We start from the raw sequence: 57,032 nt of genomic DNA, 5'->3' as shown, positions 1-57,032 counted from the left end.
GCGCGAGCTGCGCGAGGCCCGCGCCGCCGCCGGGCGGCGCAGGAGGAGACGGATCCACCTGGTCGCGATCGGCGGCGGTCTGATCATCGCTGGACTGGTGGTGGCGATCGTGATCGCCCTCGTGAACGCGGCGGGGAGCACGTCCTCCCCCGCCGCGGGGTCCGGCCCGGCCCCTGCCATCGCGACGACGGGCGGCGCGCTCGCGCTCGGCCGCGCCGACGCGCCGGTGAAACTGGAGGTCTACCTCGACTACATGTGCCCGTTCTGCGGGCGCTTCGAGACGGCCAACGGCGCCGAGGTGGCGCGGCTGGTCGAGGCCGGCGCCGTACGGCTGGAGCTGCACCCGCTGGCCTTCCTCGACCAGGCGAGCAGCGGCACCCGCTACTCCACGCGGGCCGCGAACGCCGTCGCCACGGTCGCCGACCGCGCGCCGGAGAAGGTCCTGGCGTTCAGCGCGGCCCTGTTCGCGTACCAGCCGGCCGAGGGCGGCGAGGGGCTCACCGACGAGCGGATCGCCGAGCTGGCGCGCGGGGCCGGGGTGCCCGCGGACGTGGTGACCGCCTTCGGGCAGCGGACCTTCGAGGCGTGGGCGGCCTCCGCGACGCGGGCGGCGTTCGCGTCGGGCGTCACCGGCACGCCGGCCGTCCGGATCGACGGGAAGGCGTTCCAGGGCGATCTTTACACCGCCGGACCCCTCAACGAGGCGCTGACGGCGGCGGCCCGGTGACCAGCCCCACGATCGGCGTGCTCCCCCGGCTGCACGCGTTGCGGCACTCGAACGGCTGGCTCTACGGCACCATGCTCCTGTCGGCGTGCCTCAGCCTGACCGCGTCGTTCGTGCTGTCGGTGGACGCGCTGCGGCTGGCCGCCGACCCGGCCGCCGACCTGTCCTGCGACATCAACAGCGTGGTGAGCTGTGGCACGGTCGGCAGCTCGTGGCAGGCCCACCTGTTCGGCTTCCCCAACGCCTTCCTCGGGCTGGTCTGCGAGCCGGTCGTCATCACGATCGCGACGGCCGCGCTCGGCGGGGCGCGCTTCCCGCGCTGGTTCATGTGCGCGGCGCAGGTGGTCTACACGCTCGGGCTGGTGTTCGCGTACTGGCTGCTGTCGCAGTCGATGTACGTCATCGGCGCGCTGTGCCCGTGGTGCCTGCTGGTGACCGTCTCGACGACGCTCGTGTGGTCCACGCTGACGCACGTGAACATCCGCGACGGCAACCTGTACCTGCCCCGCCGCGCGCAGGGGGCGCTGCGCCGGGCCGTCGCCGCCGACCTCGACGCGCTGGCCGTGACGATCTGGCTCCTCGCGCTGACGCTGCTGATCGTGCTGAGGTACGGGCCCGCCCTGTTCGCCTGACCCGCCTCGGCTACGCTGGTTCGCGGTCGATCACATGGGGGTGGCGGTGGACCAGTTCGTGCTGCTCATGCTGGTGCTGCTGGGCGCGCTGATCACCGTCCCGCTCGGCGACCGGCTGGGGCTGCCCGCCCCCGTGCTGATGACCCTGCTCGGCATCCTCATGGCGATCCTGCCCTTCGTGCCCAACGTGAACGTGCCGCCCGGCATCGTCCTGCCCCTGCTGCTGCCGCCGCTGCTGTACGCGGCTTCGCGGGGCACGTCGTGGCGGCAGTTCGCGGCCCAGTGGCGGCCGATCTTCCTGCTGGCCGTGGCACTGGTGTTCGTGACGACGGCGGTGGTGGCGGCGGTCGCGCACGCCCTCGTGCCCGGCCTGCCGCTGGCCGCGGCCGTGGCGCTCGGGGCGCTGGTCGCGCCGCCCGACCCGGTCGCCGCGACGGCGGTGGCCGGCCGGCTCGGGCTGCCCCGGCGCATGGTGGCGCTGCTGGAGGGCGAGGGCCTGTTCAACGACGTGACCGCCATCGTGCTCTACCACGTGGCGATCGCGGCCGCCGTGACCGGCACCTTCTCCTGGCCGGGGGCGCTGGCGGAGTTCGCGCTGTCGGCGGTGGTGGCCGTGCTGGTGGGGCTCGGGCTCGGCTGGCTGAGCTCGAAGCTGATGGACCTGCTCGGCGACGCCACGCTGCAGGTGGGGCTGTCGCTGCTGGTGCCGTTCATCAGTTACGCGCTGGCCGACGAGCTGCACGGCTCCGGCGTGCTGGCCGTGCTGACCAGCGCCTTCTTCCTCGCCGACCGGACCGTCGACGCCGACGACGTGATGGGCAGGTTCGCCGCCCGTACGTTCTGGCAGGTCGTGGAGACGCTGGTCACGGGTGTGGCGTTCGGGCTGATCGGGCTGGAGCTGCACACCGTGCTCGGCATCGAGGCGGACCGGCTCGGCCCGCTGCTCGGCTGGAGCGCCGCCGTCGTCGCGGCCGTGGTGCTCGTCCGGCTGCTGTGGCTGCTGCCGGCGGCCTGGGTGGCCAAGAAGACGGAAGGGCGGCGGCACGAGGACAGCGAGATCCCGCTCAGCTGGCGCGAGACCGTCGTCATGTGGTGGGCGGGCATGCGCGGGGTGGCGTCGGTGGCGCTCGCGCTGGCCATCCCGCTCACGCTGGCCGACGGCTCGCCGTTCCCCGAGCGGTCGGCGATCGTGTTCATCTCGTTCGCGGTCATCCTGGTCACGCTCGTCGTGCAGGGGCTGACGCTGCCGTGGCTGGTGTCGCGGCTCGGCGTCCAGGCCGACACCGCGGCCGAGCGGGAGCTGGAGAAACGGCTGGCGCGCGCCGCGGCCAAGGCGGCCAAGCGGCGGCTGCGGGAGATCGACGAGGCCGAGGACCTTCCCGAGGACGTGCTGGAGCAGCTCAACCGGCGCATGCTGGGGTTCGGGCCGCGGATCAGCCCGGAGGCGGGCGAGGAGGAGCGGCGGGAGGCGTACGAGGCGCGGGCGCAGCGCGTCCGGCTGGTCCGCCGGGTGCAGGACGAGATGTTGTCGGCCGCCCGCCAGGAGGTGCTGGAGGCCCGCCGCGACCCGCGCGCCGATCCGGCCGTGGTGTCGCGGGTGCTGCGCAGGCTCGACGTGTGGAGCCTGCGTTAGACGTGACCGTGTGTCACCGGCCGTTCCGAAGGGTAGTCAATCTTCATGTTGCGCATCGGCACCTGGAGGTCGGCCGGCACCGCCGACCTCGTCGCCTGCGGGTGGCGCGACAGCGGCCCCGGCCCGTCGGAGCCGGGCATCAAGCTCATCTTCTCGGTCGGCGGCCAGGTGCCGCACTTCCCCGGGCTGCGCGCGGGCACCCGGGTCGCCCGGGGCGCCGAGGAGATCGCCGGGCAGCTCTTCCGGGGCATGGACGTCGTGCTCATCGAGCCGGGCTCCTGCCCGGCCGCGCCGGTGATGGCGGCCGGGATGTGGCACTACGGCTGGACCGGCGACGACCTCGGCGCCCTCGCCGGGGCGGCGGTGGCGGGGCTGGCACTGGCCGCGCAGCCGGGCCCGTGCGCGGTCGAGATCGGCCGCGACGGCCGCAGCTCGCTCGACGGCCACGTGACGGCAGCGGCGGTGCGAGCGGCGCTCGCCGACCGCTTCGCCGGCGGCCGCTACCGCACGCCACAGGTGACGGTGCCGCTCGACGCGGTCCGCCTCAGCCAGGAGGCCCCGCGCCGGGTCCGCATCGCGCCCATGGCGTAACGTCGCCATGAAAGCCCAGGTGGGCTGATCCGTGCGGGAAGGGGCGGCTGCGGGTGTTCGAGGTCAGGGAGCTGCGCGAGATCGCGGAGTTCGAGCGGGTCGACGCGCTGTTCGAGGCCATCTGGCGGTTCGGGCCGGGAGCTCCGCCGGTCACGGTGGAGCTGATGCGGGCGCTGACGCACGCCGGCGGGTACGCCGCCGGCGCGTTCGACGGCGAGCGGCTGGTGGGGGCGTCGGTCGGGTTCCTCGCGGAAGGGGCCGCGCTGCACTCGCACGTCACGGGCGCGGTCGCGCCCGGCGCGGGGCACGCGCTCAAGCTGCACCAGCGGCGCTGGGCCGCCGAGCACGGGCTGGAGCGCGTCACCTGGACCTACGACCCCCTCGTACGCCGCAACGCCCACTTCAACCTACACAAGCTGGGGGCGCGGCCGATCGCGTACCTACCGGACTTCTACGGCGTCATGACCGACGCGATCAACCGCGGCGACGAGTCCGACCGGCTGCTGACCGAGTGGCCCGTCCAGGACTCCCCCGCCCCGGCCCGTGACACGGGGGACGCGGTGGTGGCGCTGGCGGACGAGGGCGGGCGGCCCGTCACCGGGTCATCGGACGCCGATACGGTGCTGGTGGCGGTGCCGGCCGACATCGGGCGGCTGCGCGGCGCCGACCCGGGCGCCGCCAAGTCCTGGCGGCACGCGGTGCGCGAGGTGCTCGGCGGGCTCATGGCAGAGGGCCGCGCCGTGACCGGGTTCCGCGGCAGGACCTACTACGTTGTGGAGAGAGCGTGAAGATCACTGGAGTCGAGCTGCGGCGCATCGCGATGCCGCTGGTGGCGCCGTTCCGTACCTCGTTCGGCACCGAGACCTCCCGCGACGTCCTGCTGGTGCGGGTCGTGACGCCGGAGGCCGAGGGCTGGGGCGAGTGCGTGGCCATGTCCGACCCGCTCTACTCCCCCGAGTACGTCGACGGCGCCGCCGACGTGATCCGCCGCTTCCTGCTGCCCGCCCTGCCGGCGAACCTGGACGCCAACACGGTCGGCCGCGCACTCCACCCGATCAAGGGGCACCGCATGGCCAAGGCGGCCCTGGAGACCGCCGTGCTCGACGCGCAGCTCAGGGCGTCGGGCGAGTCGTTCGCCGGGTTCCTCGGCGCGTCCCGCACGCGGGTGCCGTGCGGGGTGTCGGTCGGCATCATGGACACGATCCCGAGGCTGCTCGACGCCGTCGCGGGCTACCTGGACGAGGGTTATGTCCGGATCAAGCTGAAGATCGAGCCCGGCTGGGACGTCGAGCCGGTGCGCGCCGTGCGCGAGCGCTTCGGCGACGACGTGCTGCTCCAGGTCGACGCCAACGCCGCCTACACCCTGGCCGACGCGCCCCGCCTGGCCAAGCTGGACGCCTTCGACCTGCTGCTCATCGAGCAGCCCCTCGCCAACGACGACCTCGTGCAGCACGCCAGGCTGGCCCGCCGGCTGTGCACGCCGATCTGCCTGGACGAGTCGATCGAGTCGGCCGAGCACGCCGCCGCCGCGATCGAGCTCGGCTCGTGCTCGATCGTCAACATCAAGCCGGGCCGGCTCGGCGGCTACCTGGAGGCGCGGCGGGTGCACGACCTGTGCCGGGCGCACGGGGTCGCGGTGTGGTGCGGCGGCATGCTGGAGACCGGCCTCGGCCGGGCGGCGAACGTGGCGCTCGCCGCGCTGCCGGGCTTCACGCTGCCGGGCGACACCTCCGGGTCGCGGCGCTACTTCGCGACCGACGTGACCGAGCCGTTCGAGCTGGTGGACGGGCACCTGGAGGTGCCTGCCGGGCCGGGGCTCGGCGTCGAGCCGCTGCCGGAGGTGCTGAAGGAGGTCACCACCTCCACCGAGTGGATCGCCCGCTGAGCGCTCAGGCCGTCCTGGGGGTGGCGCGGGCGCCGAAATGCACGTACGGGGAGCCGTCCGGCAGCTCGTAGAAGACGGCGGACGCCCAGGCGGGGCCGCCGCGCGGCCGGCCGACGAACGTCGCCTCGTCCACGGCCACCAGGTCGAACTCCTCGGGCTCGGCCAGGTCGGCCAGCTCCCCCGTGGTCTCCAGGCGCAGCCGCAGGCCGCCGTCGCGGACGGTCACCGTCATGCGGTGGCCGGTCCGCTCGTACACGCCGGCGTGGCGGGCGGCGTCCACCTCGACCGGCGTGGCGGGCGGTTCGGGCGCGGGCGGCACGGTGAGGCCGTCGAGCTGGGCGAACAGCTCCGTCGCGACGGCCCGGGTGAACGCGCCGGAGTGGCCGCCGTTGGCGGTGACGCACACGATCGTGCCGGTGCCGGGGACGGCCCAGAGCATGGCGTGCTGGCCGATCGTGTTGCCGCCGTGGGAGATCACCCGGTGACCGTCCCACTCGTCGAGGACCCAGCCGATCCCCCACTGGCGGCCCAGCGTGTGCGGGTTGGGGATGTCCACCTGCGGCTCCCGCATCGCGGCCGGGTCGGCGAGCAGGCCGCCCTCCAGGTGGGCGCGGGCGAAGGCGACGACGTCGGCGGGGCGGGCGCAGATGAGCCCGGCCGGGCCCATGGCCCGCATGAGGCCCCAGCGCGGGGCGGGCGCGCCGCCGTCGAGGTGGCCGGTCGCGGCGCGGAAGCGGAGCACGTCCTCGGGCAGCGTCCAGGTGTGGGTGAGGCCGAGCGGCTCGGCAAGCTCGTCCCTGACCAGGTCGTCCCAGCGCTTGCCGGTCAGCCGCTCCAGCATCCGGCCGGCGATCACGAACCCGGCGTTGCAGTAGGACTGGGTGGCGCCGAGCGGGTGGTTCTGAGGCAGGTCGGCGCAGGCGGCGACGTACTTCGCCACGCAGTCGTCGCCGCGGCCGGTGTCGAGGAACAGGTCGCCGTCGATGCCGCTGGTGTGGGTGAGCAGGTGGCGGACGGTGACCGCCGCGCTGACCTCCTCGTCGGCCACCCGGAAGTCCGGCAGCACCTCGCGCACCGGGGTGTCCAGGGTGAGCCGGCCGCGCTCGGCCTGCAGCATGAGCAGGGTCGCGGTCCACACCTTGGTGATCGAGCCGATCTGGAAGAGCGAGTCGGGGGTCGCCTCGACGCCGGTGGCGGCGTTGAGCGTGCCGGCCGCGAGCTCGGTCAGCTCGCCGCGATGCAGGCAGGCCAGCGCCGACCCGGGCACCTCGTACGCGGCGATCAGTTCGGCGAGCCTGCTGCGGTCCATGACGTCGGCCACGCGGGGTCCTCTCCTCGGGGGAATAATGCGTTGCGGTCACGTGCTGATCACCGCACCATGGTCCTCATGTTCCCGCACGTTCGCCCCGTGACGCCCGCACTGCCGGGCGCCTGCGAGCGTGCCCGCGGCGGCCTGGAGCGCTGACCTCTTCCCGTGAGTCCCGAGGTGACCCGGCGGGGGGAGGTCGTCAGCCCCTTCGGACGGGTCACACACCACACCGGGCAGTCGAGGAAGGAACCATGGCCAAGCAGGCCTACGTACGCAACAAGCCGCATCTCAACATCGGCACGATGGGGCACGTCGACCACGGCAAGACCACGCTGACCGCGGCCATCACGAAGGTGCTGGCCGAGCGGGGGCAGGCGACGTACACGCCGTTCGAGCGGATCGACCGCACCCCGGAGGAGGCCTCCAGGGGCATCACGATCAACATCTCGCACGTCGAGTACGAGACCGACACCCGCCACTACGCCCACGTGGACATGCCGGGCCACGCCGACTACGTGAAGAACATGATCACGGGGGCGGCGCAGCTCGACGGCGCGATCCTCGTCGTGTCCGCGCACGACGGCATCATGCCGCAGACCCGCGAGCACGTGCTGCTGGCCCGCCGGGTCGGCGTCGAGCACCTGGTCGTGGCCGTCAACAAGGCCGACGGCGCCGACCCGGAGCTCACCGACCTGGTCGAGCTGGAGCTGCAGGACCTGCTGGCCGCGCACGGCTACCGTGACGTGCCGATGGTCCGGGTGTCCGGGCTGCGGGCGCTGGAGGGCGACCCGGTCTGGACCGCCTCCGTGGAGGCGCTGCTCCGGGCCGTGGACGAGCACATCCCCGTGCCGGTCCGGTACGTGGACGCGCCGTTCCTCATGCCGGTCGAGAACGTGCTGACGGTCACCGGCCGCGGCACGGTCGTCACCGGCGCCATCGAGCGCGGCTCGGTGCGGGTCGGCGACACGGTCGAGGCCGTCGGGTTCGGTGACGGGTTCACGGCGGTCGTGACGGGCGTCGAGACGTTCGGCAAGACGATGGAGCGGGGCGAGGCCGGCGACAACGCGGCCGTGCTGCTGCGCGGGGTCCGCCGCGAGCAGGTGCGGCGCGGCATGGTGCTGGCCGAGCCGGGCAGCCAGCGCGAGCGTACGTCGTTCCGCGCCCGCGTCTACCTCCTGACGCCGGAGGAGGGCGGACGGCGGCGGCCGATCGCCTCCGGCTACCGGCCGCAGTTCTACCTGCGGACCACGGACGTGCCCGGCGAGCTGCTCCTGGACGGGCCCGCCGAGCCGGGCGAGACCGTCGAGGTCGCGGTCGAGCTGGGCCGGCCGGTCGCGCTGGAGCCGGGGCTCGGGTTCGCCGTCCGCGAGGGCGGGCTGACGGTCGGCGCGGGCACGATCCTCGCCGTCTGACTCGCCCTGGGTGCCGGGGCCGGGTCCCGCCGTTCATGGCGGGGCCCGGCCCCTTGGCGCGTTCAGGCCGGGGTGAAGCGGAGCGTGAACGTCGCCGGGCGGGCGTACAGGTCGTAGCGCGGCAGCGGTCCTGGCCCGCAGGTGGCCGTGCCGATGCCCTGGTGGGCGAGGTCCAGGTGCAGGTGGACGCGGTCGCCGGGCGTCAGGTCGGGGCGGTGCCGGGCGGCGGCCAGCTCGGCGGTGCTCCAGCGGCGGGCGGTCAGCCCGAAGAGCGGCTCGCCGGAGACGCGGAACGGGCCGAGGTCGGCCCAGCGGACGTCGGCGCGGTGGCCGTTCTCCTGCGGGCGGACGTACGGGGTCTGCAGCTCCTCGATCGTGGCGCTCCAGCGGCCGACGCGGGCGGCGAGGCCGGTGTCGGGGTACGCCTCGCCTGGGCCGCGGCCGAACCAGGTGATCCGGTCCACGGCCGCGCCGGGCAGGGTCATGGTGAGGCCGAGGCGCGGGATCGGGTCGCTCCAGTCGCCCTCGGGCTCGACGTCCACGCGCAGCAGCAGCGCGCCGTCGTCGGCGGCGGTCCACCGGTAGGCCGCCCGCATCCCGAGGTCGCCGGCGGCGGGGGCGACGCGGGTGCGTACGGTCAGGGTGCCGCCGTGCCGTTCGACGGCGTCCGTGCGGTGGGTGAGGCGGTGCAGGCCCAGGGCCCGCCAGCGGGCTTCGAGGCCGCTGTAGCGGTCGTTGTCGGTGGGCGCCCGCCACAGGTCGAGCCGCGGCCCCTCCACCTCCACGCCGAACAGCCGGATCAGCCGCCCGCTGCGATCCTCGAACTCGGCGCCCGAAAGCGTGGCGGCGGTTCGTCCGGCCGGCGCCGGCGGGTCCGAGGGGAGGCGGGTCTGGGACCAGGCGACCTCGTGGCCCGCGGGGGCCCAGGGCTGGTCGGCGGCGAGCAGGGCGCGGACGGTCAGCCAGCGCTCCCCCGGTCCCGCCGCCGCGCCGGGCAGCCGCACCTCGCCGCCGTCCGGCGGCACCTCCAGCGGGTGCTCGGCGACGACCTCCCCCTCCACCTCGACGGTGGCGGTGAACCGCAGATGGGACAGGTCGCGGAAGCCGTGCCCGTTGACGACCCGCGCCACCCCGCCCTCCGCCGCGAAGGTGATCCTGACCGGCTCGAACGCCTTGTTCAGGTCGAGCAGCCCCGGCGAGGGCGTACGGTCGGGGAAGACGAGCCCGTCGATGACGAAGTTGCCGTCGTGCAGGGGCTCGCCGAAGTCGCCGCCGTAGGCGAAGTCATGGGCGGGGTGCGCGATGCCGTGGTCGATCCACTCCCACACGAACCCGCCCGCGAGCCTCGGGTAGCGCTCGAACAGCTCCTGGTACTCCGCCAGCCCGCCGGGCCCGTTGCCCATGGCGTGGGCGTACTCGCACTGCAGGAACGGCATCGCGCGCCGCCGCGCGTCCAGTGCGGGGTCCTCGAGCGGGTCCTCCTCGCCGCGGCCGATGGCCTCGACCTCGGCGTGGGAGGCGTACATGCGGGAGTAGACGTCGGTGTGGGCGCACGAGCGGTCGCCCTCGTAGTGGAGGGGCCTGGACGGGTCGCGCTCGCGCGTCCAGGCGGCCATGACGCCGAGGTTGCGGCCGACGCCGGCCTCGTTGCCGAGCGACCACATGACGACGCTCGGGTGGTTCTTGTCCCGTTCGACCATGCGGCGCATGCGGTCGAGCAGGGCGGCCTCGTAGCGGGGGTCGTCGGTGGGGTTGCCGCGCCAGCCGACCCGTTCGAAGCCGTGCGTCTCCAGGTCGCACTCGTCGATCACCCACAGGCCCAGCTCGTCGCACAGGTCGAGGAAGGCCGGGTGCGGCGGGTAGTGGCTGGTGCGGACGGCGTTGACGTTGTGCCGCTTCATCAGCAGCACGTCCTCGCGCATGGTCTCGCGGGTGACGGCGCGGCCCCGCCGGGGGTCGAACTCGTGCCGGTTGACGCCCTTGAGCAGTAACGGGCGGCCGTTGGCGAGCAGCGCGCCGTCCTCGATGGAGACGGTGCGGAAGCCGACGCGCAGCCGTACGGTCTCCTCGGGGAAGGTGACGGTGGCGTCGTACAGGCGCGGGGTCTCGGCCGTCCACGGCTCGGCGGCGACCCTGACCTCGACGCCGGGCTCCAGCCCGGCGACGCCGAGCTCGGGCAGGTCGAGCCGGCCGCCAGCCCCGTCGAAGCTGAGCCGGCCGTCGTGCGTGGCGTGCACGAACACGTCGGCCGCCGAGCGGGTGAGCGTGACGTCGCGGAAGATGCCGGGCAGCCACCACATGTCCTGGTCCTCCAGGTAGCTGGCGGCCGACCACTGGTGCACCCGCACGGCCAGCACGTTGCGTCCTGGACGCAGCCAGGGGCCCGCGTCGAACTCGGCGGGCAGCCGGCTGCCGGTCCAGAAGCCCAGCTCGTGCCCGTTGAGCCAGACCCGGGCCAGGGAGTCGGCCCCCTCGAACCGCAGCCGGCCGCCGCTCCAGCCCTCGGGCAGGTCGAAGACGCGGCGGTGGTCACCGGTGGGGTTCTCGTCCGGCACGTACGGCGGATCGACGGGGAACGGGTAGACGACGTTGGTGTAGGCGGGGGCGCCGTGGCCGTGGAGCGGCCAGTGCGACGGCACCGGCAGCTCGGCCCAGCCGGAGTCGTCGTAGCCGGGGTCGGCGAAGTCCTCGGGCGCGTCGGCCGAGGGCGACAGGCGGAAGCGCCAGGTGCCGCCGAGGTCGAGGGAGGGGGCGTCGGAGCGGAGGGCCGCGCGGGGGGCGAGCAGCCCGGAACCGGGGGCGAAAGTCACGAGTTCCATCGACGCGAGCCTAGAACGTCACGGACGTTCGGGGCAGTCGCCGACTTCCCCGTGGGCCGAGCCCCCGCCTGGCGGGCGGGGGCTCGGCGGAGGGTGCGGTGCGTCAGGCGGCGGCCTTGGCGGTGAGGGACACCGTGGCCTGGCGGGTGACGCCGTTGACCGTGACGGCGACCGTGACCTGCCCCTTGCGCAGCGCGGTCAGCGTCCCGGTGGCCGGGTCGAGGACGGCGACGTGCCACGGCTTGGCCGCGCCACGCGCCCCGACGTGCAGGTTCGGCGAGCCGGACCAAAACGCCGACGCCGGGTAGGCGGCGGGCACGGTCCGCGTCCCCTGCTTGACCACGGCGCTCACCTGCGCGGGCGTGCCGACCGCGACGCTGCCTGGCGCGGTGAGGACGAGCTCGTCCACGTGCGGCTGGACCTGCGCGCCGATCCAGGCGGGCGCGTCCACGAACCAGTTGCGCCGCACGTGCTCGGCCTCGGTCCGGGTGACCGGGTCGACGCCCCACAGCGACCAGCCGGTGAACCCGCCGTCGTCGGCCGCGGTGGCGGGGTTCTTGCCGGAGTTGCCGTTGATGAAGTACGGGACCGCGTCCACGTGCGAGGCGTGGAAGGTGCCCACGTGCGCCCCGATGTAGGCGGCTCCCTTGCCGGTCTCGCGCTGGAAGTCGGCGAGCCAGCCCTCGACCAGCGCGGCCTCCTTGCGGTCGCCGAGCTGGCTGCCCTTGCCGGGCGTGGGGTCGCGCGGCGGCACGTGGAACAGCACCGCGACCGAGCCCACGGAGCCGTCCTTCGCGGCCTTGTCCAGCTCGGCGCGCAGCGCCGCGACCTGGTCGTAGCCGCCGCCCCGCAGGGTGAGCCTGGAGGTGTCCAGCGTGATGAACCGGGTGCCCTTGTGGTCGAACGTCCGGTACGTCGCCCCGAACGCGTTCGTGAAGTTGGCGATGGCGCCGCCCATGACCTCGTGGTTGCCGGGGACGTAGTAGTAGGGCAGCGCGCCGCCCAGCTCCTCGTCCAGCACCCGCTTGGCCAGCGCGAAGTCCTCCGGCGACGCCTCGTCCACCAGGTCGCCGTTGATGACGAGGAAGTCCGGCCGGGCGGCCTTGATCTCGCGCAGCGTGCGGCGGGCGTTCTTCACGATGTCGCTGTCGGGGTCCCTGGCGACGAACTGCGCGTCGGACATGACCGCGAAGCGCCACGGCATCTCCGCCACCGACGCCTTGACCACGGGGTCGGCGACCTTGGGCGCGGCCGGCGCGGTCACGGTCGGCGGCACCTTCGCGACGAGCCCGTCGATGAGGATCTCGTTGGTGTATTTGGCGTCCGCCTTGGTCTCGGCGACGTAGAAGCGCCGCAGCTTGAGCGGGTAGTTGACGCCCGCGGGCACGGCGAACTCGACGTACTGCCAGCCGGTCCACGTCATGTACGGGCCTCGCAGGATCTGCGACTGTCCGAGCGCGTCGTAGAACTCCAGGCTCGGCCACTCGCCCTTGCCGGTGGAGTGGATCCACAGCCCGAACGCCTGGGGCTGCCCGTCCACCACGATCTGCTGCGGCGGGCTGGCGTAGGCGGCGCGGGTGGCGGTGGAGGTGGTGAAGTCGTAGGACAGCTTCAGCGCGTTGCCGCTCCGCCCGGGGGCGGCCGACAGCGAGCCGGTGGCGCGGGCCGCGGCGAACGTCCACGTGGCCGCGTCCTCGAAGTCGGCGACCGGCTTCTCCTCGAACCCGACGGTCACCGGCACGGCGGTGGTGATCTTGCCGACCTTGGCGGTGATCAGGCCGGAGCCGGTGGTCTTCTTCGCCTTGACGGTGAAGTAGCCGTGCTCGGAGGGGGTGACCTCCAGCAGGGCGCGGTCGTAGTCGAGGGTGAGATCGGCGGGCTCGACGGGGGCCGAGTTGCCGTTGCGGTCGTAGCCGACGACGCCGAACGTGGCGGTGCCGTCGGCGCCGGAGATGCCCAGCCGGTCGGCGGTGGCGCCGAGCCGCTCCAGCGGCTGGAGCACGGTCAGCTCGATGGTGCCCTTGGCGGCGCCGCGCGAGGCGGTGACGGTGGTCTGGCCGGGCACGAGGGCGTGGAACCTGCCGTCGCGGACGACGCCGTGCACGGCGGGCTGGGCCCGCCAGGACGGCGTGCCGGCGGCCGGGCCGTAGGTCTCGTCGTAGCCGGCGGCGGTGAGTTTCCTGGTGAGGCCGGGGAAGACGCGGTCGGGGCGGCCGCCCGCGACGGGGCCGACGCCGGGCGCCTTGGCCGGGTCGCTCGCGGTCTCCAGCCAGAAGCCCTTGAGCTTGCCGCTGCCCTCGGGCGCGTACAGGGCCAGGCCGTTCGGCACGTGCCGCTCGCCGCCGTCGGAGGGGCTGTTCTCGACCTGCACGGCGGCCGAGCCCGGCTCGCGGGCGAGCATCGTGGAGGAGCCGCCGCCGTCGAGGTTGAGCGCGTTCGCGGCGCCGAGGTCGGCCATCATGGCGGCCAGCTCGTTGAGCGTGACCCCGCGGCTGTCGGCCTGCCGGCCGTCCACGGTGAGCAGGTGCATCGTACGGCCGTCGGCGGAGAAGCCGACGGCGGTGCGCGGGTGGGCTGCCTGGTCGGTGCTGTTCTGGACGACGCCGTCCTTGACCAGCACCCAGTTGCCGCCCACGGCGGCCTGGACCGCGCCGCCGTCGTCCGGCTTGGGCCGGTACGTGACGTCCACGCGGTCGCCGGCCTTGAGCGCGGCCACGGCGGCGGCCCCGGCGTCGCGGCCGAGCAGGACGGTGGTGCCGGCCGGGATCGGCCCGTCGCCCGCGGCGTTGCGTACCTCGGTGACGACGCCGTCCACCAGGACGGCCTCGGCGACGGCGGTGGCGCCCTCGACGGCGCGGGCCCGCGTGTGCGAGCCCCACAGCGGCGTGAACAGGCCGGTCCCGTCGCGCTGCACGAGCTGGTTGAACTGGGTGAGCTTGATCGGCGAGCCGCCGGCCGGGGTCGCGGTGCCCTCGAAGTACATCTTGAGCACCCGGCCGACGCCGTCGCCGGTGATGGCGACCGCGTTCTCGTGCCCGGCGACGGGCGACTGGACGAGCGTGCCGTTCTGGACGCCGATGCCCTGGGCGGCGCCGGAGTTGTTGATGTCGAAGAAGTCGCCGTTGACGGCGGCGACGGCGTGGCTGCGGCCGGCCGGGCCGGACAGCGGCTCGGTCTTGGTCACCTCGCCGGAGAAGACGTAGTCGGCCCGGTTGCCGCCGCTGCCGCCGCCGAGTTCGGCGGTGATGGCGTCGGCACGCAGCCAGCCGAGCTCGTCGTAGGTGTCGAACGAGGTGAGCGAGATGCCGGGCGCGACCGGGCGGGTGCGCTTGGCGGTCTCCAGCCGCCGCTGTTCGGCGGCGGCCCGGGACAGCAGCGTGGACGGGGGCGGATAGGACGACGCCTGGAGGGCGTCCTCCACGGGTGGGGCGGGGTCGGCCTGCGCGGGCGCGGCGGTCAAGGCCAGGGGGCTTAACGCGAGCGCGGCGGCGGCCAGCATTCGGAGGGTCTGCACGACCGAACTCAATCGCTCGCGGATATAACTTTCAAGACCGAAGAGTGAACTAAAAGAAAATTTCAGATCTTGGGGGTGCGCTCACGCGGGCGCCTTGATCCGGACCAGCCGGTCGAAGGCCGCGTCGTAGGACGGTTCGAGCCAGTAGTCGGAGTGCCGTCGGGCCTCCGGCAGCGGCTCGCCGAGCGCCGGCCGGCGCGGGTCCCAGCAGTGGCGGTCCACCGGGTCGTCGCTCACCGGGCCGTGGGAGGCGGCGGCGAACGGGTCGAGCCGCCGGAAGACCGGCCCGCCGATGGGGTCGCTCAGCCGGTAGAGGTTGTGCCAGGGCACCGCGGCCCGGACCGCCGCCAGCCCCTCGGCGCCGAACCAGGCGGGGAAGAAGGCCGCGTACAGGCGGCGCAGCGGCGAGCCGTGGGTGAGCAGCGCGACCCGCCGCCGCAGCTCGGGCTTGAGCTGCAGCACCACCGCGGCGGCGATGACGCTGCCCTGGCTGTGGCCGGAGACGATCACCTGGTCCTGGTCGGTGCGGGCCAACCGGCCCACCCGCGCCACCAGCTCGGGGACGACGCGCTCGGCGTAGCAGGGCGGGCCGAGCGGGTGGACGGCGCGCGGCCAGAAGGTCGAGACGTCCCACAGGATGCCGACCGTCCTGCGCAGCCGGCCGTCGCGGTAGGCGCGCCGCCCGATGAGCACCAGCCCCACTCCGACGGCGACCAGCGCCCAGCTCCCGGCCGACGACAGCGCCCCGGCGAGGCCGCCCACCGGCGCGATCAGCCCGAACTGGCCGAGCGCGGTCGCCGCCGTGACCCCGGCCACCCCGACGCCGGTCAGCACGCCCAGCACGAGCCCGGCGCGGTCGGTGAGCGCGGCGCAGCTCCAGAGGGCGGCCACCGCCGGCGCATGGCGCTCGCCGTAGTAGTGGGCCAGCCGCTTCGCCAGCCGGTCGCGCTCGGTGCGGCCGGCCCGCCACAGGACGGCGGCGACGGCGAGCGCGGCGAGCGCGAGCAGCGGCACCACCGCGGCTCTCCACCAGATCGTGTCGTCGAGGAAGAGCATGACCGCCGGCGGCGCGAGCGCGGTCGGCGATCCGGGCTCGCCGAGGTAGCCGGCGGTCCAGAACAGCAGGCCGAGCGCCAGGACGTTGGCCATGCCCGCGGCGAGCATGAGTGCGACCCAGGCGCCCAGCCCACCGAGCGCGCGCCGCTCGGCGGGGTTGTGGCCGCGTGGCTGGTCCAGGATGGCGAGTGCGGCGACGGCGGCCAGCAGGAGCAGGCCGAGTCCGAGGACGAGGGTCTGCTGGAGTGTGCCGGCGCCGAGGCCGGGGAGTTGCCGCCCGGCCGCGCCCGGCCCGAGCCCGGCGAGGGCGGCGCAGCCGGTGGCGGCCAGCGTCAGCGCGGCGGCCGCCCGCAGCCCCCGGCACGACCAGGTGAGCCAGGCCGGCGCGGCGGCGCCGGTGTGCGGGTCGAGGCGGCGGGCGATCGACGGCAGCACGACCAGCGCCGCGGCGGCGACCTGGACGGCGGCGTTGGCGACGGTCAGCGCGAACCCGGCCCGGGTGGCGGCGAACGGCCCGGCCACCGCGAGCCCGACCGAGGCGGCCGCGAAGGAGACGTGCACCACGCGCAGCCGCCACACCGGCGCGCCGCCGTGCCACAGGCGCGGCCGGGCCAGGGGGATCGGCGAGTGCGGCCCGCCGCCGGGCGGGACGACGGTCTGCTCGTCGCGCTGCCAGGTGCGCCGCCCGAGCCACCACAGCAGCGCGACGACCAGCAGCGGCGCGAGCGCGGCGACGGCCAGCCGCCGCGACGGCTCCCCGGCCTGCGTCTCGGCCAGCCAGCGCGCGAACGCGGGCGCGCCGCCGAGGGTGCAGGCGCGGCCGGGCGCGGTGCACTGCCAGCCGAACAGGTCGACGCTCGCCCGGGTGACCGCGCCGACCAGCGTGCCGGTCAGCAGCAGCGCGAACAGCCGCAGCCCGGCCTCGGCGAGGCGGCGCAGCCACCTGCCGCGCGACGGCCTGGGCAGCATGAAGTAGGCCAGGTTGACCAGCGAGAACGGCAGCAGCGGCAGCCACAGGGCGAGCGTCCGGCCGCCGGAGGTGAGCCCGCCCCAGGCGTAGGCCTCCCGGCGGCGCACGCCGGGCACGTCGGCGTCGCCGCCGGCCGGGCGGCCCTCGGGCCACCAGCGCCGGTAGAAGCCCGTGACGCCGTCGCCGGCCACCCGCCAGGGATGGGGGTGGTGCAGGGTGGTCTGCGGCGGCGTGCCGTGCACGCCGTGCACGCGCAGCTCGGTGAGGCCGCCGCAGGTGTCGTCGAGGAAGCCGTCCATGGCACCAGCATCCTGTACTGGTGCTTTCACGTACAGTGACTATTCCATGACGTTATGCAAGGAGGGTTTACGACTTCGTGGCGCCGGCCGTGAGGCCGGTGACGAGGTGCCGCTGCACCAGCAGGAAGACCGCGCCGGCCGGGATGGCGATGAGCACCGCCGAGGCGGTCATCAGCCCCCAGTCCGACCAGTGCTGGCCGACGAACTGCTGCAGGCCCACGCCGAGCGTGCGCTTGTCCTCCTGCGACATGAACACCGTGGCGTAGCCGACCTCGCCCCAGGCGGTCATGAAGCAGTAGAACGCGGTCACCGCGATGCCGGGCCTGGCCAGCGGCAGCACCACCCGCCGGAACACCCCGAACGGCGTCAGCCCGTCCACCAGCCCCGCCTGGTCGATCTCGATCGGCACGGTGTCGAAGTAGCTCTTCATCATCCAGGCGCAGAACGGCACCGCGATCGTCATGTACGCGATCACCAGCCCCGGGATCTGGTTGAGCAGGCCGAGCCCGGCCATCAGGTTGTACAGCGGGACGATGAGGATCGCGACGGGGAACATCTGGGTGACCAGCAGCAGCCACATCACGCCCCGGTGGCCGGGGAAGCGGAAGCGGCTGACGGCGTACCCGGTGGTGGCGGCCAGCAGGACCCCGGCGACCATGGTGAGTCCGGCGGTCAGCACGCTGTTGAGCAGCCAGCGCGGGAACTCGGTCGCGGTCAGCACCCGGGCGTAGTTGTCCAGCGAGGAGTCGTCGAACAGGCGCAGCTCGCTCGACAGCCAGCCGTCGCGCGGCTTCAGCGAGGTCAGCACCAGCCACACGACGGGGAACAGGCTGATCGCCACCGCGATCAGCAGGCCCGCGTGCAGGCCGATCGAGGCGAGGGCGCCGCGCTCGCCGCGCGGCCGGCCCCCAGGTCCGTACGTGGTCACCAGGGATCTCCTTGCGAACGCAGCGTCCTTCTGTAGCCGGCGGCGAGCACGACCAGCATGAGCAGGATGATCACGCCCCAGGCGGCCGAGCCGGAGTAGTCGCGGATCCCGGTGAACGCCTCGCGGAAGGCGTAGGTGACGAGGATCTCCGTCTCGCTGCCGGGTCCGCCCCGGGTGACGAGGAAGATGATGGGGAACATGTTGAACGTCCAGATGGTGCCGAGCAGGATCACCGTGGACGACACCTGGCGCAGGCCGGGCAGCGTGATCGCGCGGAAACGCTGCCAGGGCCCCGCGCCGTCCACCTCGGCGGCCTCGTACAGCTCGGCCGGGATCGACTGCAGGCCGCCGAGCAGGGCCACCATCATGAACGGCACGCCGATCCACACGTTGACGGCGATCACCGCGACCTTCGCCGTGAGCGGGTCGTCGAGCCAGCCGACCGGGCCGAGCCCGGCCAGCTTCAGCATGCCGTTGATCACGCCGTAGTCGCTGTTGTAGAGGTAGCGCCAGACGAAGGCGGCCACGAACGCCGGCACCGCCCACGGCAGGATCAGCAGCACCCGGTAGACGGAACGGAAGCGCAGCTTCCTGTTGAGCATGACGGCGAGGGCCAGGCCGACGCCGTAGTGCAGGGCGACGCAGGCGACCGTCCAGATCACCGTCCAGAGGAGCTTGTCCCAGAACAGGTCGCTGGTGAGGATGCGCAGGTAGTTGTCCAGGCCGACGAACTCGTACGTGGACGGGATGACGTTGACGCCGATGGTGCGGCCGATGTTGGCCTCGGTGGCGTCGGTCAGCGACAGGTACACCCCGCGCGCGAGCGGCCAGCCGATCAGCACCAGCATCACGGCCAGCACCGGCGCGACCATCGCCCAGGCGTACCAGTGGGTCCCGAAGGAGCGCCGCAGCGGGCCTGGCCCGGCACGGCGGCGGCCGCGGGCGCCCGCGGCCGTCGCGTTCCTGGTGGAGACCGCCACCGGTCAGCTCCAGTCCTTCATGATCCCGTGGTACTGCTCGCTCACCTTCTTGAGCATGTCCGCGGGGGCCGACTTGCCGCCGACGAGGTCCTGGTAGCCCTCCAGCAGCGGCTGGAAGAGCTGGCCGCCCTCCGGGATCCACGGCCGCGCGACCGCGGTGTCCATGATCGGCTTGAACACGGCCACGTCCTGGTTGCCCTGGACGTCCGGGTCGGCGTAGGCGGAGGCGCGGGTCGGCAGCAGGCTGATCTCCTTGGCGATCTTCGCCTGGGCCTTCGCCGTCGTCATGAAGCGGACGAACTCGTAGGCCGCCGGGATGTTCTTCGAACCCGCGTAGATCGCCAGGTTCCAGCCGCCCGTGGGGGCCCCGGCCTTGACCGAGCCGGCCGGCACGGGGGCGATGCCGAGGTTCGCCTTGTCCTGGAACTCCTTGCCCTGGTAGATCTCCGACAGCGCCCACGGGCCGTTGTAGATCATCGCGGCCTTGCCCTCTTTCAGGGCTGTCATGGCGTTGGCGTAGCTCTCCGTGGTCGCGGGCTTCGCGGCCGCGCCGGAGCTGATGAGGTCGGCGACGGTCTGCATGGCCCGCACGTTCGCCGGGGAGTCGACGACGATCTTCTTGTTCTGGACGTCGAGCAGGTCGCCGCCCTCGCCGTACATGAAGGGGAGCAGGAAGTAGGAGTCGACGTTGAGCGCGAGCCCCTGCGCGCCCGTCTTGGCCTTGACGTCGAGCGCGGTCTGCTTCAGCTCGGCGACGGTCTTCGGCGGCTCCTCGTGGCCGGCCTCCTTGAGCAGCCGCTTGTTGTAGATGAGCGCGAGGGTGTCGGTCACCTGGGGGACGGCGTAGGTCTTGCCGTTGTACTTGGTGCTGCTCGACGGGCCCGGCAGGAAGTCGTCGGGCTGGTCCACCGCCCGGCTGCCGTCCAGCGGCTGCAGGTAGCCGAGCGAGGCGAACTGCGAGGTCCAGGCCACCTCGGAGCGGATCACGTCGGGCGCTCCGCTGCCCGCCTGGGCGGCGGTCTGGAACTGGTTCTGCGCCTGGTCCGACGGCACGTTCACATATTTGACCTTGATGCCGGGATAGGCGGCCTCGAACTCCTTGATGAGGGCCTGGAACGTGGGGCCCTCGCTGTCGGGCCGGGTCGTGTCCCACCAGGTCACCTCGCCGGTGATCTTCGCGGGGTCGGCCACGGAGGCTGCGGGTGCGGCCGGCTCGCCCCCTCCCCCGCCTCCGCCGCACGCGGCGACCGCCAGCGTCAGGCTCGCAAGGACGGTTCCGGCAGGTAAGAGTCGTCGCATGTCCTTCTCCTCACAGGTCGATCGGAGGTGGAGTCAGCCGGAGGTTACGCCGACGTGAGGCGCTCGGGTAGGGGCGTTCGTCAGGATTCTGCAAGTTGTTACATCGGCAGGGCCCTACATTTCTGAAATTTCCCGAAAGATTTGCAGGAGTGGCGGCGTGGGGAGCCTGGCCGGCCGGGTGGAAATCGCGTAAGCAAGACAGAGATGAAGGACCTGCTGGTGGTGCACTACCGACGCGCCGACCCCGACGGCTGGGGGCTGCACGTGTGGGGCGACGTGGCGGAGCCGGTCGCGTGGGACGCGCCGGTCCCGCTGGCGGGCGAGGACGCCTACGGGCGCTTCGCCTGGATCCCGCTGCGGCCGGGCGCCCGCCGCGTCGGCGTGCTCCCTCACCGCGGCGACACCGCCGACGGCGGCGGGCACCTCGTCGATCCCGCGTGGAATCCCGAGATCTGGCTGGACGAGGGCCGGGACGAGGTGTTCGGCTCGCGGGCCGCCGCCGACGGGCACGCCGTGATCCACTACCGGCGGCCGGACGGCGCGTACGACGGCTGGGGCCTGCACCTGTGGGGCGAGGCGGTCGCCGAAGCCGCGCTCACCGACTGGGCGCGGCCCCGTCTCCCGGACGGCGTGGACTCCTTCGGGGCGTGGTGGCGGGTGCCGCTGCGGGACCCGGCCGCCGCCCTGCACTTCGTGGTCCACGCGGGCCCGGTCAAGGACCCCGGCCTCGACCTGCGGATCGTCCCGGCCGAGCAGCCGGAGGCGTACGTGGAGGCGGGCTCCCCCCTCCTCCACCCGACCCGGGCCGCCGCGGACGGCGTGGTGGTGCTCCACTACCGCGCGCCGGACGACCAGCATGACGGGCTGACGCTGAGGCCCGCGGACGGCGACCCCGTACGCCCCTCGGGCTGGGACTCCTTCGGCGCGATCTTCCACGTCCCGCTCCCGCCCGACACCCGGACCCTCCGCTACGCCGTGCCTCCTTCGGGCGAGGTTGCGCAAGGCGGCGGGCATGGGCCGGACCGCGACTGCCCCCCTTCGGGGGAGACCGCGCAAAGCGGCAGACTTGGGACGGGTGGCAGCCATTCCTCTTCCCATGAAGCCGCCGGCGGCGACGGGGCCGCTGGGTGGTGGACCGTGGAGACGGGGCTCGTCGGGCATGAGGTGTGGCGGGTGGCGGGGGTGGTGGGGCATGTCCTGCCGCGGCCGCCGGCGCCCGATGTCGATCTGCGGCACTGTCTGGCGCACTGGATCGACCGGGAGACCGTCCTCTGGGAGGTGCCCGGTTCGCTGCGCCACGCCCTGGTGTTCAGCCCCGGTGCCGCCCTCGCCTTCGACAACCTGCGCGACCCGGCAGGCGAGGCGGGGGTTCTGCGGCTCTCGGCGGGCGAGCTGACCGATGAGCAGCGTCGCGCGTGGCCGCATCTGGCCGGGTACACCGCGCTCAAGGTGGATCCGCGCGACGCCGCCCTCGCCCCCGAGGCCCTGTGCGGGCAGGTGGCGGCGGTGGCCAGGGACGAGGAGGGCAGGCTGGTCGCGGCGACGGGCGTGCAGCTTCCCGGCGTCATCGACGACCTGTACGCCGCAGCCGCCACTGCCCCGCTCGGCCCCTCCGGCCGTCTGCGTCCGCGCCTCGCCCTGTGGGCGCCCACCGCCAGGAAGGTCGAGCTGGCCCTGTACGGCAAGGGCGGCAGGCGCACCGTCCACCGCATGCGCCGCGACGACGCGACCGGCGTCTGGTCCGCGCACGGCCGGCCCTCGTGGATGGGCCGCGACTACACCTTCCTCGTCACCGTCTACTCTCCCGCCGCCGGCCGGATGGTGACCAGCGAGGTCACGGACCCGTACAGCCTGGCCACGGTCCCCGACGGCGTGCGGAGCCGTCTCGTCCGGCTCGACGCCGCCGCCTGCAAGCCGCCCGGCTGGGACGCCCTGGCCAAGCCCGCCCCCGTGCCGCCGCACCGGGCCGTGATCTACGAGCTGCACGTGCGCGACTTCTCCGCCTCTGACGCCACCGTCCCCGAGGAGCTGCGCGGCACGTACGCGGCCTTCACCCGCGACTCGGACGGGACGCGCGAGCTGCGGGCCCTCGCCGCCGACGGCGTGACCCACGTGCACCTGCTGCCGGTCTTCGACCTGGCCACGGTGCCCGAGCGCCGTGAGGACCGCGTCGAGCCGGACTGCGACCTGGCGGCCCTGCCGCCCGACTCCGAGCGGCAGCAGGAGTGCGTGGCCCGCACCGCGGCCACCGACTCCTTCAACTGGGGCTACGACCCGCTGCACTACACGGTGCCGGAGGGCTCGTACGCGACCGACCCCGACGACCGGATCCGCCAGTTCCGCGCCATGGTCGCCGCGCTCAACCGGGCCGGGCTGCGCGTGGTCATGGACGTGGTCTACAACCACACCCACACGGAGTCGGTGCTCGGCCCGATCGTGCCCGGCTACTACCACCGCCTGCTCGCCGACGGCTCGGTGGCCACCTCGACCTGCTGCGCCAACACCGCCCCCGAGCACCGGATGATGGGCCGGCTCGTGGTGGACTCGATCGTCACCTGGGCCAGGCAGTACAAGATCGACGGGTTCCGGTTCGATCTCATGGGCCACCATCCGAAGGACAACATCCTGGCCGTACGCCGCGCGCTCGACGCGCTCACCCCCGAGGCCGACGGCGTGGACGGGCGCTCGATCATCCTGTACGGCGAGGGCTGGAACTTCGGCGAGATCGCCGACGGCGCCCGCTTCCCGCAGGCCACGAAGGAGGGCATGGCCGGCACCGGCGTCGCCACGTTCGCCGACGCCCCACGGGACGCGGTGCGGGGCGGCGGGCCGTTCGACGCCGACCCGCGGGCGCAGGGCTTCGGCTCGGGGCTGGCCGGCGCGCCCAACGGCAGCCCCGCCAACGGCGACCAGGAGCAGCAGCGGGCGCGGCTCGCCCACTGCACCGACCTCATCAGGATCGGCCTGACGGGCAGCCTGCGCGACTACGTGCTGCCGTGCGGCCGTACCGGCGGGGAGATCCGCCACAACGGCGCCCCCGCCGGGTACGCCCGCGACCCCGGCGAGAGCGTGGTCTACGTGGACGCGCACGACAACGAGACGCTGTACGACGCGCTGGCGTACAAGCTGGCGCCGGGGACCCCCATGGCGGACCGGGTGCGCATGCAGGTGCTGTCGCTGGCCGTGCCGCTGCTGTCGCAGGGGGCGGCGTTCGTGCACGCGGGCAGCGAGCGGCTGCGCTCGAAGTCCTTCGACCGCAACTCCTACGACTCCGGCGACTGGTTCAACCGGCTGCTGTGGGACTGCTCGCTGGGCAACGGGTTCGGCGGCGGCCTGCCGCCGCGGGCCGACAACGAGGTGCGCTGGCCGTACGCGCGGCCGCTGCTGGCCGATCCGGCGCTGCGGCCGGGCTGCGAGGCGATCGGCGCGGCCCGCGCCCGGTTCGGTGAGCTGCTGCGGATCCGCTCCTCGACGCCGGCGTTCGCGCTCGGGTCGGGCGAGGAGGTGCGGCGGCGGCTGTCGTTCCCCGCCGCGCCGGACGGCGTCATCGTCATGCACGTGGACACGGCCGGGATCGATCCGCGCTGGAGCGCGGTGACGGCGGTGCTCAACGCGACCCCGTACGAGCTGGCGCTGCCGGTGACGGCGCCGGCCGGGCAGGAGCCCGCGCTGCATCCGGTGCTGGCGGCCTCGGCGGATCCGGTGGTCCGCGGGTCGGCGTTCGACCGGGCGAGCGGGACGCTCACCGTGGCGGGACGTACGGTGGCCGTCTTCGTCACCCCCTGAGAACGTTTCGCCGTTCCGGCTCCGGGCAGCGGGCGCATGAACGGACGAAAGGCATCACGTCCTATACAGATCGCTGGAAATGCCAAGACTCACGGCGCAGACTGGAAAGACGGCGATCGCGTGGAGCAGTGGAGCACCCGTGGACAAACACCTTGAGCACATGCCGGTCCTGTCCCGCGGCAGACATCGCAACCCGAAACGCGGTGCCTGCTTCATGGAACTGGCCTCCTACCTTGCCGGGGAACGCTGGAGCGACCATCCGGCCTGCACGCACCCGTTGCTGGCCGCACTCGCCCGTCTGGTCAACGACAACGTCAACGACGAGAACCGGGCCGCGCTGGTCCCCCTCGTCCCGTCGATCATCGGGCTGACCAGTGACGACCTGCGCGTGGACGCGCGGATCGCGCTGCGCTGCGCCACGACGGCGCTGCCGGTGGCCGCGGCCGAGCGCCAGCTCGCGCTGGCGGTGTCGGTGCTGGCGGCCGAGGAGATGCTCGCCAGGCTGGACGGCGCGCCGCCCGGCCGGCTGAGCGAGGCGAGCCGGCGGGCGCTGGACGAGGTCCCGCACGCGAGCGAGCAGGCCAGGCGCTTCAGCCGGGCCGCCAAGATCACCGAGAAGGGCTTCCGCAGGTACGCCGCCCCGAACGCGGTCCAGCTCGCGGTCGTGGGGATCGTGCAGGCGTGCGTCACCGACCCGGACGCGCTGCTGCGGCGGCTGCTGGAGGAGACGATCGCGGACTGCGCGGCCATGATGCACGGCACCACCCCGGCCCATGAGGCCCCGGCCGGCAGGCCCGCGGAGGCCGAGGCCGCTCCGCAGGCAGCGGTTCACGCCTGATCGGCCACCGGTCCCGACCGCCCTGCCAGGGCCGACCGCCCTGCCAGGGCCGACCGCCCTGCCAGGGCCGACCGGCCGCCCGGCCCGATGTGTAGCCAGGGCCGATCGGCCGCCCGGCCCGATGTGTAGCCGGGGCCGATCGGTTGCCGGGCCCGATGGGCAGCCAGGGCCCATCGGTCGTGGGGCCCGATGGATGGCCGGGGCCGATCGGTCGCCGGGCTGATCGGTTGCCGAGCCTGATCGGTTGCCGAGCCTGATCGCCTGCCGAGCCTGATCGCCTGCCGAGCCCTTCGATCACCGTCCCCGCGGTCCCGTACCGCGGGGATCTTCACGCATCCGGCCGGTCACGTGGCGTGACGAACGCCTGGCGGAGCGGTTTTTCCGCAGGTCAGGCTAGCCTTTCCTTCGTTGCGGATCTTGTCGCAGAACCCTAAATTCTTGGACAAGAGCATCCGTAAGTGGAGGATTTCCATGACCATCGAGCTCGCCGAGCCGCGCTCCCCCGAGCAGCACCACACGCACCGCGACGTGACCGGTGGCTGGCTGCGTCCGGCGGTGTTCGGGGCGATGGACGGGCTGGTGTCCAACTTCGCGCTGATCGCCGGCGTGGTGGGCGCGGCGGGCAGCGGCGGGAAGGCCGCGGTGCTGGCCGGGTTCGCCGGGCTGGCCGCAGGGGCGTTCTCCATGGCGGCCGGGGAGTACACCTCCGTGAAGTCGCAGACCGAGCTGATGCGGGCCGAGATCGCCGTCGAGCGGCGTGAGCTGGCCCGCAACCCCGAGGGCGAGCGTGCCGAGCTGGCCGCGCTCTACGAGTCGCGCGGCCTCGACCCGGACCTCGCCCGCCGGGTGGCCGACGGCCTGTCGGCCGACCCCGAGCAGGCGCTGCGCGTGCACGTGCGCGAGGAGCTGGGGGTGGACCCCGACGACCTGCCCTCGCCGTACCTGGCGGCGGCCTCGTCGTTCCTCGCCTTCTCCCTGGGGGCGCTGGTGCCGCTGGCGCCGTTCCTGTTCGGGGCCTCGGGGCTGACGCTGGCCGTGGTGCTGAGCGTGCTCGGGCTGTTCGGGTTCGGCTCGGCGGTGGCGGCGATGACGGCGCGGCCCTGGTGGGTGGGCGGCCTGCGGCAGCTCGCGCTCGGCGTCGGCGCGGCCACCGTCACCTTCGGTCTCGGCCACCTCCTCGGCGTCACCCTGACCTGAGCCCGCACCTCTCAGGCCCCGCGCCGGGGTCAGTGCCGACGGCGGCGGCGGAGGAGGGGTTTGAGTATGACGCGCACGGTCAGCAGCAGCACGACGGCGACGAACTGGCCGCCGAGGACGATCCGGTTGACGTCCACGGCGGGATGCCACTTCACCTCGCCGTTCTTGACGACGTAGACCCCGGCGGGCGTGGCGCCGTGGCCGAAGCCGAGGCCGCTCCCGCCGCCCTCCTCCTTGTCCTTCCTGCCCTGCCCCTGGCCGGCCCCGCCGCCCTGGACGACCCGGGCGACGGGGATGACGACGACGTCGCCGTGCTGGATCGGCTCGCCGAAGACGCGCCGGACGGTGGCGGCGTCCTTGGACCGTTCGACCAACTCCATGATGTCCATGGGGACATCCTCGCCCAGAAGCCGCCGGGCGACTACGCGCGCCGGCCGCGCAGCTCGCGGTAGCGGCGGACCAGGCGCTCGGTCGAGGGGTCGGGGAAGCTGGTCGGCGGCTCCTCGGAGGTGAGGGCGGGGGCGAGGTCGGAGGCCATCTTCTTGCCCAGCTCGACGCCCCACTGGTCGAAGGAGTCGATGCCCCAGACGGTGCCCTCCACGAACACGATGTGCTCGTAGAGGGCGACGAGCTGCCCCAGCGTGGACGGGGTGAGCTTCGGCGCGAGGATCGTGGAGGTCGGCCGGTTGCCCGGCATGACCTTGTGCGGGACGATCTCGGCCGCGGTGCCCTCGGCCGCGATCTCCTCGGCCGTCTTGCCGAACGCCAGCGCCGAGGTCTGCGCCAGCAGGTTGGCGGTGAGCTGGTCGTGCATGCCCTCGCGGTCCTCGTAGGGCTCGGCGAAGCCGATGAAGTCGGCGGGCACGAGCCTGGTGCCCTGGTGGAGGAGCTGGTAGAAGGCGTGCTGGCCGTTGGTGCCCGGCTCGCCCCAGAAGATCTCGCCGGTCTGCGCGGTGACCGGGGTGCCGTCGGCGCGCACCGACTTGCCGTTGGACTCCATGGTGAGCTGCTGGAGGTAGGCGGGGAAGCGGTGCAGGCGCTGGCTGTAGGGCAGGACGGCGCGGGTCTCGGCGTCGAAGAAGTCGGTGTACCAGATGCCGAGCATGCCCATGATCACCGGCATGTTCCGGTCGAAGGGCGCGGTGCGGAAGTGCTCGTCCATGGTGCGGAACCCGGCGAGCATCTCGCGGAAGCGCTCCGGCCCGATGGCGATCATGAGCGACAGCCCGATGGCGCCGTCGTAGGAGTAGCGGCCGCCCACCCAGTCCCAGAAGCCGAACATGTTGGCGGTGTCGATGCCGAACTCGGCCACCTTGGCGGCGTTGGTGGAGACGGCGACGAAGTGCTTGGCCACCGCGTCGTCGCCGAGCGCGCCGACCAGCCAGCTGCGCGCGACGCGGGCGTTGGTGAGGGTCTCCAGCGTGGTGAAGGTCTTGGAGCTGACCACGAACAGCGTGGTCTCGGGGTCGAGGTCGCGCAGGTTGCCGACGATGTCGGCGGGGTCGATGTTGGAGACGAAGCGGGCGGCCACGCCGGCGTCGGCGTAGTCGCGCAGCGCCTCGTAGGCCATCGCGGGGCCGAGGTCGGAGCCGCCGATGCCGATGTTGACGACGGTCTCGATGGGCTTGCCCGTGGCGCCCTTCCACTCCTTGCCCCGCACCCGGTCGGCGAAGGCGCTCATCCTGTCGAGCACGGCGTGCACGTCGGCCGGGACGTCCTGGCCGTCGACCACGAGCTCGGCCTCGCGCGGCATCCGCAGCGCGACGTGCAGCACGGCGCGGTCCTCGCTGACGTTGATGTGCTCGCCGCCGAACATGGCCTCGATCCGGTCGCGCAGGCCCGCCCGCTCGGCCAGGGCCGTCAGCAGCTCGACGGTCCGCCCGGTGGCGCGGTGCTTGGCGTAGTCGAGGTAGAGGTCGCCGGCGGTCACCGTCATGCGCTCGGCCCGGCCGGGATCCTCCGCGAACAGCTCGCGCAGGTGCCTGCCGGCCAGCTCCTCCTGGTGCTTGCCCAGCGCCGCCCACTCCTGGCTCTGGGTGATGTCGCCGTCCACGTGTCTCCTCCTCGCACCGCTGAGCGCGGCCAAACGATCAGGTTCTGGTCCATCGTCCCGCAACCCCGTACCCATCGAGAATGATTCCGCGCACGGCGGAGCCGTGTCTTTGCGTCCCCAGTGGGAAAGTCGAATTCCTCCCCCTGCCGGGGTTCAGCGCCGTCCACGGAGGAAGGGGGAGAGGCATGGAGCACATCGACGCGTACTGGCGCGCGGCCAACTACCTGTCGGTCGGGCAGATCTACCTGCTGGACAACCCCCTGCTCGCCGAACCTCTGCGGCCGGAGCACATCAAGCCCCGGCTGCTCGGCCACTGGGGCACCACGCCGGGCCTGAACTTCTGCTTCGCCCACCTGAACCGGGTGATCAAGGAGCGGGACCAGGACATGATCTACATCGCCGGCCCGGGGCACGGCGGCCCGGCGGCGGTGGCCCACGCCTGGCTGGAGGGGACCTACACCGAGCGCTACCCCGACATCACCCAGGACGTACGGGGCATGAAGGCGTTGTTCCGGCAGTTCTCCTTCCCCGGGGGCGTTCCCAGCCATGTGGCGCCCGAGACGCCGGGCTCGATCCACGAGGGCGGCGAGCTGGGCTACGCGCTGGCCCACGCCTACGGAGCCGCCTTCGACAACCCCGACCTGGTGGTGGCGTGCGTGATCGGCGACGGCGAGGCCGAGACCGGCCCCCTCGCCGCGAGCTGGCACTCCAACAAGTTCCTGGACCGCCGCCGCGACGGCGTCGTCCTGCCGATCCTGCACCTCAACGGCTACAAGATCGCCAACCCGACGATCCTCGCCCGCATCCCGTACGACGAGCTGACCAAGCTCATGGAGGGCTACGGTTACCGCCCCCACCTGGTCGGCCCCGACCACGAGGAGATGGCCGCCACCCTCGACCTCTGCTGGGAGGAGATGGCCGCCTACAAGGCCGGCGACGCGCCGCGGCTGCCGATGGTCATCCTGCGCACGCCGAAGGGCTGGACCGGGCCGCGGGAGGTGGACGGCAAACCGGTCGAGGGCACCTGGCGGGCCCATCAGGTGCCGCTCGCCACCGTACGGGAGAACCCGACGCACCTCGCCATGCTGGAGGAGTGGATGCGCTCCTACCGGCCCGAGGAGCTGTTCGGGCCGGACGGCCGGCCGGTCGAGGAGATCGTCGCGACGGTCCCGGAAGGGCCCCGGCGGATGAGCGCCAACCCGCACACCAACGGCGGGGAGCTGCTGGAGCCGCTGCGCCTGCCCGACTTCCGCAAGTACGCGGTCGAGGTCAAGGCGCCCGCCGACCAGAAGACCGAGCCGACCCGCGTCCTCGGGACGTTCCTGCGCGACGTGATCGCCGCGAACCCGAGCACGTTCCGGCTCATGGGGCCCGACGAGACCGCCTCCAACCGGCTACAGGCCGTCTTCGAGGTCACCGACCGGGCCTGGGACGCCGAGCTGCTGCCCACCGACGAGAACCTGGGCGCGGGCGGCCGGGTGATGGAGGTGCTGTCGGAGCACCTGTGCCAGGGCTGGCTGGAGGGCTACCTGCTGACCGGCCGGCACGGGCTGTTCAACTGCTACGAGGCGTTCATCCACATCGTGGACGCCATGTTCAACCAGCACGCCAAGTGGCTGGAGACCGCGCAGAAGATCCCGTGGCGGCGTCCTGTGGCGTCGCTGACGTACCTGCTGTCGTCGCACGTGTGGCGGCAGGACCACAACGGCTTCAGCCACCAGGACCCCGGCTTCCTCGACGTGGTGGTCAACAAGAAGGCGTCGGCGGTGCGCGTCTACCTGCCGCCGGACGCCAACACGCTGCTCTCCGTGGCCGACCACTGCCTGCGCTCGCGCGACTACGTCAACGTCATCGTGGCCGGCAAGCAGCCCGTGCTCGACCTGTTCACCATGGACGAGGCCATCGCCCACAACACCCGCGGCCTCGGCATCCTGCCGTGGGCCTCCACCGACGACGGCAGCGAGCCCGACGTCGTGCTCGCCTGCGCCGGCGACGTCCCCACGCAGGAGACCCTGGCCGCCGCCGCGCTGCTGCGCGAGCACCTGCCCCAGCTCCGGGTCCGGGTCATCAACGTCGTGGACCTCATGCGGCTCCAGCCGCCGTCGGAACACCCGCACGGCATGCCGGACGCCGAGTTCGACACCCTGTTCACCGTCGACAAGCCGATCATCTTCGACTTCCACGGCTACCCGTCGCTGATCCACCAGCTCACCTACCGCCGCCACGGCCACGACAACATCCACGTGCGCGGCTACAAGGAGGAGGGCACCACGACCACCCCGTTCGACATGGCGATGCTCAACGACATCGACCGCTACCACCTCGTCATGGACGTCATCGACCGCGTACCGGGGCTCGGCTCCAAGGCCGCCCACCTGCGTCAGCGGATGAGCGACGCGCGGCTGCACGCCCGCGCCCACACCCGCGAGCACGGCGAGGACCCCGGCGAAATAAGCTCCTGGACATGGCCGGCCACATTCTCGTCCTGAACACGGGATCCTCATCGATCAAGTACGAGCTGGTGGACGTCCGGACCCACGAGCGCCCGGCCAGAGGGCTGATCGAGCGCATCGGCGAGCGGTCGGGGCGGCTCACCCACCACGCCGGGGACGGGCCGCCGTACGTGCGGGAGCGGCCCTTCCCCGACCACGGCGACGGTCTGGAGGCGATGATGGCGGCCTTCGCCGCGGCCGGTCCCGCGCTGGACCCGGTCGCGGTCGGGCACCGCGTCGTGCACGGCGGCGTGCGCTTCGACGGGCCGGTGCTCGTGGACGACGAGGTGGTGTCCGTGATCGAGGAGCTGGCCCCGCTCGCGCCGCTGCACAACCCGGTCAACCTGGCCGGCATCCGGCTTGCGCGCAAGGCGTTCCCCTCGGTGCCGCAGGTGGCGGTGTTCGACACGGCCTTCCACCGGACGTTGCCGCCGGAGGCGTACACGTACGCGGTGCCGCGCGACTGGCGCGAGGAGCTGGGCGTGCGGCGCTTCGGCTTCCACGGCACCTCCTGCGCCTACGTCTCGCGCCGCGCCGCCGCCGTGCTCGGCCGCGACCTCGCCGAGCTCAACCTGATCGTGCTGCACCTGGGCAACGGCGCCAGCGCCACCGCGATCTCCGGCGGGCGCAGCGTCGACACCTCCATGGGCCTGACCCCGCTGGAGGGGCTGGTCATGGGCACCCGCTCCGGCGACGTGGACCCGGGGCTCACCGGCTACCTCGCCCGCACCTCGGGCGCCGACCCGCAGCGGGTCGAGCAGGACCTCAGCCGCCGCGGCGGCCTGCTCGCGCTCACCGGCACGCTCGACATGCGGGAAGTACGCGCCCGCGACGACGACGAGGCCCGCCTGGCGCTGCGGATCTACACCCGGCGCATCCGCAAGTACGTCGGCGCCTACTACGCGCTGCTCGGCCGGGTGGACGCCGTCGTGTTCACCGGCGGCGTGGGCGAGCACGACGCCGCGACCCGCGCCGAGGCGCTGGCCGGGCTCGACCGGCTCGGCATCGCCGTGGACCCCGCGCTCAACGCGGCCGGGGACGGCGAGCGGGCCGTCTCCGCCCCGGGCGCGGAGGTGCCGGTGCTGGTCGTCCCGACGGACGAGGAGTGGGAGATCGCCAGCCAGGCGCTCGCCCTGATCTCCGGCGGCCCCCAGGGCTGATCCCGCCGACGATCTTGGAAACGCCGGAACGGGTGGACATCGCCTGCGCGTTCGTGATCACAATTGGCGGTCCGAACCCCCTACCAGCGGAGCACCCCCATGCCGAAACGCCGTCTGACCGCGCCGGTCGCCCTGGCCGCGCTGTTCCTCGCCCTCACCGCCCCCGGATCGGCGGCCGCGGCGGGCAGGACGACCGACCCGACGCTGCCGGGCCCGGTCTTCAAGACGGTCACCGACAAGAACGCGCTGCTGTCCCTCCAGACGTTCGGCCGCCCCGACGGCAAGGACATGGTCTTCCGGATCTCCGGCAGCGTCTACGCCAACATCGAGGGCAACGCCCTGGAGCCGGGGCTGCGGCACGGCCAGAAGCTGTTCGGCATCGAGGGCTACAACATCCGCCGCCTCTACCGTGAGCCCGGCACCACCAAGCTCTACCAGCTCTCCCGCGAGATCGTCTTCTACACCGACCCCGCCGACCCGACGAAGATCCTGCGGGAGTGGAAGAACCCGGTCGACCTCAAGACCTATCCGGTCGTCCCCATCAACAACGACACGGTGAACTTCGGCCCGTTCGACGTCACCCCGTCCTACGCCGGCCCGCCCACCCGCCGGCTGCACGACGAGACCGTCTGGACCAGCGACATCCCGGTGCGCACCGACTTCGGCAGCACGCTCGGCGAGAAGTTCGGCCTGGTGGGCGGCGTGTACGCGGCCCAGGAGATGTTCGACTTCTTCGTCGACGACCGCGAGGCGGCCGCCCGCGCCGTGCCGGGCAAGGTGCCCTCGGGCGCGATGAAGACGAAGATCGCCTGGAGCCGGACGAGCCCGTGGGCGCCGTTCATGTGCCTGGCCGAGAGCGAAGTGCGCGGCCAGCTCACCTACCACGCCCGGAGCTGGTCGCTGAACTCCTACGCCGACGTCGAGCCGTGGATCCGCGCCGAGGTCGACAAGAACCACCCGCTCTACCGGAGCGCCCCCGGCGCGCCGGGCGCCAGCGAGAACTCCTGGAGCTCCTTCCACGCCAAGCAGCTCCACAAGGGCGCCACCACGTGGGCCGGCTGGTGCGCCGCGAACGCCCGCTGAGCCTCCGGCCGCGCTAGGGCAGCCTGCGGGGCACGGCGGGCACCCAGAACTCGACCGTGGTGCCCGCGCCCCGCTCGCCCTTGATGTCCCACCAGCCGCCGGCCGTCTCGGCGCGCTCGCGCATCTCGACCAGCCCGAAGTGCCCGGCCTGACCGCCGGGCCTGGCCAGGCCCACGCCGTCGTCTCGGACCCGTACGTGCACGCCCCGGTCGAGCGAGACCAGCGACACCGTGACGGAGGACGCGCCGGCGTGCCTGGCCACGTTCGTCAGCGCCTCCTGGCAGACGCGGAAGACGGTGATGGCGGCCTCGGCCGGCGGCTCGGCGTCGAGGTCGTGCCTCAGCTCGCACCGCACGCCGGTGCCCGCCATGACCGTCTCCATGTACGCGGCCAGGCTCGCCACCAGGCCCTCCTCCGGCGGGCGCAGCCGGAAGGCGAGCTCGCGCAGCCGGTCGGCGGCGGCGTCGACCGCCTCGTCGATGCCGTGCACCGCGTCGGCGTACTCGCGGGGCAGCGGCGCGTCCCGCAGCCGGGACTCCAGCAGGCGCAGCCGCATGCCGACGGCGACCATGGACTGGATGGTGTCGCCGTGCACGTCGTTGGCGATGCGGCGGCGCTCCCGTTCCTGGGCCTCGATGAGGCGGGCCAGCAGCATGCCGCGCTCGTCCAGGGCGCGGGCCATGCTGCGCCGCTCGGTGAGGTCGCGGGTGACCTTGCCGAAGCCGCGCAGGCCGCCGTGCTCGTCGCGCAGGGCGGTGATGACGACGCCGGCCCAGAAGCGGGTGCCGTCCTTGCGGACCCGCCAGCCCTCCTCCTCCCATTGGCCGTCGGCGGCGGCGACCGCCAGCTCGGTGGCCGGATGGCCCGCCGCGACGTCCTCGGAGGGGTAGAAGACCGAGAAGTGCCTGCCGATGATCTCCTCGGCGGCCCAGCCCTTGATGCGCTGGGCGCCGGCGTTCCAGCTGACGATGCGGCCCAGCGGGTCGAGCATGAAGATGGCGCAGTCGCGGATGCTCTGGACGAGCAGCCGCATGTCCTCGGCGGGGCGGTCGCGCGCGGGCATGAGGAGGCAGCCTCCCACGGCCGGTCGGGAACCCAGGACCGCTCACCCGCGGCCGGCGCGGGATCAGGGGTCGGGGCTCAGGGGGTCGGGGTCAGGCGCCGGCGGGACGGGCCTAGCGGCGGGACGGCGTGCGCCGCCCGCTCGTACCCCCCGACCTTACCGCCCTCGCCACCGCACGACCGCACCGCACGACCGCACCGCACGACCGCACCGCACTGCGCCACCGCACGACCGCACCGCACGACCGCACCGCACTGCGCCACCGCACGACGGCACCGGCGCGTCAGTCCAGCAGCCCTTCGCGGCGGGCGACGGCGACCGCCTCCAGCTTGGAGCGGGCGCCCAGTTTCCCCAGCACGTGCTGGACGTGGTTGCGGGCGGTGTTCCTGGCCACGCCGAGGCGTTCGCTGATCTCGCCGATGCTGGCGCCCTCGGCCAGGAGCAGCAGCGTCTCGCGTTCGCGGGCGGTGAGCCGGGCTCCCAGGTGGCCGGACCGCCCGGTGAGCCGGTCGAGCAGGCCGGGCAGCAGGCCCGGCGGGAACACCGCCCCGCCCGCGGCGACCGCGCGTACGGCCGACTCCAGCTCGTCCAGCCGCGAGGACTTCACCAGCAGCCCGGCGGCGCCGGACTGCACCACGCGGGCGGCCACGGAGGCGTTGGCCTCGCCGGTCAGCACCAGCACCCGGGCCCGCGGCGCGGCGGCGGCGAGACGGCCGACGGCCGCGATGCCGTCGCCGTCGGGCAGCCGGCGGTCGAGCACCACCACGTCGGGCTGCGTCCTCGCCGTCTCGGTCAGGGCGGCGGCGATCGTGCCGGCGTGGGCGACCACGGCGATGCCGGCGGCGCGGCCCAGGGCCAGCTCGATGGCCTCCGCGACCATGGCGTGATCCTCGACCAGCACCAGCCGGATCGGGGGTGAGGCGGTCGGCATGGGCGTCGGCTTTCTCGGTCGCGTCGGCGCAGTCCGGTCGTGGGCGGTCCGGTTTCTGCGCGGTCCGGCCGGTGGCGCGGCCTGATCACGGTGTTCGGGCGGTCACTCCCAGCTTTCCATGCCGCCCCCGCCTCCTGCCAGCGGCGAGCGTACGGAGAGGGTGTCGCAGGTGAGCGGTCCAAAAGAGGGTGAAGGACAGGTAACGTGCCACTGGTAAGGTTGTCCGGAAATTTTACGCTTTCGAACGGGTGGGACAGGTGGAGGTCGAGCAAACAGCGCTGCCGGGGATCGGACTCAGACACGACTTCACCACCCGGACCGGCCAGCGCGTGGGAGTCGTCTCCCACCGCACCGGGCGCCGGGACCTGGTGATCTACGACAAGGACGACCCCGACCGCGCCTGCCAGACGGTGAAGCTGAACGACGAGGAGGCCGACGCCCTGGCCGAGCTGCTCGGCGCCCCGCGCATCGTGCAACGGCTCAACGCCCTGCACCAGCAGGTGGAGGGCCTGGTCAGCGTCCAGCTCCCGATCCCGGACGACTCCCCGTACGCGGGCCGGCCCATGGGAGACGCCCGGGTGCGCACCCGGACCAGCGCCTCCATCGTGGCCGTGGTCCGCAGCGGCCAGGTGTTCGCCAGCCCCGGACCGGACTTCGTGTTCCGTACGGGTGACGTCGTGGTGGTCGTGGGCAGCGAGGACAGCACCGCCGAGGTGGCCGACATCCTGGCCCGAGGGTAGGGGCGCGGGTTGCACGAAACCGCCATCCTCTTCCTCGAATTCGGAGCGGTCCTTCTCGGTCTCGGCGTCCTCGGCGCGCTGGCGCTGCGGGTCGGCATCTCCCCCATCCCTCTCTATCTGATCGCCGGTGTGGCGTTCGGCACCGGCGGGGTGCTGCCCCTCGCGACCAGCGAGGAGTTCATCTCCGTCGGCGCCGAGCTCGGCGTGGTGCTCCTGCTGCTCACACTGGGCTTGGAGTACAACGCCGACGAGTTGATGACCAGCCTCACCGGCAACGCCCGCGCCGGCATCGTGGACCTGGTGCTCAACGCGGCGCCGGGCGCGATCTGCGCGCTGCTGCTCGGCTGGGGACCGGTCGCCGCGGTGGCGATGGCCGGCGTCACCTACGCCACCTCATCCGGCATCACCGCGAAGGTGCTGTCGGACCTCGGCTGGATCGGTAACCGCGAGACGCCGACCGTGCTGTCGCTGCTGGTCTTCGAGGACCTGACGATGGCGATCTACCTGCCGGTGCTGACCACCATGCTGGCCGGTCTCAGCCTGCTCAACGGCGCCATCGCGGTGGGCATCGCGCTCATCACGGTCAGCATCGTGCTGATCGTGGCGCTGAAGTTCGGGCGGCTCATCGAGGCGTTCGTCTCCAGCCCGAACTCCGAGGTGCTGCTGCTGAAGGTGGTCGGGCTGGCGCTGCTGGTGGCCGGTCTGGCCCAGCAGCTGCAGGTGTCGGCGGCGGTGGGCGCGTTCCTCGTCGGGATCGCGCTGTCGGGCGAGCTGGCCGAGGACGCGCAGGCGCTGCTCGCGCCGCTGCGCGACCTGTTCGCCGCGGTGTTCTTCGTCTTCTTCGGGCTCCAGACCGACCCGGCGAAGATCCTGCCGGTGGCCGGGCTGGCCGCGCTGCTGGCGCTGGTCAGCATGATCACCAAGCTGCTCACCGGCATCTACGCGGCCCGCCGGGCGGGCATCGGCAAGGCCGGCCAGGCGCGGGCGGGCATCGCGCTCATCCCGCGCGGTGAGTTCAACATCGTCATCGCCGGCCTCGCGGTCGGCGCGGGCGCGCACCCCGACCTGGGGGCGCTGGCGGCGGCGTACGTGCTCATCCTGGCGGCGTTCGGCCCGCTGGCGGCCAAGCTCGTGCAGCCGTTCATCACGGCGATCGCGAAACGGGCCTGATCCGCTAGCTTTGTCCGCATGGGCACCAGACGAGCGGCGTTCCCCATCGAACGCACGATCGGCGCGGACGACTGGGACGCGCCGGAAATCACGGGAGCTGATTTCCGGCGCGTCCTGTTCCAGGACGTGGATCTGACGGAGCTGATCGACCGCGGCTCCTCCTTCGAGGAGTGCACGTTCGGCAACGTGCGCTTCAACGTCTCCGAGCACACCGACGCGCGCTTCCTCACCTGCCTGTTCGCCGGCTGCTCGTTCTTCGACGCGACGTTCACCGGCTGCAAGATGACCGGCAGCGTCTTCGACGGCTGCACCTTCGGGCTGCTGAAGATCAGCGGCGGCGACTGGTCGTACGTACAGCTCCAGGGCGCGGACCTGCGCCGCAGCACGATCGAGGACGTACGGCTGCGCGAGGCCGACCTCGGCGGCGCCCGGCTGGAGGGCGCGGCGCTGCGGCGCTGCGACCTGTCGGGCGCGTGGCTGCGCGGCGCCGACCTCACCAAGTGCGACCTGCGCGGCAGCGACCTCGGCGGGCTCGACCCCGCCGACGTCACGCTCAAGGGCGCGATCATCGACCCGGTGCAGGCGACGGCCGTCGCCACGGCGCTCGGCCTGGTCGTCCGCCCCTGACGTCAGGCCGGGGCGCCCGGCGGGATCAGGGAGACGGCCGCCCGCCGCAGGGCGGGCAGGAAGGCGAGGACGCGGTCGGCGCGGCGGCGGCGGTCGGCGGGCGTGCCCGCCCCCAGGTCGTCCAGCAGCTCCAGCAGCCCGTCCTCATATCCGCTCAGCCCGGCCGCGGCCCGCTTGGCCAGGCAGCGGGCGTAGGTCGCGGCCAGCCAGAAGACCGCCTCGCGGTGCAGGCCGCGGGCGACGAGCTCCCGGCCGCCGTCGACGGCCACCGGCCGGGCGGCGGGCGTGAGGTCGGAGGCGAACGGGTAGTCGGGGGCGTCCGCCTCCGCGGCCGCGTCGAAGACGGCCTCCAGCACGCTCAGGTGCCGCGACACCCTCGCGGGGCTCAGCTCGGCGCAGCCCAGCAGCTCCAGCAGCTCCTCGTGCAGGTCGAGACGGCCGTGCTCGGCGAGCAGATCGCGCACGGCGGCGTAGCGCCTGCGTACGGTGGGGTTGCGCAGCGCGGCCACGAGCGGCACGTGCGCGGTCACCCCGGTGCCGAACAGCCACGCCATGACCTGCGCGGGCAGCGGCGCGGCGGCGTCGAGGCCGCCGAGCCGGTCGCGGACCCTGGCCAGGGCGTCCTCGCAGCGGGCGAGGACCCAGCGGCGCTCGGCGAAGCCGCGGGCGACCAGCCGGTGCAGCCGTTCCAGTCGCCCGGTGGGGTCGGCGAGGACGCCGGGCAGGTGCAGGTTGCCGGCCAGGTGGTAGTCGCCGAGCACTTCGCGGGCGCCGCCGATCCCGGGGATGGCGGAGACCTCCAGCAGGACGCCCTCGTAGCGGAACTTGCCGATCCTGACGGGCGGGTCGGCGATCACCATGACGTCCACGTCGGAGGTCGCGGGCAGCTCGTCGGACGGGTCCGCCCACAACGCCGAGCCGGTCAGGAACGCGCCGCCGAACCCCGGCAGCGCGGCCCCCTCCTCACGCACCCACCTGCCCGCCAGCCGCCTGGCCGCCGCGACCCGCATCCCCGTCCCCTCTCCCCGTCCCCTCTCGCTGTCCCCGCCGGTCCCCTTCGTTGATGACGCGGGAGACACAACCCGCATTCTCCTGCGGAACAGTGGCCTTCTCGCGCGTTCGCGGCCGGGCGGAGGGGGGCAACGCTTGTTCATGAACGACGCCTCGAACGCGGGCCCGGACCTGGAGCTCCTGGTCCGCCGGGAGCTGGCGGAGGCCGGTTTCACCGTCGAGCCGTCCCTGCTGTCGGCGGACGGCGGGCTCGGCGTCTGGCACGATCCGGCGCGCGGGGTGATCGTGACGTGGGGCGGCGACGCCGACCGCCTGGTGAAGTACGCCACGGTCCGTTCGGCGGTCCGGCTCGCGCTGCGCACCGTCCTGGTCCGCGCCGGGCACGAGGTGCGCGAGGACCTCGACGGCACCGAGCTGGTCATCACCTCCTGACGAGACCGGGAGCAGGGCGGGCGTGACGACGCCCCCGCCGCCTGGGTGATCGGGCTGCCCACTTGCGGGCGGCCTTCATCGGTTGTGGGAATGGCGGGCGGCGGGGGCGTGGCTCTGGACGTCAGATGAGCTGCAGCGCGGGCCGGGCGGGCTCGGCGGCCTCCCCCCGCGTGTGCAGGTCCTCGCGGAACGCGGCGAGGTAGGCGTCACGGTCGTGGAAGGTGGCGGCGAGGGCGTCGCCGTAGTCGATGAGCCGGCGGTGGGCGTTCCCGCGCGGCTCGTAGCGGGCGTGCATCAGCCGGTCCAGCTCCGCGGGGTCGCCGCCGGCCGCGCAGATGACCTCGGCCAGGATCTCCGCGTCCCGCAGCGTGTAGCTCATGCCCATCCCGGTCATGGGGTGGCAGGCGAACGCGGCCGAGCCCAGCAGGGCGGCGTTGCCGCGGTGGTAGGCGGCGACCCGCATGGCCGAGACCTTGATCCGCTGCCACGCGGCGGACTGGAGGCTGTCGAAGGCGTCGGAGCTCTCGGAGACGAACTTCTTCAGCTCGTCCACGAGGGTGGGGACGCCGTCCTGGAAGACCTCCTCGTCGCACTCGGGGGGCAGGCCGACGAACACCCTGGCCTGCTCGGGGCCGAGCGGGTAGAAGTAGGCGAGCCAGCCGTCGGAGCTGAAGTAGAGCCGGTTGAGCCGGGCGACGCTCTCGGTCAGCGGCACCGTGGCCACGCGCATGATGAGCCGCTCGTACGGCAGCGTGACCTGCTCGATGCCGAGCGCCCGGCGCACCAAGGACTTCGTGCCGTCCGCGCCCACGACGACCCCGGCCCGCAGCCGGCGGCCGTCGGCGAGCGTCAGCTCCTCCACCCCTCCCCCGCCGACGGCGATGTCGCCCATCTCGGCGCCGAACCAGAACTCCACGCCCTCCATCACGCAGCAGGTGTAGATGAGCTCGACCAGCTCCTGGTAGGGGCGGATGAGGAAGCCGCCGTCGGGGAAGCGGCAGTCCTGGATCGGGTCGCCGTCGTGGTAGTAGCGGACGTGGTCGCGCCTGAGGCCATGGCGTCCGACGAGGTCCGCCAGCCCGTGCCGGGCCAGCACCCGCAGTCCCGGGGGCTTGAGGAAGTCCGCGCCCGCGCTGGGGATGGACGGTCCCTGTTCGATGACGACGACGTTCTGCCCGCGGCGGCGGAGGAGCAGGGCGAGGAAACAGCCGCCGAGCCCGGCGCCGACGATGGCTACGTCGCACGATGTGGTTGCCATGACGAGGAGCCCTTTCGGTGGTTCTGGATCTAGTTCGGATTCCCGCGGGTGCTCGCGAGCGGGCCGGAGTCGGCCGCGCGTGGCCGCGGGACGGCGTGGACGGGCGGGTTGGCGGGCTGGTTGACGTGCGGGTGGACGTGCACCCCGGCGTGCTGTCCTGCGTGCTGGCCGGTGTGCGGGTCCATGGGCAGGGCGCGGGTCTCGGCGGGCAGCAGCGCGTCGGCCTCCGCCGCCACGGTGGCGAGGGTCATGCGCAGCTCCAGCAGCATCCGGCGCGGCACCTTCACCATGACGTCGCCGGGGTCGGTCCGGACCCGGGTGATCTTGGTGAGGGCGAGGGCGCCGGTGAGCACCGAGATGGCGACGCAGATCGCGATCGCGCCGGCCAGGCCGCCGAACCCGCCGATCAGCGCCGGGTGGTCGATGACGAGCGAGACCACGGCGACGCCGACGGCACCGCCGACCATGCGGGCCATGGTGGCCGCGCCGACGGCGGAGGCGTACTGGTGGGGGCGGGCGGCCAGGGTGGTGGCCACCGAGGTGCCGGGCGCGAGCGCGCCCACGCCCATGCCCACGACCACGCTGGCGATCAGCCCCCACACGGTGGGGCCGACCTGGGTCAGGACGAGCACGCACGCGCCGCCGCAGAGCAGCGACCCGGCGTAGATGAGCCCGTACGGGCCGATGTGCTTGACGAGCTTTCCGGCCAGGTAGCTCGTCACGACGACCGCGACCGACGTGGGCGTCAGCCACATGGCCACCTCCAGCATGGGGTAGCCGAGGTGGAGCAGGTACAGCGGCTGCACGGTCAGCAGCCCGTACGACAGCGCGCCGAACCCCCAGGTGGCCAGCCAGCCCCAGACGAACCTGGGCCGGCGCCACAGCGCGAGGTCGATGGCGGGCAGCCGGTGGTGGCGGGCCTGGGCGAGCGCCCCGCCGATCAGCAGGAGCGCGGCCAATCCCAGCCACGCCACGTCCGTGCCCCAGGCCATGGCCTTGGAGATGGCGAGGACGATGACCGCGATGCCGGCCGCCAGCAGCCACGCGCCGAGCACGTCCGGCAGGCCGCGCGCGCCGGCCCGCTTGCCGGAGGGCAGCGCGAGGCAGGCGACGAGGAGCACGACGCCGATGACGACGTCGGGCACGAACAGCATCCGCCAGTCCACGGCGGCGGCCAGCCAGCCGCCGCCCGCCTGCATGAGCAGGCAGCCCAGCCCGGAGGCCGAGCTCCACAGCGCGATCGCGCCGCGCCGCTCGCTCTCCGGCAGCTCGCCGAGCAGCAGCCCGAGGCTGGCCGGGATCATCGCGGCGGCGCCCGCGCCCTGGACGGCCCGCGCCGCGAGGACGAACGACCAGGAGTCGGCGGTCACCGTGGCGATGCCGCCCAGCACGAACACCACCAGCCCGACGGCCAGCACCCGGCGGCGGCCGAACAGGTCGGCCCAGCGGCCGGCCGTGGCCAGCAGCGCCGCGATCGGGATGAACGCCGCGCTGGTCAGCCAGACGAGGTCGCCGAGGGGCATGCCGGCCCCTGCCGGTGTGTAGCGCAGCACGCCGACGGCCAGGGTGGTGGCCGTGGTGTCGGCCATCACGGTCAGCATGACGCCCGCGCCGACCAGGCGCAGCATGACTCCCTGACGGCGGCTCAGGACGGCCGTGCTCGTCCCCCGTGCCGGTGACGAACGCACGTGGTCACCTCCAACGTACTATCAGTGGTCCTCGCCAGCCGCGTGGGCCGGCGGGATGGGCGGGTTCGTGGTGCGGGTATGTGCGGGTTTCGCGTGATTCAGGCGCCGTAGCGGCCGGGCGAGAGCAGGCCGTCGGGGTCGAGCGCCGTCTTGAGCCGGTGGAGCATGCCGAGGCTGGCGGTGCTGGTCTCGGACCAGACGTCGGCGGCGGCGTGGTCGATGTCGGAGCGGTAGATGGCGCAGCCGTTGCCGCGCAGCACGCAGTTGCCGTCGTTGCGGAGCTGGTGGGCGCGGTAGGCGCCGTCCGGGCGGGAGCGGTCGAAGAAGATCTGGATGACGCCGTTGGCCAGGTGCCGGCCGACGACGTTCCACTCGGCCATGAGGGCGGTGGAGTGGGCGTCCACGGCGCTCTGCAGGGCGTTCACGATGTGCACGGTCTTGCGGGCGTCGGTCGGCATCAGCGGCATCAGGGCGAGGAAGCCGAGCCCGGTCGCGTCCACCTGCTCGCAGGAGGCGACGCCGAGCGCCTTGCGTACGCCCGCGCAGGTGGGGATGCCCTGCGACATGAGGGCCCTGGCGTAGAGCGGGTCGTCCGGCTTGACCTCGGTCGGGTCCACCACGAGCAGCTCCTCGGAGCCCTCGACCTCGGCGAGCGCCTTGCGCAGCAGCTCCTCGGCCAGCTCGACCGCGGCGGCGGTGCCGAGCAGCGGCCCCATGACGGCGAAGCGGTCCAGGTCGACGCCGGCGGGCAGCGTGAAGTCGCCGTGGGACGGGGTGAGGGCCAGCTCGCGTACGCGGAGCATGCCGTCGGCGGGGTTGCCGCGGCGGACGAACCCGGCCACCGCCTCCAGCGCGACCGCGGCCTGGTGGCGCGGCAGCCGGCCGTACACCATGCCGATGGACTCGGGGCGGGGCACCAGGGCGATCGCCATGGCGGTGACGATGCCGAGGTTGTGCTGGACGAACGCGGCCGTGAGGTCGGGCCCGGCGACCCTGCCGTGGTAGCGGCCGGCCGGGTCGAGCCCGCCGGTGGTGACCACGCTGCCGTCGGCGAGCACGGCCTCGAGGCCGGCCACGTCGTGGACGCGGGAGCGGAAGGTGCCGTCGCCGCGGTCGAGGGCGTTGCCCACCACGGAGGTGTCGGCACAGGAGTTGGTGACGTTCAGCATCCACGGGGTGTCGCGCAGCGCCTCGGCGAGCTGCCGCTGCGTCACGCCGGGCTCGATGACCGCGAAGCCGGTCTCCAGGTCGATGCCGCGGATGCGGTTCATGCCGCTGAGGTCGACGACGACGTTGTCGTCGGTGACCGGCATCCCCGAGCCCATGCCCCAGTTGCGGCCGGTGCTGATCGGGTAGAGGCGGTGCCGGGTGGCGCCGGCGGCGCGGACGAGGGCGCGGACCTGGTCGAGGGTGCGCGGGGACTCGGTGCCGGTGATGGAGCGTGGCTGGTGACCTCCGACGTCACGCGGCATCAGCTCGACTCGCGTTAGCTCCTGCATGGTCGTCCTTCCGTTCCTCTCAGGCGGTGTGCTGGAGCAGGTCGTCGATGGAGCCGATGGCCTGGTGGGACATGTCCCTGATCTCGAGCAGGCGCTGCTCGGCGAACAGGTCGGGCGCGGGGATCAGCGCCGGCTGCGGGGCCTGCACGGGGAACTCGCGCAGGGCGTAGGGGTGACGGCGGGGGCGCGGGACGCCGTGACCGGAGTCGTGGAGGTCACGGGAGTCGCGGGGGTCGTGCGCGTCGCGGGGGGCGGGGACGTCGGGCCTGGCGGGTCCGGGCAGGTGCGGGGGGGTTCGCATGACGGGGCCTTTCCTACCGGATGTGGGCGGGGTTCTTCCGGGGTGGCCGCTCGCCGTCGAGCGGCGTCTGGGTCAGCCTGCGCCCTCCTCGTGGCCGGCGTATCCGGCCAGAGGAGCGGCGGCGACGGCCGCGGGGGTGGCCCGCGGTGCGCCGTTGTCGATGACGCCGTCGATGACGCTGTCGATGACGCCGTGGTTGATGACGCTCGCGGCGATCCGGCGCTCCGCCAGCCCCATGTGGGGACGGCCGGCGCCCGGGGTGCCGGGGCGGGCGGCCGAGCCGCGGATCATGGAGCTGGCGTGCACCCAGCGGCGGGTCTCGGCCAGCACCTCGCGCTGGGCGCGGCGCAGGTCGCCGTGGCGGGAGTGGTGCTCGCACACCGCGCCGGCGAGCACGCGCGCCATGACGAGGTGCTCCTCGCAGGCGGCGGCGACCTTGGCCTCCAGGCCGATGACCTGGGCCAGCAGGAGCTGCAGGTGGGGCAGGCCGGAGCTGCGCTCGTAGCCGTGGAGCTCGGCCAGCCGCTCGGGCCAGCGCAGCCGGCGTTCGATCGAGGCGCAGGTGGCGGCGACGATCTCGGCGGCGGACCCGTCGCCGGGGTCGCGGCCTTCGAGCTGGACGGCCCGCTGGGCGGTCTGCTCGAAGCCGGTCAGGCGGCGCAGGCCGCTCTGCAGCAGGCGTACCCGGTTGTGCAGGCAGGCGGCGCTCCAGCCGAGCACCAGCAGCCGGTCCTGGTCGGCGTCGCAGTGCCAGCCGACCAGCGACACTTCGCGGGCCATGCGGTGGTGCAGCACCCACGCCTCATGCTCGGCGGGCGGCACCGGGGTGTCGATCCACACCTGCAGGCCGCCGGGCGGCAGCTCGCCGACGCCGATCTCCACGCCCTCGGGGGCGACCCGGGCGCAGATGCGGTGGACGACGCGTTGCTGCGCCGCCGTCTCGGGCGCCAGGGGCGCCGTGCCGTCCCAGAGAGGCGGCATTCGCTGGGGGGCCACTTCCGCCCTTGGCTCGACGCTCATCTGAGGCCACCTCCTGACCCGCGGGCCGAATCGAAGCTCTGTAAATTCACACTTAATAGTGCCGCTCTGATCGTGGGCATGACGAGCTTTTCTGTCAACTGGCACTTTACGCATCCAGTATGTTTGCGGCGGCGCAGACGCGGAAAGCGCGACGCGACGGCGCGTTCGCGCAGGTGAATCCCAGGTTGCCGATGATCGGTGATCTAGAGTCCGAACCAGGGCGTAAGCCAGGACGACAGGACGAGGAGCGCAAACATGCCGGTGCCCAGAGCCGTGGTCGCGGCCGTGGTCGCCACCTCGGCGTTGCCCGTCACGACGGGCTCGCCGCAGGCGGGGGGCGGCTACTGCGCGCTGCCCGACGACTCCCAGGTGTCCCCTCCTAACCTGATCGCCACTGCTTCCTCACTCGGCTGGATTCATCCCAATCCGCCGCCCGCCCGGCGGGAGCCGAGCGACCTGGAGCGACTGGACTTCGCGGGCTTCCCGAACGTGTCCGTCCTCGACGTCGCCGGGCCGGACGGCCGGCCCGCGCAGAAGGTGATCACCACGTTCACCACGAACGTCGACAAGGTCGTCACCCTCACCAGCGAGGCCGCCGTGTCCACCGACGGCGGCGTCACGTTCGGCCCGTCGGCGGCCACGCCGCTGCGCGAGTCGCCGATCGAGCTGCTGGACGGGAGCTACTTCGCCACCGAGTACTACCAGAAGCGGACCGGGCCGCACACGGCGCGGCTGGGGGTGCTGACCTCGAACGCCGCCGACGACGGCGAGGACTGGCTGCGCTCGGCGGCGACCCTGCGCACCCCGGACGAGCTGCTGTCCGGCGGGGCCGCGCACGGCACGCCGGTGCAGCTCGCCGACGGCACGATCCTGATCACCGTCTACGCCCGCTACCGGGACACCGGGGCGTACCAGGCCGAGGTGTACGCCAGCGCCGACGGCGGCCGCACCTTCGAGCGGCGCGGCGTGATCGCCCGCCCGGAGGAGGCCGGGTACGCCTACACCGAGGCCGCGCTGGCGCAGGTCATGGACGGCAGCCTGCTGGCGGTGATCCGCCGTGACGGCGGGACGTACGCGACGCTGAGCCAGGCCCGCTCGACCGACGGCGGCCGGACCTGGACACCGCCGGCCGGGCTGCGCTTCGCCGGGGCGGACTGCGTGGTGCGCGGCGTCGCGCCGCGGCTGCTGCTCATGCCGGGCGGGACGCTCGTGCTGAGCGCGGGCCGGCCGGACAACTGGCTGGCCGTCTCCCGCGACGGCCTCGGGCACGAGTGGCAGCAGCCGCGCGTGACCTACCACAACCGGGACGGCGTGTGGGACGCCCACGGCTCGTCCGGCTACACGGGCGTCGCGGCGCTCGGGCCGCACCGGCTGATCCAGGTGTTCGACAACTGCAAGATCGCCGGGGTGCGGCCGGACCACTCGCTCGACGAGACGGCCTGCCCCGCGCACGGCCGCTTCGAGCAGGGCGGCTGGTACGCGATCAAGCGCGGGCTGTACGACGTCGCCCCGCCCGCGCCCGGCCGCCTGGACCTGGCCGGACTGCTCCGGCGCGGCGACCTGAAAATCGCCACCACCATGCGCTGGACCGGCCGCGGACGGCCGCACACCCGTCCCGAGGCCGCCCTCGACGGCAGCACCGGCTACTGGTCGAGCGCGGTCGCCGCGGGCGGCCCCGGCGAGTACGTGCTGCACCTGGAGCGGCAGTACCGCTTCACCATGGCCGGGCTGAGCCTGCGCCCGGGGCATCCGGCCGGAGCCCGCGTGTACGTCTCGCGCGACGGACGCGCGTGGGGCAAGCCGGTGCTCACCATTCACGACCGTACGGATTACGCGCTGCGTCATGAGGCGATCGACGCGAAAGGCCGGCACGTGAAAATCGTGGTGGACCGTTCCGACGATTGCGACCGGGAAATCGGGCCGTCGTGCGCGATGCTCAACGAAATCGAGCTCTACGCCGCGACGTGACCTTTTCCCGGCATTTTTCGAGTGGTCGGCGCGGCGGTCAGGTGTCCAGGTCGAGCCGGTCGTGGTCGCCCGTTCGCGGCGCGGGAACGGCCATACCCATTCCGTAATGGCGGTGCAGCAGGATTTCCTCTCCCGCGGTCAGCAGACCGTCCACGGCGACGTGCGGCGCGGCCCTGACTTTCGCGCCGTCGAAAGCGACGGTGATTTCGTCACCCGTACGGCTGCTGCCGGCGAGCGGCACGAAAGTCTGCCGCATGCCGAGAAATCCGCTGCACACGGTCACCCACTCCGCGCGGCCGGTGCGGTCGTTGAGATAGACCTGTCCCACCCTGCCGAGCGGCTCGCCGTCGCAGCCGACGACGTGGCACTCCAGCAGCGTGCGGATCTCCGTCTGCGTGGCCACGACCTACCCCCTGATGTGGCGCCCCTTGCATCGAACTGGACAGATACCCCATATCGCCACAAAACCACACCTTTTGGGCAATGGTTTTCTGTCCGGTTCCACACCGCGTGGGCCGGGCGCGACGCGCCCGGCCCACGGCCCTTCCTTCGAGCGCCGGCGGATCAGCCGCCGTGCGCCTTGCGCAGCGCCTCCAGGTGCTTCTTGAGCTGGGGATCGGCCTCCTTCGCCAGCGCCACGACCTCCGGCGAGGTGCCCTTGTCGATCTCCTGCTTGGTGATCCTGATCGCGGCGACGTGGGACTTCGTCATCCCGGCCAGGAAGTCCTGGTCGAAGTCGGCGCCGGTGTCGGCGCGCAGTTTGTTCGACAGCTCCTTCTGGGCGGCGGTGGGCGAGCCCGGCAGGTCGACGCCGAGCCGGCCGGCGAGCTGGGTGACCTTCTCGTCCAGCGCGGTGTGGTCGTCGACCAGCACTTTGCCGATCGACTTCACCTGATTGGTGGTGCCCTTGCCCTCCGCCAGGCGGCCGGCCTGGATCTCGGCCATGTTGCCCTGGTGGATGGTGCGCAACCAGGTCTGGTCCAGTTCGGACGGCGGGGCGGTGGTCTGCGGCGCCACCCCCGCGGTGTTCGTGGGTGCGGTCGCGCACCCGGCGAGGGCGGCGGCGGCCAGCAAAAGTGTCAGGCGGCGAGTACGCATGAGCATTCCTATGACGATGGCGACACTGATCCACTACGCACAGTAACCGCCCATGCCGTCACGTCGCCGTATTGCGCCGTCCGGCGCGTCCCCCGGCGTCACTCCCCGGGCAGGTCCCTGACGAAGACCAGCCCGTCGATCAGGTCCAGATGGGCCGGGTCCAGAGGGAAATAGCCGAAGTACGCAGACTCCCGGACCGCGGGCGGCTCGCCGGCGAGGGCGGCGGCGGCCAGGCCACGCGGGTCCACCAGGAAGCGGTCCTCCGGCACGGCGTGCAGCAGCCCTTCGACCGTGCCGGCCGGCGGGGTGTCCACGCCGCGGTGGCGGATCGTGCCGACGGCGATGGCGAGGGCGGCGTAGTCGGCGCCGAGGCGGGCGCGGACGAGCGCGCCCGCGCTCCACCACCGCACCGGGCCCTGCTCCATCCGCATCGTGCCCGACGTGGGCGTGAGGTGCAGGTTGTGGGAGAAGACGAAGGTGGGGCGGCGCTCGGCGAAGGCGAGGAGGTTGGCGGCCATCACGGCGGACCGCGTGGCCAGCAGGCCCACCATCCTCCCGGGTCCCGTGTCGGCCAGGTGCGCGTGATAGCGCAGCAGGCCGACGGCCGCCCTGCCGTACAGGCGGGCCCGGTCCCAGTCGTCCCGCGCGGTCGCGGCGAGCAGGTGCGGCGTCTGCGCGTCGAGCAGCGCCACCAGGTCGTCGGCGAGCAGCCGCAGCTCCGCGGCCTCGGCCGAGCGGCCCACCGACCGCGAGGGGTCGCGCATGGCGGCCTGGTCGCTCCAGCGCTCGTCGGCGCCGAGCAGCCGGTCGAGGGTGCCGGCGGTGCACGGGAGCAGGACGGCCTCCACGTGGGACGCGAGATAGCCGTGCAGCGCCATGAGCGCCTGCCGGGGGCTCTCCGCGTGGGTGATCTCCGTCGGGCTGTCGAAGGCGGTGAAGCGCACCTGCTCGGCCGCCGGCCGGCCGGCGTTGTGCTCGCGCATCCAGCGGACCAGCTCGCGGTTGCCCTCCAGGGCGCCCCATTCGTGGCTGAAGCCGCGCTCCATGACCTCGTCGAGGGTGCCGGCGCCCGAGGTGACGTGGTCGTCCACGACCAGGCCGCGCAGGCAGTCGGTCTCCAGCGCGATCGCGCGGTAGCCCTCCCGCTCGACGAGCTGCCTGAACAGCTCGTTGCGCACGTCGAGGAGGGTCTCCTCCAGGTGGGTGGGCTCGCCGAGGGCGAGCACGCGGGGGCGGTTCGGGAGCAGGGCCATGACGGAGGCCGCGTCGAGGGGGTGGGTGACGTCCTTGATGCCAGTTGTCATGACTTCAACGGTATCGTTGAACCTTCGGGTGAAGCTTTTACCCGCTTTTCAAGCTTTTTCGGCGTCCTACCTTCAACCAAGGGGGGACGGGGCGAGGGCGCCGCTTGACCCTCGCGGCTCGCGGCTCGTCGTCCGCGCCGCCGTCGCGGGTTCCGGGTAAAGAAGCGGGCCGGGATGGTTGAGCCCGGAAAGAGGGGGAAGGGTGGCTGACTCCTGAACGTCGACCGTGAGGAGGAGCCGTAGTGCTCACCCTGACAGCCAACGCAGCCCAGGCGATTCGCGATCTCACCGCGACCGCTCCGGAGCCCACCCAGAGTGGGATCCGCATCTCGTCGGAGGGTGAGGGCGCCAACGCGCTCACCCTGTCACTGGCCACCGCGCCGGAGCCGGCGGACGCGGTCGTGGAGTCCGAGGGCGCCAGGGTCTATCTCGACCCCGTGGCCGCGACCGTGCTGGACGACAAATCTCTCGACGCCGGAGCGGACGACCAGGGCAGTGTGTCGTTCCTGGTCACCGAGCAGGCCGTGTGAGGCGCGCCCCCGCCGGGCTCCTTGAGCCGCGGCCCGGCGGGGGGCGACCCCACGCGCATCGCTGAGCCGGCTCAGCCGGTGGTCAGCAGCTTGTGCAGGTAGCGGACCTGCTCCTCGCTCTGGTACCCGCCGCCGCCCTCGTGGTTATTCCAGGGCCACACGACGATCTCCTTCGGCCCCTGCCAGTGGTTGTAGGCGGCGAAGACCGTGGACGGCGGGCACACGTCGTCCATCAGCGCCACCGAGTAGAGCGCGGGCACCCGGCCCCGCGCCGCGAAGTTCATCCCGTCGAAGTACGCCAGGGTCCGGAAGACCTGCTCGGCGCTGTCCCTGCGGGTGGCCATGAAGCGGACCAGCTCCTGGTACGGATCCTTCCCGGTGATCTCGACCGCCCGCCGGAAGTGGGTCAGGAACGGCACGTCGACCAGCGCCGCCTTGACCGCCGGGTGCAGCGCGGCCGTGGCCTGCGCGATGCCGCCGCCCTGGCTGCCGCCGGAGACGACGATCCGGCTCCCGTCCACCGCCGGGTGCTCCAGCGCGGCGTCCACGGCCCGGACCGCGTCGGTGAACACCCGCCGGTAGTAGTAGTCCTCGGGGTCGAGGATGCCCCGGGTCATCATGCCGGGGGCCTGCGGGTTCGCGCCGCCGTGCGGGTCGGGCGTGGTGCCGGGGCTGCCGACGTTGGCGCCGCCGTGGCCGCGGGTCTCCATGACGAACACCGCGTACCCGGCCGTGGGCCACAGCAGGTGGTCCTTCGGGAAGCCGCGCCCTCCGCTGTAGCCGATGTAGTGCATGACGCACGGCACCGGGCCCTCGGCGCCGCGCGGCAGCAGGAACCAGCCGTTGATGCGGTGGCCGCCCCAGCCCGCGAACGACACCTCGTACACCTCGACGCCGGCGAGGGGCAGGTCGTAGGGGGTGTAGGTGGCCGCCAGGTCGTGCTGCCCGGCCTCGGCCAGCGTACGGGCCCAGAAGTCGTCGAAGTCGGCGGGCTCGTCGCGGTCGGGACGGTAGTCGCGAAGCTCGTCGAGCGGCAGATCGAACAGTGGCACAGATGCTCCCCTAACTGACAGAACGATGGTGATATTTCACCTCATAAGCCAGGAAAGCGGTATCCCGCCCCCGGCTGGTGAGACGCCTTGTCCGCGCCCGCGTGGGTAGGGGCTCTCCTCGTGAGCGAATACGCCAGCCAGTACGTCATCGCGGTCCCCCACTCCCACCTGTCTCCGGACCTCATCCTGGACGCCCCCGCGGGCACCGACGACTTCCTCGTCGTCTTCGGCGACGACACCGAGGCGCGGGCGCAGCTCCTGCACGACGACGCCGGACGCCCGGTGCTGCGGGTGGGCGGCTACATGACGTCCCAGGGGACGGTGGTCGCCGAGCAGCTGTGGAGCGTGCGCGAGGCCGCCCGTCACGGCGACCGGCTCCGCCTCCGCATCGGCCGGTCCCTCCCCTGAGCACGGGCGCGGGCTGGCGAACTTCTGTAAGGAGCCTTACGATTCACCGATGATCAACCTGAAGCGGCCCTCGTACGAGGAGCTCGTGGCCCGCCTCGGCACGCCGGTCGCCGTCGAGGACGCGCGCGCCCGCTGGGGCTCGCTCGTCGACGCCGCCAAGAACGGCCAGGTCACCCTGATCACCCGCGAGCGCTGGGAATGGGCGGCGCTGGTGCCGCTGTCGCGGGTGGCCGGCGTGCTGAGCGGGCTGCCGGTCGTGCCGCTGTCGACGGCCCGCTCGAAGCTCGGCGACCTCGTCCGCCAGGTGGCCGACCCGTACGACGACGAGCCCGTGCTCCTCGTCCGCCGCCGCACCCCCGTCGCGGCGCTGGTCGCGGCCCGCCAGCTGCTGGAGCCGCCCGCCGCGCCGCGCGGCCCGGACGCCGACGCGCTGCTCGCCGGCGGCCACACGGTCACGCTGGCCCTCGACCCGGTGGGCGGGCTGATCGTCGCCATCGCCCGCGACGCCGAGGGCACGCAGGTCGCGGCGGCGTCGGGACGCGACGCCGCGCAGGCGCTGCGCTCACTCGCCGGGCCGCTGCCGGGTCAGCCGGACGGCTCGCCCGGCAGGACCACCGCGTCGGGGCCCGGATAGACGAACTGCGTGTGGCCGTCGCCGAAGCGTACGACGTAGGGCGGCGCGCCGTCGGGGCCGCGCACCTCCACGATCACGGCCTTGCGGTCGGCCTGGCCGACGACGTTGCCGTGCACGAGCAGAATGTCACCGACGTTCGCCTGCATGAGCGGTTCCTCCCCGAGGGGCTCGGACGACTGCGGGTGCCTGCTCCCACAGTGCACCAGCGCGGCCGTACGGAAAAGGCGGGCAGCCGGTCGCTTAAATCAGTCGATAACCGGACATGGCGGCGGCTACCGTGTGGCCGGTGGACGCCCCTCTGGAGACTTCGCGGCTGGTCCTGCGGCCCTTCACGGCCGCCGACGGCGAGCAGCTGATCGCCCTGCACAACGATGCCGAGGTCATGCGGCACCTCAACGGCGGCAAGCCGGTGCCGCGCGAGCGGATCCTCGGGGAGACCCTGCCGCGGTTCGTCCGTGGCGGCTTTCTCGCGGCGGTCGAGAAGGCGTCGGGCGGCTTCATCGGCTGGTTCCACCTACGCCCGCCCGAGGGCGGGCCGGCGGACGAGCTCGAGCTGGGCTACCGGCTGCACCGCGCGGCCTGGGGGAAGGGGTACGCGACGGAGGGCTCGCTGGCGCTCATCGACAGGGCGTTCGGCGAGTTGGGGGCGCGGCGGGTGTTCGCGCAGACGATGGCGGTCAACGTGCGGTCGCGGCGGGTCATGGAGAAGTGCGGGATGCGGCTCGTGCGGACGTTCTTCGAGGACTGGCCGGATCCGATCGAGGGCGCGGAGCAGGGCGAGGTCGAGTACGAACTACGCCCCGAACACCGGCATCCCGCCGCCCCTTGACCGCGCGTCCCCGGAACACCGGCACCCTGCCGCCCCTCGACCGCGCAGCCCCTGGCCGCGTCTCCCCGGCTCCGTCTCCCGACCCCGTCCCCGGCCCCGTCTCCCGACCTCGTCTCACCCCACCCGCCTTCCCCTGCCGCGCCTCTACGCGTTCGCTCGGGTCGCCGTGACCGTGTAGCGCTCGTCGGTGATCTCCTTGCCCCACAGCAGCGGGTCGGTGAGCGGCTCGACGTGGACGTCCGCCAGCGGGACGGGGAGCCGTCGCAGCGCGGCCACCAGGTCGGCCGCCGCGATCCCGCCGTCCCAGGGCGTGCCCTCGCGCCGGGGCACCGTGCTCCAGCGGCCCTCGACGAGGACGAGCCGGCCGCCGGGGCGCAGCAGGCCCGCCCAGCGGGCCAGCGCCTCCTCCGGCCCGGGCAGGGCCCAGACGAGGTGACGGGACAGCACCACGTCGAAGCGCCGCTCCCCCACCGGGGGCGCGGCGGCGTCGCCCACCGTCACGACGGCGCCGGTGCCCGCGAGTTTGGCCCGCGCCCGCTCCACCATGCGCGGCGCGAGATCGACGCCCGTCACGCGGTGACCCGCCTCGGCCAGCAGCAGCGACAGCGACCCCGTGCCGCACCCGAGGTCGAGCGCGTCGAGCCGCCCGTCTCCCGGCGGCAGCCAGGCGGCCAGGCGGGCGGCCCAGGCGGCGCGGACGCGGGGGTCGCGCAGGCCGTGGTCCGCCTCGTCGTCGAACGTGTCGGCGGCGGCGTCCCAGAACGCCGCGGTGTCAGGCTGTCGCATGCGGGTCATCCTGCCGGGCGGCACCGACAGTTTCCGACACCCGACCGCTGGACAACCTGGTGCACTGGTCAGACCAGTGGTTAAGGTGCCCTCATGGGATATGAGGGGCTGTTCCGCCTGGACGGGCGGCGTGCCGTGGTGATCGGGGCGGGCAGCGGCATCGGCAGGGAGGCGGCGCTGGCGCTGGCCGCGCACGGCGCGTCCGTCGTCTGCGCGGACCGCGACCTGGACACCGCCCGGGAGAGCGCCGCCGCCTGCGGGGGCGCCGCTCGGCTGCTGGACGTGCTCGACCCCGACGCCGTACGGTCGGCCGCCGCCGAGGAGCCGGCCGACGTGCTGGTGTTCACCGCCGCCACGAACGTGCGCAAGCGGCTGCTCGACTACACCGGCGAGGAGTTCGACCGGGTGGTGGGGCTCAACCTGCGGGGGTCGTTCGACGTCGTACGGGCCTTCGGCGCGGGCATGGTGGAGCGGCGGCGCGGCTCGATCATCGGGTTCGCGTCCATCCGCGCGTCGGTGACCGAGCCGGGGCAGAGCGCGTACGCGGCCACGAAGGCGGGCCTGGTGCAGCTGCTGCGGACGGCCGCCGCCGAGTTCGGCCCGTACGGCGTGCGCGTCAACGCCGTCGCGCCCGGCGTCGTCGAGACGCCGCTGACCCGCCAGATCAAGGACCACCCCGACTGGTACGCCGCCTACGCCGCCAAGTCCGCGCTCGGCCGGTGGGCGTCGGCGGAGGAGATAGCCGGGGCCGTGGTCTACCTGGCCGGCGACGCGGCCAGCTTCGTCACCGGCTCGGTGCTGTACGTGGACGGCGGCTGGACCGCCGTGGACGGCCGTTTCGACCCGCCCAACTGAGACCGCCCCAACTGAGACCGCTCCGTCTGAGGCCGCCCCGTCTGAGGCCGCCCCAACTGAGGCCGCCCCGACTGAGGCCGCCCCAACTGAGACCGGGCGAACCGAGTGCGTCAGTGGTCGCCCGTGAGGAAGCGGCGGGCGGCCTCGGCGAAGACGCGGGTGCAGCGGACGATCTCCTCGACCTCCACGTACTCGTCGGCCTGGTGGGCGATCCACTTGCCGCCCGGCCCGTACACGACCGACGGGACGCCGCCCCAGTGCGTGAGTACGGTGCCGTCGGTCGAGCCGGGCACCCCGCCGTACACCGGTTCCTCCCCCGTGACCGTCCGGTGGGCGGCGGCCAGCGCGGCCACCACCGGGTCGGTCACGGGCACGTCCACGGGCGGCCGGTCCACCAGCACCGACACCTCGGCGGCGATCCCGTACCGGATGGAGCGGGCGGCGAGCGCGGCCACCCGGTCGGCGACGTCCTGGTGCTCGACGCCGGGCACCGTCCGCACGTCCACAAAGACGGACGCGGTGGCGGGGATGACGTTGACCTGCTCGTCCGAGCCGGCCCGCAGCACCGTCGGCGTGACGTATACCTCGCCGAGATGCTCGTGCGCCGGATGCCGCCGCTGCAGCTCCTCCTGCAGCTCGGCGAGCCCCACGAGCAGCGGCCCCGCGGCGGCGATGGGGTTGCGGCCGTGCTGCGGCATCGCGCCGTGCGCCATCTTGCCGGTGAGGTCCACGCGCAGCCGCAGCGCGCCCTTGGCGACGGCGCAGATCTCGCCGGCCTCGGGCTCGGCGACGATGGCGCCGTCCACGTCGGCGGCGAGCCCTTCGGCGACGAAGTGGTGGGCGCCGATCATGAGCCCTTCCTCGTCGGCCAGCGCGCACACCTTGATCCGGCCGGGGAACGGTCCGGCGAGCTGCAGGGCGCGGGTGGCGTACAGGGTGGCGGCCAGGCCGGACTTCATGTCGGCGCTGCCCCTCCCCCACAGCCGGCCGTCGCGCAGCTCGCCGCCGAACGGGTCGACGGTCCACTCCGACAGGTCGCCCTCGGTGACGACGTCGGTGTGGCCCTCGAACATCAGCGTCGGCCCGTCGCCGCCGCCGCCCTTGACCACGGCCACCACGTTGGGCCGGTCGGGCTCCACCTCGTACCAGGCGGGCTCCCAGCCCCACGAACGCATCCGCTCGGCGACCAGCTCGGCGGCGGCCCGCTCGCGCCGCCCCGGGTCGTTGGTGCTGGGGACGCGCACCAGCTCCCGCGTGAACTCCACCACTCCGGCGGCATCGACCTCGATCACGTCAGATCCTCCAGCGTCGGTACGGCCTCCAGCAGCGCCCGCGTGTAGGGGTGCGCCGGCGCGGCCCACACGTCGTCCACCGGCCCGCTCTCGACGATCTCGCCGCGGTGCATGACCGCGACCGTCTCGCACACGTGGCGCACCACGGACAGGTCGTGCGAGACGAACACGAGCGTCAGCCCGAGCTCGTCGACGAGGTCGGCCAGCAGGTTGAGTATCTGCCCGCGTACGGACACGTCCAGTGCGCTGACGGGCTCGTCGGCGACCAGCGCCTTCGGGCGGGGCGCGAGGGCGCGGGCGATGGCGATGCGCTGGCGCTGCCCGCCGGAGAACTGGTGCGGGTAGCGGTCGGCGGCCCCGGCGGGCAGGCCGACCGCGTCCAGCAGCTCGGCGACCCGCCCGCCGACGGGCAGGCCGAGGGCGACGAGCGGCTCGGCGACGAGGTCGCGCACCCGCATCCGGGGGTCGAGCGAGCTCATCGGGTCCTGGAAGACGATCTGCAGGTTCTCCCGCAGGAAGCGCAGGTCGCGCTCGGGCCGGCCGGTGACCGGCCGGCCGTCGAAGGCGATGGTGCCGGCGGTGGGCCGGTCGAGGGCGCACAGCAGGCGCAGCAGGGTGGACTTGCCGGAGCCTGACTCGCCGACGATGCCGTACCGTTCGCCCTTGGCCACGGTCAGCGAGACGTCGCGCAAGGCGTGGACGGCGGCGCCCGGCCGCAGCAGCGAGGTGCGGGGGCGGCGGTAGACGCGGCTCAGCCCGCGGGCCTCGATCAGGGGCTCGCCGGGACGGTCAGCCCGGGGGGTGCCGGCATGCGTGGGCATGGCCTTCTCCTGTCAGCGCGGGGACCGTCTCGCAGAGCGCGTCGGCGTGCGGGCAGCGGTTCCTGAACACGCAGCCGTCGGGGAAGTGCCCGGCCGCGGGGACGCTGCCGCTGATGGTGGGCAGGCGGGTGCCGCGCGGGGTGAGCCGGGAGGCGGCCAGCAGCCCTTCGGTGTAGCGGTGGCGGGGCCGGGTGAACACCTCGCGGATGGGGCCGGACTCGACGACGCGGCCGCCGTACATGACGAGGACCCGCTCGCAGACGGCGGCGACCACGGCGAGGTCGTGGGTGATGAACAGCAGCGCGGGCGCGACCTCGGCGATGAGGTCGAGCATCCGCTTCTGCACGGTGACGTCGAGCGCGGTGGTGGGCTCGTCGCAGATCAGCAGCGCGGGCTCGTTGGCGAGGGCGATGGCGAGCATGACGCGCTGGCGCTGCCCGCCGGAGAGCTGGTGGGGGTAGGCGCGGGCGAGCTGCGCGGGCTCGGGCAGCCGCACCCGTTCGAGCAGCTCGACGGCGCGGGCGCGGGCCTCGCGGCGGCCCCGGCCGTGCAGGGTCATGACCTCGGCGACCTGGGCGCCCACCCGCATGAGCGGGTTGAGCGCGGTCATGGGCTCCTGGAAGACCATCGACAGGTCCCGGCCGCGCAGCCGCTTGAGGCGGCTCTCCGGCACGCCGATCAGGTCGTGTCCGGCGAGCGTGGCCCGCCCGGTGGCGGTGACGCCCTCGGGCAGCAGGCCCATGAGCGACAGCGCGGTCAGCGACTTGCCGGAGCCGGACTCGCCGATCAACCCGACCCGCTCGCCCGGCCCGATCGCGAACGACACCTCGCGCACGAGCTCGGTGTCGCCGGCCCGTACGCCGAGCCCGTCAACCGTCAGCACGGATCCTCCTCAGCTTGGGGTCGAGGAAGTCGCGCAGGCCGTCGCCGAGCAGGTTGAAGCCGAGCACGGCGAGCGCGATGGCCAGGCCGGGCCACAGCGCGAGGCGCGGGGTGGAGAACAGCAGCTCCTGCGACTCCTGGAGCATCCGTCCCCAGGAGGGGGTGGGCGGGCG

49 protein-coding genes and 1 pseudogene (1 of these 50 running past the window's edge) are annotated in these 57,032 nt (G+C 73.3%); 23 read left to right on the top strand and 27 right to left on the bottom strand.

Going from position 1 to position 57,032, the window contains the following annotated elements; genetic code table 11:
• The 6 genes in view from ACBR40_RS37790 to menC are tightly spaced (at most 53 nt apart) and all read left to right on the top strand, a layout consistent with a single transcriptional unit that may run on beyond the window.
• A protein-coding gene (locus tag ACBR40_RS37790) for a DsbA family protein (RefSeq protein ID WP_371251806.1) crosses the window boundary here: on the top strand, positions 1-727 show its 3' portion. The gene continues 26 nt to the left of window position 1, outside the view; 727 of the gene's 753 nt are visible here — the last part of the coding sequence; its start codon lies beyond the left edge, outside the window; it ends in the stop codon at positions 725-727.
• Entirely contained in the window at positions 724-1,356 is a 633-nt protein-coding gene (locus ACBR40_RS37785; RefSeq protein WP_371251805.1) for a vitamin K epoxide reductase family protein, read from the top strand. The genes ACBR40_RS37790 and ACBR40_RS37785 overlap by 4 nt, the downstream gene beginning before the upstream one ends.
• 46 nt (positions 1,357-1,402) lie before the next feature.
• The gene (locus ACBR40_RS37780; RefSeq protein WP_371251804.1) at positions 1,403-2,989 is read left to right on the top strand and encodes a Na+/H+ antiporter; all 1,587 of its coding nucleotides are present in this window, start codon (positions 1,403-1,405) and stop codon (positions 2,987-2,989) included.
• Between the two features lie 45 nt (positions 2,990-3,034).
• Positions 3,035-3,580 carry an acyclic terpene utilization AtuA family protein gene (locus ACBR40_RS37775; protein WP_329578763.1) on the top strand — a complete coding sequence of 182 codons (546 nt, stop codon included), beginning with the start codon at positions 3,035-3,037 and terminating at the stop codon, positions 3,578-3,580.
• Positions 3,581-3,633: 53 nt separating this feature from the next.
• Complete coding sequence (locus ACBR40_RS37770; protein WP_371251803.1) at positions 3,634-4,368, top strand: GNAT family N-acetyltransferase; 735 nt, start codon at positions 3,634-3,636, stop codon at positions 4,366-4,368.
• Positions 4,365-5,465: an o-succinylbenzoate synthase gene (menC, locus tag ACBR40_RS37765; RefSeq protein WP_371251802.1), complete on the top strand. Its 1,101-nt coding sequence runs from the start codon at positions 4,365-4,367 to the stop codon at positions 5,463-5,465. The genes ACBR40_RS37770 and menC overlap by 4 nt, the downstream gene beginning before the upstream one ends.
• Positions 5,466-5,469: 4 nt before the next feature.
• On the opposite strand, the gene ACBR40_RS37760 is transcribed toward menC, so the two are convergent.
• Complete coding sequence (locus tag ACBR40_RS37760; protein WP_371251801.1) at positions 5,470-6,786, bottom strand: serine hydrolase domain-containing protein; 1,317 nt, start codon at positions 6,784-6,786, stop codon at positions 5,470-5,472.
• 239 nt (positions 6,787-7,025) lie between these two features.
• Here ACBR40_RS37760 and tuf point away from each other — a divergent pair, with 239 nt between their 5' ends.
• A complete protein-coding gene (tuf, locus tag ACBR40_RS37755) occupies positions 7,026-8,186 on the top strand; it encodes an elongation factor Tu (protein WP_364456301.1) in 1,161 nt (386 codons plus the stop codon).
• A 62-nt stretch (positions 8,187-8,248) separates the two neighbouring features.
• Here the strand turns inward: tuf and ACBR40_RS37750 are convergent, their stop codons facing one another.
• From ACBR40_RS37750 to ACBR40_RS37725, 6 genes are all read right to left on the bottom strand, one after another.
• On the bottom strand, positions 8,249-11,005 hold the full coding sequence (locus ACBR40_RS37750; RefSeq protein WP_371251800.1) for a glycoside hydrolase family 2 TIM barrel-domain containing protein: 2,757 nt from the start codon (positions 11,003-11,005) through the stop codon (positions 8,249-8,251).
• Positions 11,006-11,108: 103 nt separating this feature from the next.
• Positions 11,109-14,519, bottom strand: a complete 3,411-nt coding sequence (locus ACBR40_RS37745) for a phosphodiester glycosidase family protein (RefSeq protein WP_371251799.1) — start codon at positions 14,517-14,519, stop codon at positions 11,109-11,111.
• An 81-nt stretch (positions 14,520-14,600) separates the two neighbouring features.
• On the bottom strand, positions 14,601-16,844 hold the full coding sequence (locus ACBR40_RS37740; RefSeq protein ID WP_371251798.1) for a hypothetical protein: 2,244 nt from the start codon (positions 16,842-16,844) through the stop codon (positions 14,601-14,603).
• A gap of 67 nt (positions 16,845-16,911) precedes the next feature.
• Positions 16,912-17,772, bottom strand: coding sequence for a carbohydrate ABC transporter permease (locus ACBR40_RS37735; RefSeq protein ID WP_344206029.1), 861 nt, complete (start codon positions 17,770-17,772; stop codon positions 16,912-16,914).
• Entirely contained in the window at positions 17,769-18,752 is a 984-nt protein-coding gene (locus tag ACBR40_RS37730) for a sugar ABC transporter permease (RefSeq protein WP_344206027.1), read from the bottom strand. Before ACBR40_RS37730 ends, ACBR40_RS37735 begins: the two co-directional genes overlap by 4 nt.
• Before the next feature lie 3 nt (positions 18,753-18,755).
• Entirely contained in the window at positions 18,756-20,051 is a 1,296-nt protein-coding gene (locus ACBR40_RS37725) for an extracellular solute-binding protein (protein ID WP_371251797.1), read from the bottom strand.
• Positions 20,052-20,255: 204 nt separating this feature from the next.
• Here ACBR40_RS37725 and pulA point away from each other — a divergent pair, with 204 nt between their 5' ends.
• The 3 genes from pulA (at position 20,256) to ACBR40_RS37710 (ending at position 25,872) form a co-directional block, all read left to right on the top strand.
• Positions 20,256-23,837 carry a pullulanase-type alpha-1,6-glucosidase gene (gene pulA / locus ACBR40_RS37720; RefSeq protein WP_371251796.1) on the top strand — a complete coding sequence of 1,194 codons (3,582 nt, stop codon included), beginning with the start codon at positions 20,256-20,258 and terminating at the stop codon, positions 23,835-23,837.
• Between the two features lie 139 nt (positions 23,838-23,976).
• Positions 23,977-24,675, top strand: coding sequence for a hypothetical protein (locus tag ACBR40_RS37715; RefSeq protein WP_371251795.1), 699 nt, complete (start codon positions 23,977-23,979; stop codon positions 24,673-24,675).
• A 471-nt stretch (positions 24,676-25,146) separates the two neighbouring features.
• The gene (locus tag ACBR40_RS37710) at positions 25,147-25,872 is read left to right on the top strand and encodes a VIT1/CCC1 transporter family protein (RefSeq protein ID WP_344206023.1); all 726 of its coding nucleotides are present in this window, start codon (positions 25,147-25,149) and stop codon (positions 25,870-25,872) included.
• 29 nt (positions 25,873-25,901) lie between these two features.
• Here the strand turns inward: ACBR40_RS37710 and ACBR40_RS37705 are convergent, their stop codons facing one another.
• Together ACBR40_RS37705 and pgi are read right to left on the bottom strand one after the other, a co-directional pair.
• Entirely contained in the window at positions 25,902-26,261 is a 360-nt protein-coding gene (locus ACBR40_RS37705; RefSeq protein WP_364456318.1) for a spore germination protein GerW family protein, read from the bottom strand.
• 32 nt (positions 26,262-26,293) lie between these two features.
• Positions 26,294-27,925: a glucose-6-phosphate isomerase gene (pgi, locus tag ACBR40_RS37700; protein ID WP_371251794.1), complete on the bottom strand. Its 1,632-nt coding sequence runs from the start codon at positions 27,923-27,925 to the stop codon at positions 26,294-26,296.
• A gap of 185 nt (positions 27,926-28,110) precedes the next feature.
• Between pgi and ACBR40_RS37695 the strand changes: the two genes are divergently transcribed.
• From ACBR40_RS37695 to ACBR40_RS37685, 3 genes are all read left to right on the top strand, one after another.
• Complete coding sequence (locus tag ACBR40_RS37695; protein ID WP_371251793.1) at positions 28,111-30,414, top strand: phosphoketolase; 2,304 nt, start codon at positions 28,111-28,113, stop codon at positions 30,412-30,414.
• Positions 30,390-31,577: an acetate kinase gene (locus ACBR40_RS37690; protein WP_344206016.1), complete on the top strand. Its 1,188-nt coding sequence runs from the start codon at positions 30,390-30,392 to the stop codon at positions 31,575-31,577. The genes ACBR40_RS37695 and ACBR40_RS37690 overlap by 25 nt, the downstream gene beginning before the upstream one ends.
• 99 nt (positions 31,578-31,676) lie before the next feature.
• Positions 31,677-32,660, top strand: a complete 984-nt coding sequence (locus ACBR40_RS37685) for a DUF1838 family protein (RefSeq protein WP_371251792.1) — start codon at positions 31,677-31,679, stop codon at positions 32,658-32,660.
• A 13-nt stretch (positions 32,661-32,673) separates the two neighbouring features.
• Here ACBR40_RS37685 and ACBR40_RS37680 read toward each other — a convergent pair whose 3' ends face one another.
• Both ACBR40_RS37680 and ACBR40_RS37675 read right to left on the bottom strand, forming a co-directional pair.
• Positions 32,674-33,723 (bottom strand): PAS domain S-box protein, encoded by a 1,050-nt coding sequence (locus ACBR40_RS37680; protein WP_371251791.1) that lies wholly within the window; start codon positions 33,721-33,723, stop codon positions 32,674-32,676.
• A 283-nt stretch (positions 33,724-34,006) separates the two neighbouring features.
• Complete coding sequence (locus ACBR40_RS37675; RefSeq protein WP_344206011.1) at positions 34,007-34,654, bottom strand: response regulator transcription factor; 648 nt, start codon at positions 34,652-34,654, stop codon at positions 34,007-34,009.
• 248 nt (positions 34,655-34,902) lie between these two features.
• Between ACBR40_RS37675 and ACBR40_RS37670 the strand changes: the two genes are divergently transcribed.
• From ACBR40_RS37670 to ACBR40_RS37660, 3 genes are read left to right on the top strand one after another with little or no spacing between them, the layout of a single operon-like run.
• Positions 34,903-35,394 (top strand): cation:proton antiporter regulatory subunit, encoded by a 492-nt coding sequence (locus ACBR40_RS37670; protein ID WP_371251790.1) that lies wholly within the window; start codon positions 34,903-34,905, stop codon positions 35,392-35,394.
• Between the two features lie 9 nt (positions 35,395-35,403).
• On the top strand, positions 35,404-36,564 hold the full coding sequence (locus tag ACBR40_RS37665; protein WP_344206009.1) for a cation:proton antiporter: 1,161 nt from the start codon (positions 35,404-35,406) through the stop codon (positions 36,562-36,564).
• 18 nt (positions 36,565-36,582) lie between these two features.
• Entirely contained in the window at positions 36,583-37,191 is a 609-nt protein-coding gene (locus ACBR40_RS37660) for a pentapeptide repeat-containing protein (RefSeq protein ID WP_364456333.1), read from the top strand.
• 2 nt (positions 37,192-37,193) lie between these two features.
• On the opposite strand, the gene ACBR40_RS37655 is transcribed toward ACBR40_RS37660, so the two are convergent.
• Positions 37,194-38,201, bottom strand: a complete 1,008-nt coding sequence (locus tag ACBR40_RS37655; RefSeq protein WP_371251789.1) for a hypothetical protein — start codon at positions 38,199-38,201, stop codon at positions 37,194-37,196.
• Positions 38,202-38,343: 142 nt separating this feature from the next.
• Between ACBR40_RS37655 and ACBR40_RS37650 the strand changes: the two genes are divergently transcribed.
• A complete protein-coding gene (locus ACBR40_RS37650) occupies positions 38,344-38,634 on the top strand; it encodes a hypothetical protein (protein WP_344206004.1) in 291 nt (96 codons plus the stop codon).
• A 121-nt stretch (positions 38,635-38,755) separates the two neighbouring features.
• On the opposite strand, the gene ACBR40_RS37645 is transcribed toward ACBR40_RS37650, so the two are convergent.
• From ACBR40_RS37645 to ACBR40_RS37625, 5 genes are all read right to left on the bottom strand, one after another.
• Positions 38,756-39,892: an FAD-dependent oxidoreductase gene (locus ACBR40_RS37645; RefSeq protein WP_371251788.1), complete on the bottom strand. Its 1,137-nt coding sequence runs from the start codon at positions 39,890-39,892 to the stop codon at positions 38,756-38,758.
• A 29-nt stretch (positions 39,893-39,921) separates the two neighbouring features.
• Positions 39,922-41,520: an MFS transporter gene (locus ACBR40_RS37640; protein ID WP_371251787.1), complete on the bottom strand. Its 1,599-nt coding sequence runs from the start codon at positions 41,518-41,520 to the stop codon at positions 39,922-39,924.
• A 158-nt stretch (positions 41,521-41,678) separates the two neighbouring features.
• Positions 41,679-43,079, bottom strand: coding sequence for an FAD-binding oxidoreductase (locus tag ACBR40_RS37635; protein ID WP_364456341.1), 1,401 nt, complete (start codon positions 43,077-43,079; stop codon positions 41,679-41,681).
• Positions 43,080-43,098: 19 nt separating this feature from the next.
• Entirely contained in the window at positions 43,099-43,380 is a 282-nt protein-coding gene (locus tag ACBR40_RS37630; RefSeq protein WP_344205998.1) for a hypothetical protein, read from the bottom strand.
• 72 nt (positions 43,381-43,452) lie between these two features.
• Entirely contained in the window at positions 43,453-44,400 is a 948-nt protein-coding gene (locus ACBR40_RS37625) for a hypothetical protein (protein WP_371251786.1), read from the bottom strand.
• Positions 44,401-44,655: 255 nt separating this feature from the next.
• On the opposite strand from ACBR40_RS37625, the gene ACBR40_RS37620 reads away from it, so the two are divergent.
• A complete protein-coding gene (locus ACBR40_RS37620) occupies positions 44,656-46,368 on the top strand; it encodes a sialidase family protein (RefSeq protein WP_371251785.1) in 1,713 nt (570 codons plus the stop codon).
• 37 nt (positions 46,369-46,405) lie between these two features.
• Here the strand turns inward: ACBR40_RS37620 and ACBR40_RS37615 are convergent, their stop codons facing one another.
• The 3 genes from ACBR40_RS37615 to ACBR40_RS37605 all read right to left on the bottom strand — a co-directional run bounded on the left by ACBR40_RS37615 (position 46,406) and on the right by ACBR40_RS37605 (position 48,770).
• Entirely contained in the window at positions 46,406-46,771 is a 366-nt protein-coding gene (locus tag ACBR40_RS37615) for a PRC-barrel domain-containing protein (RefSeq protein WP_344205994.1), read from the bottom strand.
• Positions 46,772-46,932: 161 nt separating this feature from the next.
• On the bottom strand, positions 46,933-47,466 hold the full coding sequence (locus ACBR40_RS37610; RefSeq protein WP_371251784.1) for a DUF4142 domain-containing protein: 534 nt from the start codon (positions 47,464-47,466) through the stop codon (positions 46,933-46,935).
• Positions 47,467-47,564: 98 nt separating this feature from the next.
• Positions 47,565-48,770, bottom strand: a complete 1,206-nt coding sequence (locus ACBR40_RS37605) for an erythromycin esterase family protein (protein ID WP_371251783.1) — start codon at positions 48,768-48,770, stop codon at positions 47,565-47,567.
• A 242-nt stretch (positions 48,771-49,012) separates the two neighbouring features.
• Between ACBR40_RS37605 and ACBR40_RS37600 the strand changes: the two genes are divergently transcribed.
• A complete protein-coding gene (locus tag ACBR40_RS37600) occupies positions 49,013-49,300 on the top strand; it encodes a Fe-S cluster assembly protein HesB (RefSeq protein ID WP_344205990.1) in 288 nt (95 codons plus the stop codon).
• Positions 49,301-49,371: 71 nt separating this feature from the next.
• Here ACBR40_RS37600 and ACBR40_RS37595 read toward each other — a convergent pair whose 3' ends face one another.
• Positions 49,372-50,352, bottom strand: coding sequence for an acetylxylan esterase (locus ACBR40_RS37595; RefSeq protein ID WP_344205989.1), 981 nt, complete (start codon positions 50,350-50,352; stop codon positions 49,372-49,374).
• Between the two features lie 120 nt (positions 50,353-50,472).
• Here ACBR40_RS37595 and ACBR40_RS37590 point away from each other — a divergent pair, with 120 nt between their 5' ends.
• Together ACBR40_RS37590 and ACBR40_RS37585 are read left to right on the top strand one after the other, a co-directional pair.
• Complete coding sequence (locus tag ACBR40_RS37590; RefSeq protein ID WP_344205987.1) at positions 50,473-50,760, top strand: hypothetical protein; 288 nt, start codon at positions 50,473-50,475, stop codon at positions 50,758-50,760.
• 49 nt (positions 50,761-50,809) lie between these two features.
• Positions 50,810-51,394: a type II toxin-antitoxin system prevent-host-death family antitoxin gene (locus ACBR40_RS37585; RefSeq protein ID WP_371251782.1), complete on the top strand. Its 585-nt coding sequence runs from the start codon at positions 50,810-50,812 to the stop codon at positions 51,392-51,394.
• Here the strand turns inward: ACBR40_RS37585 and ACBR40_RS37580 are convergent.
• Positions 51,346-51,540, bottom strand: a complete 195-nt coding sequence (locus ACBR40_RS37580) for a DUF1918 domain-containing protein (protein ID WP_344205985.1) — start codon at positions 51,538-51,540, stop codon at positions 51,346-51,348. The two genes, ACBR40_RS37585 and ACBR40_RS37580, sit on opposite strands and share 49 nt — an antisense overlap.
• 140 nt (positions 51,541-51,680) lie before the next feature.
• On the opposite strand from ACBR40_RS37580, the gene ACBR40_RS37575 reads away from it, so the two are divergent.
• On the top strand, positions 51,681-52,223 hold the full coding sequence (locus ACBR40_RS37575) for a GNAT family N-acetyltransferase (protein ID WP_344205984.1): 543 nt from the start codon (positions 51,681-51,683) through the stop codon (positions 52,221-52,223).
• Between the two features lie 144 nt (positions 52,224-52,367).
• Here the strand turns inward: ACBR40_RS37575 and ACBR40_RS37570 are convergent, their stop codons facing one another.
• Entirely contained in the window at positions 52,368-53,009 is a 642-nt protein-coding gene (locus ACBR40_RS37570; RefSeq protein WP_371251781.1) for a class I SAM-dependent methyltransferase, read from the bottom strand.
• 93 nt (positions 53,010-53,102) lie between these two features.
• On the opposite strand from ACBR40_RS37570, the gene ACBR40_RS37565 reads away from it, so the two are divergent.
• Positions 53,103-53,864 (top strand): SDR family NAD(P)-dependent oxidoreductase, encoded by a 762-nt coding sequence (locus tag ACBR40_RS37565; protein ID WP_371251780.1) that lies wholly within the window; start codon positions 53,103-53,105, stop codon positions 53,862-53,864.
• Positions 53,865-53,974: 110 nt separating this feature from the next.
• On the opposite strand, the gene ACBR40_RS37560 is transcribed toward ACBR40_RS37565, so the two are convergent.
• The 4 genes and pseudogenes from ACBR40_RS37560 to ACBR40_RS37545 form a co-directional block, all read right to left on the bottom strand.
• Positions 53,975-55,156, bottom strand: a complete 1,182-nt coding sequence (locus ACBR40_RS37560; protein ID WP_371251779.1) for a M20 family metallopeptidase — start codon at positions 55,154-55,156, stop codon at positions 53,975-53,977.
• A complete protein-coding gene (locus tag ACBR40_RS37555) occupies positions 55,153-55,977 on the bottom strand; it encodes an ATP-binding cassette domain-containing protein (protein WP_344205977.1) in 825 nt (274 codons plus the stop codon). Before ACBR40_RS37555 ends, ACBR40_RS37560 begins: the two co-directional genes overlap by 4 nt.
• On the bottom strand, positions 55,946-56,860 hold the full coding sequence (locus tag ACBR40_RS37550; RefSeq protein ID WP_344205975.1) for an ABC transporter ATP-binding protein: 915 nt from the start codon (positions 56,858-56,860) through the stop codon (positions 55,946-55,948). The genes ACBR40_RS37555 and ACBR40_RS37550 overlap by 32 nt, the downstream gene beginning before the upstream one ends.
• Positions 56,847-57,032 (bottom strand): annotated as a pseudogene (locus ACBR40_RS37545) (ABC transporter permease); the annotation flags it as partial. The pseudogene ACBR40_RS37545 and the gene ACBR40_RS37550, both read right to left, overlap by 14 nt.

Source organism: Nonomuraea sp. AD125B, assembly GCF_041402765.1.
Taxonomy (GTDB): domain Bacteria; phylum Actinomycetota; class Actinomycetes; order Streptosporangiales; family Streptosporangiaceae; genus Nonomuraea; species Nonomuraea bangladeshensis.
This window is presented reverse-complemented; position numbering and strand designations above follow the sequence as displayed.

Coding starts and splice junctions, on each gene's coding strand:
- pulA (WP_371251796.1), top strand. CDS start 20,256: ATGAAGGACCTGCTGGTGGTGCACTACCGACGCGCCGACCCCGACGGC.
- ACBR40_RS37725 (WP_371251797.1), bottom strand. CDS start 20,051: ATGCGACGACTCTTACCTGCCGGAACCGTCCTTGCGAGCCTGACGCTG.
- ACBR40_RS37710 (WP_344206023.1), top strand. CDS start 25,147: ATGACCATCGAGCTCGCCGAGCCGCGCTCCCCCGAGCAGCACCACACG.
- ACBR40_RS37660 (WP_364456333.1), top strand. CDS start 36,583: ATGGGCACCAGACGAGCGGCGTTCCCCATCGAACGCACGATCGGCGCG.
- ACBR40_RS37655 (WP_371251789.1), bottom strand. CDS start 38,201: ATGCGGGTCGCGGCGGCCAGGCGGCTGGCGGGCAGGTGGGTGCGTGAG.
- ACBR40_RS37775 (WP_329578763.1), top strand. CDS start 3,035: ATGTTGCGCATCGGCACCTGGAGGTCGGCCGGCACCGCCGACCTCGTC.
- ACBR40_RS37740 (WP_371251798.1), bottom strand. CDS start 16,844: ATGGACGGCTTCCTCGACGACACCTGCGGCGGCCTCACCGAGCTGCGC.
- ACBR40_RS37555 (WP_344205977.1), bottom strand. CDS start 55,977: ATGCCCACGCATGCCGGCACCCCCCGGGCTGACCGTCCCGGCGAGCCC.
- ACBR40_RS37640 (WP_371251787.1), bottom strand. CDS start 41,520: ATGCTGCGCCTGGTCGGCGCGGGCGTCATGCTGACCGTGATGGCCGAC.
- ACBR40_RS37750 (WP_371251800.1), bottom strand. CDS start 11,005: ATGGAACTCGTGACTTTCGCCCCCGGTTCCGGGCTGCTCGCCCCCCGC.
- ACBR40_RS37625 (WP_371251786.1), bottom strand. CDS start 44,400: ATGAGCGTCGAGCCAAGGGCGGAAGTGGCCCCCCAGCGAATGCCGCCT.
- ACBR40_RS37565 (WP_371251780.1), top strand. CDS start 53,103: ATGGGATATGAGGGGCTGTTCCGCCTGGACGGGCGGCGTGCCGTGGTG.
- ACBR40_RS37630 (WP_344205998.1), bottom strand. CDS start 43,380: ATGCGAACCCCCCCGCACCTGCCCGGACCCGCCAGGCCCGACGTCCCC.
- tuf (WP_364456301.1), top strand. CDS start 7,026: ATGGCCAAGCAGGCCTACGTACGCAACAAGCCGCATCTCAACATCGGC.
- ACBR40_RS37570 (WP_371251781.1), bottom strand. CDS start 53,009: ATGCGACAGCCTGACACCGCGGCGTTCTGGGACGCCGCCGCCGACACG.
- ACBR40_RS37635 (WP_364456341.1), bottom strand. CDS start 43,079: ATGCAGGAGCTAACGCGAGTCGAGCTGATGCCGCGTGACGTCGGAGGT.
- ACBR40_RS37675 (WP_344206011.1), bottom strand. CDS start 34,654: ATGCCGACCGCCTCACCCCCGATCCGGCTGGTGCTGGTCGAGGATCAC.
- ACBR40_RS37650 (WP_344206004.1), top strand. CDS start 38,344: ATGAACGACGCCTCGAACGCGGGCCCGGACCTGGAGCTCCTGGTCCGC.
- ACBR40_RS37585 (WP_371251782.1), top strand. CDS start 50,810: ATGATCAACCTGAAGCGGCCCTCGTACGAGGAGCTCGTGGCCCGCCTC.
- ACBR40_RS37580 (WP_344205985.1), bottom strand. CDS start 51,540: ATGCAGGCGAACGTCGGTGACATTCTGCTCGTGCACGGCAACGTCGTC.
- ACBR40_RS37620 (WP_371251785.1), top strand. CDS start 44,656: ATGCCGGTGCCCAGAGCCGTGGTCGCGGCCGTGGTCGCCACCTCGGCG.
- ACBR40_RS37695 (WP_371251793.1), top strand. CDS start 28,111: ATGGAGCACATCGACGCGTACTGGCGCGCGGCCAACTACCTGTCGGTC.
- ACBR40_RS37690 (WP_344206016.1), top strand. CDS start 30,390: ATGGCCGGCCACATTCTCGTCCTGAACACGGGATCCTCATCGATCAAG.
- ACBR40_RS37645 (WP_371251788.1), bottom strand. CDS start 39,892: ATGGCAACCACATCGTGCGACGTAGCCATCGTCGGCGCCGGGCTCGGC.
- ACBR40_RS37680 (WP_371251791.1), bottom strand. CDS start 33,723: ATGCCCGCGCGCGACCGCCCCGCCGAGGACATGCGGCTGCTCGTCCAG.
- ACBR40_RS37610 (WP_371251784.1), bottom strand. CDS start 47,466: ATGCGTACTCGCCGCCTGACACTTTTGCTGGCCGCCGCCGCCCTCGCC.
- ACBR40_RS37705 (WP_364456318.1), bottom strand. CDS start 26,261: ATGGACATCATGGAGTTGGTCGAACGGTCCAAGGACGCCGCCACCGTC.
- ACBR40_RS37685 (WP_371251792.1), top strand. CDS start 31,677: ATGCCGAAACGCCGTCTGACCGCGCCGGTCGCCCTGGCCGCGCTGTTC.
- ACBR40_RS37605 (WP_371251783.1), bottom strand. CDS start 48,770: ATGACAACTGGCATCAAGGACGTCACCCACCCCCTCGACGCGGCCTCC.